Below are 54,734 nucleotides of genomic sequence, written 5' to 3'. Positions count from 1 at the left end.
TAGGCCTTCAGGAACATGCTGACGCCTGACCTGACGATGTGGTCGATCTCGTCCTGGCTCGGGGCTTTGGTGCGGTAGGCGAAGATGCACTGGCGGAACAGGCCGGCCAGGCACAGTTCGGTGAACTGATAGGCGGCGAGATCGACATCGTCGATCCGCAGCAGGTCGCGCTCGATGGCGGCATCGAGAAAGGCCGCGACCTTGTCGTGACCGCGCTTGGGACCGCGTTCGTAAAACCGCGCGCCCATGTCGGGTATCCGGTCGGATGCGCCGATCACCGTGCGCTGCGCCTGGATAACCTTGGCCGACGTGATCTTGAGAGCCAGCACCTTGCCGAACTTCACCAGCGTCTCGCGCAGGTCGTCGGCATTGTCCAGCACGTCGTACATGTTCTTGAAGATGGTGCCGCGCTCTTCCTCGATCAGCGCTTCGAACAGCTCTTCCTTGTTGGCGAAATAGACATAGATCGTGCCTTTGGAGACACCGGCCTCACGGGTGATGTCGTTCATCGAGGCAGCTTCGAAGCCCTTGTCGATGAAGACACGACGGGCGCCGTCGATGATCTGGCTGCGCTTGACCGGATCCTGCCCCGCGGCCGGGCGGCCACGGCGCAAGCTTTCCAACAGGTCGTCGCACGACTCGTTTTCAACGTTGGGCGATGTCTCGGTCATGAAAGTCACACCTCGAAAATAATTCGAACCAACCGGTTCGATTGCCCTTGATATGGTCCTCTTTACGCGCTATGTCAACGCCCGGATCGAACCGAACGGTTCAGTATCATATTATAATTTTAGAGAGATGTCATGTCCTCGAACGCGCCGACCACAGCCGAAGTCCGTCCTTTCCCCAATGCCAAGGTTGCGCCGGCGACGGAAGCACCGGGAGTGCCTGTCCAGCCCGCCGTATCATCGCCGCCGGCAGAGGCTCCGGTCAAGAAGAAGCGCTCGGTGCGCTCCTTTCTGCTGCCGATCATCGGCGTTGCCTTGCTGAGCGCCGGCGCCTGGTACGGTTACGATTACTGGACCACGGGCCGCTTCATGATCTCGACGGACGACGCCTATGTCCAGGCCGACATGGCGTTCATCTCGCCCAAGATTTCCGGCTATGTCGATCAGGTCAAGGTCAGCGAAAACCAGTCGGTCAAGGCGGGCGATCCGTTGCTCGTCGTCGATGACGGCGACTACAAGATCGCCGTCGCCCAGGCCGAGGCGCAGATCGCCACTTTGAGCAAGACGCTCGACCGTATCGACGCCCAGACCGACGCAGCGCGCGCCGCGCTGCAGCAGGCACAGGCGCAGAAGGTCGCCGACCAGGCCGTGGCCGACAATGCGGCGAAAGCCGCCGATCGTGCGTCGCAACTGCTCAAGACGCATGTCGGCACGCAGGCGCAGCTGGACGATGCCCAGATGGCGGTCAAGCAGGCCGACGCCGCCCTTGTTGGCGCCGACGCACAGATCGCAGCCGCGCAGGCCAATATCGGCGTGCTGCAGGCGCAGCGCGCGGAATCGGCAAGCACGCTGGCGTCCCTGCAGCTCAGCCACGATAAGGCCCTGCGCGATCTTTCCTTCACCGTGCTCAAGGCGCCTTATGACGGCGTCGTTGGCAACCGTTCCGTCGAGCAGGGCGACCTCGTCAGCCCCGGCCAGAAGCTCGCCGTCATCGTGCCGATGGACAAGCTCTATATCGTCGCCAACTTCAAGGAGACGCAGCTTGCCCGGCTGGTTCCCGGCGAGAAGGTCAAGATTTCGGTCGATGCGACCGACGGCCAGGACTTCGAGGGAACCGTCTCGTCGTTGGCCCCGGCTTCCGGCGCCGTGTTCTCGCTGCTGCCTCCCGAAAACGCCACTGGCAATTTCACCAAGGTGGTGCAGCGCGTTCCGGTCCGCATCGATGTGCCGGCCGACGTGCTGAAGAGCGGCAAGCTGCGCGCCGGCCTGAGCGTCATCGTCGCCGTCGACAGCCGTACCGCCCCATCCGGGTCGGGCTCAGTGGCCGCGAACTGAACGGCCGCCGGGGAGCAATGCCATGGCAACCGCAACCCTGACAGCAGGAGCGCCGCCGGCGAGGCCGGCTGTGCCTGACACCATCTCGACGCGGCGCGTCATCGCCTTCCTGGCGATGGTGTTCGGCATGTTCATGGCCATCCTGGACATCCAGATCGTCTCCGCCTCGCTGGCCGAGATCCAGGCCGGCCTGAGCGCCAGCTCCGACGAGATCCCGTGGGTGCAGACCGCCTATCTGATCGCCGAAGTGGTGATGATCCCGCTGTCGGGCTTCCTCAGCCGGATGCTGTCGACGCGCGTGCTGTTCACGATCTCGGCGGCAGGCTTCACCGCGGCCAGCGCGCTGGCGGCGACCGCCACCAACATCGACCAGATGATCGTCTACCGCGCCGTGCAGGGCTTTATCGGCGGCGGCATGATCCCGAGCGTCTTTGCTGCCGCCTTCACCATCTTCCCGCCCTCGCGCCGCGCCGTGGTATCGCCGATGATCGGCCTGGTGGCGACGCTGGCGCCGACCATCGGCCCGACCGTCGGCGGCTACATCAGCCATGCCATGTCCTGGCATTGGCTGTTCCTGGTCAATGTCGTGCCCGGCATCCTGGTGACGACGGCGGCCTGGACGTTGATCGACTTCGACAAGCCCAACCTCAAGCTGTTCAGCAAGTTCGACTGGTGGGGCCTCGCCGGCATGGCGGCCTTGCTGGGTTGTATGGAATATGTGCTGGAGGAAGGCCCCAACAATGACTGGCTGCAGGACCAGGGCGTGTTCATCTGCGCCATCGTCATGACCATTGGCGGGGTGCTGTTCTTCTGGCGCGTGTTCACCGCCGAGGAACCGATCGTCGACCTGAAGGCGTTCACCAACATCAACTTCGCCTTCGGCTCGCTGTTTTCCTTCGTCATCGGCATCGGCCTCTACGGCCTGACCTATCTCTACCCCGTGTTCCTCGGGCGCATCCGCGGCTACGATTCGATGATGATCGGCGAGGCGCTGTTCGTCAGCGGTCTGGCCATGTTCTTCACCGCGCCGATCTCGGGCATCCTGTCCAACAAGATGGACCCGCGGCTGATGATGATGATCGGCTTCTTCGGTTTCGCCACCGGCACCTGGTGGATGACGCATCTGACCGCCGATTGGGATTTCTACGAACTGCTCATCCCGCAGATCCTGCGCGGCTGTTCGATGATGCTGTGCATGGTGCCGATCAACAATATCGCGCTCGGCACCTTGCCGCCGGAGCGGTTGAAGAACGCGTCAGGCCTGTTCAACCTCACCCGCAACCTTGGCGGCGCCGTTGGTCTTGCCCTGATCAACACCGTGCTGATCGACCGCAATGCCTTCCACTACGCGAGGCTCTCCGAGCATGTGCAGTGGGGCAGCGAGGCCGCACAGACCAAGCTGCAGAACATGACGCTCAATTTCGAGCAGACCCCCGGCCTGGACGCGACCAGTGCGGCCATCTCCAAGCTGTCGGGCATGGTCCAGCAGCAGGCGGCGTTGCTGTCCTTCATGGACGTGTTCTTCATGCTGACGGTGCTGTTTGCGACGCTTGGCCTGTTCACCATGCTGATCCGCAAGCCGGCTGCGGCCGGCGGTGGCGGCGGCGGGCATTGAACAGGAGATCCATACGCGGCAGCGGTTTCGGGAAGCTCCTCCAGTCCACGCCCGAAAAGCTCTGATCGCGCAAAAAACTCCGGGCCGCAAAGCCCGGAGTTTTTTGTATCCAGTTTGGAATTTGTCAGGCCGTGGCGGGCTTGAAGGTCAGCGCCACACCGTTGATGCAATGGCGCAGGCCGGTCGGCGCCGGGCCGTCGTCGAAGACGTGGCCAAGATGACCGCCGCAACGGCGGCAATGCACTTCGGTACGGGTCATGCCGAGCGACCTGTCCACGGTCTTGCCGATGCCATTGGCGACCTCCTGCCAGAAGCTCGGCCAGCCGGTGCCGGAATCGAATTTCGTCTCCGACGGGTAGACCGGCAGGTCGCAGCCGGCACAAGCGAAGATGCCCTTGCGGTGTTCGTTGAGCAGCGGGCTGGTGCCAGGGTATTCCGTGCCTTCCTTGCGCAGCACGTCGAACGCGGCCGGTGACAGGATGGCTTTCCACTCGGCGTCGGTCTTGGTGACTTCGAACTTTTCGGCCGCCTGCGCTACCTGCGGATCGCCCATGCGCAGCATCGTTGCCGCGGCCCCGACGACGCCGATGGCGGCGGCACCGCTCAAAAGAAAGTCGCGACGGTTCATGACCAATTCCTCCTGATGTCCTTTTGCCAAACTATACCGCCGCGCGGAAATCAAAAGCCGGTGACGGTGGCCCTCGAACGAACACTCCGCGCCGTCCCACATCTGAACGTGGACGACGCGGAGCGCGCGGGTCAATTGCGGATCACGGGAGCGGGATCATGCAATCGACGGAGGGTCCTTGCTGCCAGTTCGCCGGCAGCAAGCCTCTTGTTACATCTTGGCCCCCCCTTTTTACATTTTAGGGAGCAGAACCTTGTCGATGACGTGGATGACGCCGTTGGACTGTTCGACATCGGCGATCGTCACATTGGCGACATTGCCGTTCTCGTCGGTGACGGTGACCTTGCCGCCGTCGGCCTTGAGCGACAATTCGCAGCCGCCGACCGTCTTGACCTTGTGGGTGCCGCCGTCAGCCTTGGCCATCGCGGCCACATCCGCCCCCATCGCCTTGGCGCCTATGACATGGCAGGTCAGGATCTTGGTGAGCTTGTCCTTGTTCTCGGGCTTGAGCAGCGTCTCGACCGTGCCGGCCGGAAGCGCCGCGAAGGCGTCGTTGGTCGGGGCGAATACGGTGAACGGGCCAGCGCCCTGCAGGGTTTCGACCAGGCCGGCAGCCTTCACGGCGGCGACCAGTGTGGTGTGGTCCTTCGAGTTCACGGCGTTCTCGACGATGTTCTTGTTGGCATACATGGCGGCGCCGCCAACCATCGGGTTTTCGGCATAGGCAGTGGTGGCAAGGGCAGAAACGGCGATCGTACCGGCGAGCAAAAGGGTGGCGTATCTACGCATGATGTCAAACTCCTCGGGTTTTTCTCTTCCCATCTTTGGGAACGCGAGGAGATACGGAACAAAAATGCGCGAGTTTCAGAAATATTGGGATTTTTTAAATTATCTACGCCCCCAGAGGGATTTCCCGAAGCCGACTCATGCCGGCTAACATGCTTTCTAGGAGCATGTTCAGGGAAGGATAGACTTCAGGTAGTCTATTTTGAGTTTGCAGGCGCCAAGAGCCGGTCAGATGCCCTTCAGATCGCCCGCGGCGACCACCGGTCCGGTCGGCTGGCCGGTCGGCGAACCGCCTGCCGGCTCGAGGCTGACGGCGAGCACCGCGCCCTGGGCAAGCTTTTGCTGGGCCGCCGGCGAGACGACGATATGCGCCGTGGCACCTGCGGGAATGACGCCCATCGAGACCGGCGGGTTCTTGCCCTCGATCATCCACAGTTCGAAGTCCTTGCCGACTGCACGCTCACCGGAGACATGCGACAGGCCGACTTCGTGATGCGCGGCGTCGTAGACGGCGAGATATTTGACGTCGCTGCCCTCGGCGGCCAGCGAAGCGACGAGGCGCTCCTGCGGCTGCTCGACCGGCGGGTTGAGGATGGGCAGGGCGATGTAGATGGCGAGTGCTGCAACCGCCGCCGCGGCAAGGCCACGCCAGAAGGACAGGCTGGCCCATAGCCCGTCGCGCGATTCGGCGGGCGTGGTCACGGAAGCGGCGGACGCGAACAGGCGGCGATCGATCGCAGGTTTGATCGAAGCCGGCGGTTCGATTTCCGGATAGGCGGCAGCCAGCGGTGAAAAATTGACCTCCCAGCCATCGACAAGGCGGGCGAAATCCGTCTCGGCGTCGATGCGACGGGAGGCGATCTGGCGTTCGTCGGCAGCCAGCACGCCGAGAACGTATTCGGCGGCGAGCAGGTCGTCGCCTCCACGTTCCGGTCCTGTGTCTTCTGCCAGCGTCATCTTTCCAGACATTCTCTGAGTTTCAACAGGCTGCGGCGCAGCCAGGTACGCATCGTGTTCAGCGGCACGCCGTGGCGCTCCGCCAGTTCGGCATAGCTTTCGCCCTTGAGGTAGGCGCCCCGGACGGCCGCCGCCCGGTCCTTTTCCAGCTCATCGAGACAATGATGGATGCGTTCGGATTCGTCGCCCGCCACCACCATCGCTTCAGGTCCAGGCGCCGGATCGGCCACGTCGAGCGCGGCATCGATGTCGGCGGCAGGCTTGCGCCGCGCCCTGATGCGATCGATCGCATGATTGCGCGCTATCGCCACCAGCCAGGAGATCGGGCTTAGATCGGAGACGGCAAAACGATCCGCCTTCGTCCATATCTTGACGAAGACTTCCTGTAGCGCTTCTTCCGCATCTCCCCGGTCGTTCAATACACGAAGGCAGACGCCGAAAAGTTTCGAGCTGGTCTGCCGGTAGAGCAGATCGAACGCAGCCCGATCCTTCATCGAAGTCCGGACGATCAGCTTGGTGATGTCCTGCGGCGTCATCTCAGGCAAATTAGGCGATTGCAATGTATTTGCAACGGCGGAAATAACCTTGCACGCCGAAGCCTTGCGTATCGCCAGCCCGGATCTACCCGTCGATTGCCAATGAAGTCGCCACTGGCTAGCTTGGTGGCAGTGACGGGGGCGCGCATGTCGGTTGAACATACACTGTGGGCGCAGGACGCAACCGGCCTCGCCGACCTGGTTCGCAAGGGCGACATTTCAGCCGTCGAACTGACCGAAGCCGCGATCGCCCGTGCCGAGGCCACGCGACCCGACATCAACGCCACGGCCGAGCCGCTCTATGATGCCGCACGCGCCCGGGCGAAAACCGTTGACCGCTCGCTGCCGCTGGCCGGCGTTCCCTTCGCCATCAAGGATCTCGGCATCGCCATCAAGGGCGTGCCGACGCATGGCGGCAGCCGCATTCCGGCATGGCTGGCCGATGTCAATTCGGTGCTGACCGACCGCTATCTCGCCGCCGGCCTCATTCCGATCGTCACCTCCACGTCGCCGGAACACGGGCTTCGGCTGATGACCGAATCCAAGGCCTTCGGCATCACCCGCAATCCCTGGAACACCGGTCATACCAGCGGTGGCTCGTCGGGTGGTGCGGCGGCACTGGTCGCGGCAGGCGTGGTGCCGGTGGCGCATGCCTCGGATGGCGGCGGCTCGATCCGCGTGCCTGCCGCCTGCACCGGACTTGTCGGCCTGAAGACGTCGCGTGGCCGCACACCGCTGACGCCCCTGGTGAGCGAAAGCTGGTACGGCATGGTGGTCGACCATGCGCTCACCCGTTCGGTGCGCGATTGCGCGTTGCTGCTCGACCTCACCCACGGTCCCGACCTCCTGTCGCCCTACGCCGCGCCGTCGCCGAAAGGCACGTTCACGGCGGCTGCCGCGCGCGATCCCGGCAAGCTCAGGCTGGCCGTGTATCGCAAATCGCCGCTTGGCCTGCCGATCTCGGATGAGACGCTCAAGGCGCTCGACACGGCGGTGGCGCTTGTCCGTGAGGGCGGCCATACGGTCGAGGAGATCGACCTGCCTTCTATCGGGCGCGATTTCTTCGCCGATTTCTGCAGGACGGTTGCCTCTGCCGTCGCCGGCACGATGCGTGCGCAAGCGCTGCGTGTCGGCCGTTCCGTTTCGGGCGACATCGAGCGGGCGACGCGCGTGCTCGCCCGCTTCGGCGAAATGGTGTCGGCCGGCGAGACCTATGCCGACCTGCAGCGGCTGCATGCCGCCTCGCGGCAGCTGATCGCACAGACCGCGCAGTATGACGCCGTGCTGATGCCGATCATTGCCCACCCGCCGCTCGCCTGCGGCGCCATGGATCCGAAAGGCGCCGACGAGCTCATCGAGAACCTGCTCGACAAGCTTCATCTGACGGCCTTGCTGAAGCTGAAGCCGTTCTTCGGCCAGCTGATGGACAAGAGCCTTTGGTTCACCCATTGGCCGGCGATCCAGAATGTCAGCGGCCAGCCGTCGATCGCCCTGCCGGTCCATGTCACCGACGCCGGCCTGCCGATCGGCATCCAGGCAGCGGGCCGTCCGGGCGACGAGGAGACGTTGCTGTCGCTCGCCGCGCAGATGGAGAAGATCTCGGGTTGGCTGGGCCGCAGGGCGCCGCTGACGGCGCCGTCATGATGACGAGGTCGTGAGGCGCTCGAATATGACAGCAAAGCCATTTGCGGGCGGCGCCAATTCCCGCTAAGACGCCGCCGTCCTTACCGATCTTCAGGGAAACAAGCCGATGACGGAAATAACCGCCACCGCCGAGATGCAGGCCGCCCTGCTGTCGCGGGCGCTGCCCTACATGCAGCGCTACGAACACAAGACCGTCGTGGTGAAATATGGCGGCCACGCCATGGGCGATATCGAGCTCGGCAAGGCGTTTGCGCGCGACATAGCGCTCCTGAAGCAATCCGGCGTCAACCCGATCGTCGTCCATGGCGGCGGCCCGCAGATCGGCGCCATGCTGGCCAAGATGGGCATCGAATCGAAGTTCGAGGGCGGCCTGCGCGTCACCGACCAGAAGACGGTCGAGATCGTCGAAATGGTTCTGGCCGGTTCGATCAACAAGGAGATCGTCGCGCTGATCAACGCCGAGGGCGAATGGGCGATCGGCCTGTGCGGCAAGGACGGCAACATGGTTTTTGCCGAAAAGGCGCGCAAGACCATGATCGATCCGGACTCCAACATCGAGCGCGTGCTCGATCTCGGCTTCGTCGGCGAGCCGGTCGAGGTCGACCGCACCTTGCTCGATCTTCTGGCGCGTTCCGAAATGATCCCGGTGCTGGCGCCGGTGGCGCCGGGCCGCGACGGCCATACCTACAACATCAATGCCGACACCTTCGCCGGCGCCATTGCCGGCGCCTGCCAGGCAACACGGCTGCTGTTCCTCACCGATGTGCCCGGTGTGCTCGACAAGAACAAGAAGCTGATCGACGAACTGACCGTGGCTGAGGCCAAGGCGCTGATCAAGGACGGCACGGTGTCGGGCGGCATGATCCCCAAGGTCGAGACCTGCATCGAAGCGATCGAGCGCGGCGTCGAAGGCGTCGTCATCCTCAACGGCAAGACGCCGCATGCGGTGCTGCTGGAACTGTTCACCGAACACGGCGCCGGCACGCTGATCGTGCCCTGAGGGGCGAACGGCCGCTTGGCCGCTCGCCGCCGATCGATCAGGCCGCCTGAGGAAGGCGCGCGATGACCTTTATCTCGAAATCGAAGCCCGCCAGCCAATTCACGCCCACCGCGGTCCAGTTCGTGTAGGGCGGTTCACCGAACACCTTCAGCCGAACGGCGTCGATCGCCTGCCACTGCGCGGCCGGATCGGTGTGGAACGTGGTCACGTCGACGATGTCGTCGAACGTGCAGCCGGCGGCCTTCAGCACAGCCGCGAGATTGTCGAAGGCAAGCTGCACCTGCTTTTCGAAGACCGGCTCGGGCGACCCGTCCTCGCGGCTGCCGACCTGGCCGGAGACGAACAGAAGGTCGCCCGAGCGGATCGCCGCCGAATAGCGGTTGATCTCGTAGAGGGCCTGCCTGCCGGCGGGGAAGATCGCGTCGCGTTTGGTCATGGTTTCTCCATTCAAAACAAGGCAGGTCCGACCTTCGGGCGATTGCAAACGGCTTCGCCGCGCAGGCGAAGCCGTTTGCAAGGCTTGAAGGTTTTGATCGCTGCACTCCAACATTCGGGGCTGCAATTGACATACGCCCCGTATGTCGGATGTGGGTGCATACGCCTCGTATGTCAATACGCATACGTCGCGTATGATTTAGGAGATTGCCATCAGAGGCGTGGCGAAATCGGGATCTCGGGCGGTGTCAGCTTGCGCACCGAACGTCGAACCGCCATCGACTCCTCCTCGGCGTCCTGTGGTGCGCCCCAGAATTCGGCGAGCGTCGGGCCGTCCTTCATCCTGATGTCGCGGGCCAGGAATCCCCAGACCTCGCGGAACCAGACGCGGCGGCCCATCTGTGTGTACCAGCGCATCGAATGGCGCTGTTCCGGATCCTTGTGGAACAGGATGCGCGCCAGCGCCTTCGGTCGTGATTGCACCACCAGTTCGATCAGCTTGACGCTGAAGAACAGCATCCACGGCTTCAGCCGCGTCATCTGCAGCACCTGGTGCTTGTAGTCCCACAGGCGCGCGTCCTGCTGGATCACCTTGCGATCCCGGGCGATGCGGAAGAACGGGGTCCAGCGGTGCGGCGTCACGTAGAGCGCCTGGATCTGGTCCGGATCGTAGGCGATGAGCTGACGAAAGCCGCGCCACAGGTCGCGAAACCCTTCGTCCTCGAAGCCGGCCACCCAGGTCGCCATCGACAGGATACCGTGCAGGCGCAGCAGCCTTATCGCCTCGCGGTCGGATGAGGTGCTGCCGCCCTTGCGGATCAATTGAAGCGTCTGCTCGTCGGTGTTTTCCATGCCGAGCAGCCAGCGGATGACACCCGCCTTGCGATAGAGATGCAGGATGTCGGCATCGCGCACGATGTCGTCGGCACGGGTCGAACCGACAATCAGCACCGGTACATTCTCGGCAATCAGGGCGTCGAGGAAGGCGCGCCAGGCTTTCTTCGAAACCGTCGGATTCTCGTCGGCGAGATTGATCAGCTCGACGCCGTGTTCGCGATGCAGCCAGGCGATTTCTTGCGCGAATTTCACGGGATCGCGATGCCGCCAGCGGGTCCAGAAGCCGCGCTGGCCGCAATAATTGCACAGATGCGGACAGCCGCGCGAAAACTGCATGACCACGGCACGCTTGCCGCCCCAATAGCTGTAGCTGGTATGGTCGAGCAGCTCCCAGCCGACGCGGTAGGCGTCGAGGTCGGCAATGGTCATGGCGGGCTGTGTGGCGAAGGGACGGCTGAGATCGTCGCGAAAGGCGATGCCGGCCACGCTCGCCGGCGGCTGGTGCATTTCCAGCGCTTCGACCAGCGCCACTACGGTCGCTTCGCCTTCGCCGCGCACGATGAAGTCGAAGGCATCCGTTGCGGCCAGGATGTCGCGCCAGTGATAGGTCGGAAAGACGCCGCCATAGATGATGATGGTCGCCAGCTCGCGCTCCTTGATCATTGTGGCGATCAGCAAGGCGGTCGGATGCGCCGAGGTCGAGCCGGAATGGCCGATCAGGACGAAGTCGGGGCGATCGGCGAGCGCGTTGCGCACCACACTCTCGAGCGGCATCGGCCCGAATTCGGCGTCGACGAGCCGCACCTCATGGCCGGCATCGATCAGCGGGCCGCCCAGCGCCAGCAGGCCGAGCGGCGGCAGATGATCGTCGGGCACGCGGCTGCCGATGGCGGTGTGCGGCGGATTGATCAGGACGATTTTCATGGCGGACCTCCTGGGAGTTGGTCCGCGCATGCTGGTTGTCGATGTGGACGTCGGCTTGGCCTGTTTCAGCAGTTTGCGTGCAGCTTTTCCCCAAGGAGTGCGAAGGCAGGCGATATCACCGCCGGAGGTGGCCGAGCGGTACGTGGCCGGGTCCCTTGATGTTCTGCAGCACGAGCTGGGTGTGGACGTCGCGCACGCCGTCGAGCCGCATCAGCCGGTGCATGACGAAGGCGTTGAGCTCGTCGACCGACGGCACCATGACATGCAGCAGGAAATCGTGGTCGCCGGTCATCGTCCAGCACGAGGACACCTCGTCCATGCGCTGCACGGCGGCGATGAAGCTTTCGGGCGAGCCGTCGCTGTGGCTGACAAGGCGCACCTGGATGAACACCTCGACCATCAGCCCGACCGCGCGGCGACTGATCACCGCGGCAAAACCCTTGATGATGCCGGCCTCCTGCAGCGCTTCGAAGCGCCGCGCGCACGGCGTTGTCGATAGGCCGATCTCTTGTGCCAGCTCGGACACCGGCTTGCGTCCGTCGCGTTGCAGGACATCGAGCATCTTGATCTCGAACTCATCGAATTGAGGCATTTTCACTCCTTGAAGGTGCTTTCTGAGTGAATATTATCCCGATTCCTGTATTCGAGCCATCATCAAAACCGATTTGCCTCGGCAGATCCGGTTACGCTCCGGGTACGTCAGCCATTCATGATTTGCGAGGAGAAAAACCATGACGACGATGAGCGTTGCCGAATATGCCCGCGATTGCGCGGCGCAAGGATTGCGTGGCGACTACTCGGTCTGCCGTTCCGATTTCACCGTGGCGCAGGGTTATGATTACAGCGCCGAAGAGCAGGCGGTGTGGCGCACGCTGTGCGACCGCCAGACCAAGCTGACGCGCAAGCTCGCCCACCATTCCTATCTCGACGGTGTCGAGAAGCTTGGCCTGCTCGACCGCATCCCCGATTTCGAGGCGGTCAGCGCCAAGCTGCGCAAGCTGACCGGCTGGGAGATCGTCGCCGTGCCGGGCCTCATTCCCGCCGCCCCCTTCTTCGACCATCTCGCCAATCGTCGCTTCCCGGTCACCAACTGGCTGCGGACGAGGCAGGAACTCGACTACATCGTCGAGCCGGACATGTTCCACGATTTCTTCGGCCACGTGCCGGTGCTGTCGCAGCCGGTGTTCGCCGATTTCATGCAGATGTATGGCCGCAAGGCCGGCGACATCATTGCGCTGGGCGGCGACGAGATGATCACCCGGCTCTACTGGTACACGGCCGAATATGGCCTGATGCAGGAGGCCGGCCAGCCGCTGAAAGCCTTTGGCGCCGGCCTGATGTCGTCGTTCACCGAATTGCAGTTCGCGGTCGACAGCAAGGACGCCCACCACGTGCCCTTCGACCTGGAAACGGTGATGCGGACCGGCTACGAGATCGACAAGTTCCAGCGCGCCTATTTCGTGCTGCCGTCGTTCGACGCCTTGCGCGATGCCTTCCAGATCGCCGACTTCGAGGCGATCGTCGCCCGCCGCAAGGGCCAGCCGGCACTCGATCCGGCGACGGTCTAGCCCCCCGAGAATTTCCGAGGCGTTTGCGCGGCACTTACCCCCACCCTTAATCCCTCCCCACAAGGGGGAGGGAGACTTGGTAGGCGCTGACCTGCGTAAACAGCCGACGTTTCGACGCCAAGGAACGGGTAGCGCGCGGTAGCGTTCCCTCCCCCTTGTGGGGAGGGTTAGGGTGGGGGGTCGTCTTCGCAAAACCCGTATGCGTTCGCCCTGCCCCTATTGGGGTCCGGCCTAGGCGCTGAGACAGTCGATTTCCGTCCTGACTTTCAGGCGGCGTCCGTCCCCTCGGCCTTCAGCCGCGCCAGCTGGTCGCGCTGCAGGTCGAGTGCGGCGTTGACGAAGCGCGATATGGTGGCGAGCTCCGCATCGCTGAAGCTGGCGATGACCTTTTCACCCTCCCGCGCGATGGCGCCGTAGTAGCGCGCCGACAAGTTCCGCGTGGCCTCGGTCGCCTCTATCACCACCTTGCGCCTGTCCTCGAGACTGCGCGTGCGCGTCAGCAGCCCGCGTGCCTCCAGCCGGTCGATCAGCGCGGTCACCGCGGCCGGCGTCAGCCCGGTCGCGGTGGCGATCGCGCCGGCCGATTGCGGGCCGCCATGCAGCAGCCCGATGCAATGGCGCTCGGCCATGTTCAGCCCGAGCCTCACCCCCACCGCTTCGTCATAGGCCTGCGTCGCGTCCTGCCACTGCATGATGGCAAGGCCGATGTCCCGCGTCAGCTCGGTGCGATTCTCGCTTGACGAATTTATTTCGATCATCTAACTATCAACCTATCTAACATTTAGACTACCACAGCAATATGCGGCCGCACTGCCTGCAAGGCAAGAGCCGGCCGCCGACAAGGAGTGAAAAATGAGCTTGATTCAACAGCGCGCGCCCCTCTCGCATGAGGAGGAGTTCAAATACGCCAAGCTGGCAATGGAATGGTATGGCTGGGGCTCTCCCATCGGCCTCGGCATTCTGCTCGTGTCGCTGGCCGCAGCCGCCGTGCTGGTGCGCATCGCCGTCTACGGCTTTTGAGCCATGCCGCGCATCCCCCGGCGCCATCACTGGCGCCGGCTTTGCCGAGATGCCGCGAAATTCAGGACGTTGCCGTGGGGTCGTCAGACGGTGACCACCTTGCTCAGATGGTCGCCCAGCCGGCAGGCCAGCGCGGTGATCGTCGTCGTCGGGTTGCATTGGCCCGATGTGCAGAACACCGAGGAGCCGCCGACATAGAGATTGTCCATGCCGTGCACCTTGCAATTGGCGTCGACAACGCTCTTGCTGATGTCGGTGCCCATGCGCGTGCCGCCCATATGGTGATGGCCCGCCGTCTCGTCATTGGTCGGATAGTCCTGACCATTGCTGATCCAGTCGGCGATGCGCACCCGGCCGAGATTCTTCTCGATCAGCGTCGTGCCGAACAGTCTGAGCCCTTCGAGCAGGGTGCGATGTTCCAGCTCGGATTTCTTCCAGTGCAATTCGATGCGCGGCACGCCGGCATGGTCGACATCGGTCTTCGACAGCTCGATCTGGTTGGAGGCCAGCGGCGCCTGCTCCCATGCGACGTAGAGCTGGGCGGCACAGCGCAGTCTCTGACTGAGCTTGGAGGACATCCACTCGGCCATGTCGGGCGCCGTGCAGGCGAGGTCGGCGATAAGGCTCTTGACGCCGGGATACGGCGTCTCGATCAATCTGATGCCGAAATTCATGATCTGCAGCCGCTCCATCGCGGCAAGCGTCGGCGAGAAGAAGGCCTCGTTGACGGCGTCAACCTCGAACGCGTTGTAGTCGGCCAGGATGGCATTGCCGCCCTCGAAGGTCGGATGCTCCATCCAGTAGCGGCCAAGCGCTGCCGCATTCGGCACGACGCCGCCGTTCGAACGCTGGTTCGACCACAAAAGCAGCCGCGAATTTTCCAGCCCGCCGGTGCAGACGATGAAATAGTCGGCACTGAAGGAACCGGCATCCTGCCCGTTCGACCACAGTCTGGCGCCCGTCACGCGTTTGCCGTCGCCGGCGAGTTCAGTGACGCATGTGTTGAGCACCACCGCGATGTTCTTGGCCTTGTCGAGTTCGTCGCCGAATTTCTCGGCGAAGCGCACAGCCGGGCTCTTGATCAGCTGCACCCAGCGAATGTCGTCCGAGATAGGCACGTCCGGCCGGAAATCGGGAAGGTCGAGAATATCGTGCACTTCCGGTAGATAGGGCTCGATGTCGGCGCGGCGGATCGGCCAGCCCGTATCGGGCACCCAGGCCTTCGGCTCGAAATCCTGTTTGTCGAGCACGCGGCACCAGCCGGCCCAGTGGTTGGAACTGCCGCCCATGAACCGCAGCCGGGTGATGTCGAGATCGAAATAGAAATCACCGACCGTGGCGCCACGGTAGAAATCCTGCGACTCGTCGCTGAACTCACGCGAGCCGGCTTCCAGCACCACGACCGGAATGCCGGCGGCGCCAAGCTTGCGGGCAATGGTGGTGCCGGCCGGGCCAGAGCCGAGGATGCAGACCTTTGGGGTGAAGTTCGCGGCGCGATACGCCTCGTAGCTGTCGAAGATCATGCCAGATCGCTCCGCTTCAGGATCCAGCCATTGACCTCGACGATCTCGTTCGGGTCGACCTGGGATGCACTGGTATGAGATGGATCGGCATCAGGCAGCTTGCGGAACAGCGACAAGGCAGGCAATGCGATCAGCGCCTGCACGAGCGTGCGGCGCGACAATTTTTTGATGAAGAAACTCATGGTTGGTCTCTCGATGGGGGCCTCGGCTATGCATGGCGTTTCTCTGAACGACACACGCATCGCTGCAGAAGCCAGTATCGTGCCAAGCTTCACCACAAAGCAGCGAAAACCCGATTAGGCGATGCAACCGAATGCAAACAGGGTTAGAATTTCCTTAACGGGTCGGGTGTAGCGGATCGGCCGCCTGATCACGCCGCCGCGGAGATGTCCGTATCGAGGATCGTCAGGTTTCTGCCCTGGTGCTTGGCCTGGTAGAGGCGCCGGTCGGCGGCGCGCATCAGGTCCGATACGCTGACATCGTCGCCACAGACGGTGCCGCCGATGCTGACCGTGAGCGGAATGGTCCGCTCGTCGACGGGCCGGAAGCGGATCAGCTCGACTTCACGGCGAATGCGCTCGGCGACGCGCTTGGCCTCCTGTTCGGTGGCGCCGATCAGGAAGGCGCCGAACTCCTCGCCGCCGATGCGGCCGAGCACATCGCCGCTGCGCACGCCGCGCTGGATCGCGCTGGCGATCAAAAGCAGCGCGTCATCGCCGGTCAGGTGGCCAAAGTTGTCGTTGATCTTCTTGAAGTGGTCGGCGTCGATGATCAGCAGCGCGCCACGATCGGACTTGCGGCGCGAACCGTCGAGCGCGGCAAAGAAGCTTTCCCGGTTGAGCATGCCGGTCATGTCGTCGCGGCTCGCCTTTTCCGCCAGGCGGCGATGCGCGGCGGCGAGCTGGGCATGGGCCCGGGCAAGCTCGCGATGCGCATTTTTCAGCCTGTCGCTTTGCCAGAACGTGCCTGCGCTGGCGACCCATGCCAGCACCAGCGGACAGAGCGTGGAGGTCAGCCAGATCGTGCGGTTGACTGGAAATCCCATCGCCGGAACGATGATCAGCGTCAGCAGGAGAGAGGCAGCGACAGAGGCGAAAGCAATGGCGGCGGATTTCAGAATTATGCTGTTCATCGCTTGCTCCCACAGGACTTGTCTCTGTGCCAGCAAGCCCTGAAGGCCACCTTTCCCGGATGCATAAAATTTGAATCGTGAGGCGATTTACGCAACCTCAACGAGCAGAAGTTGTGGATAAAGTCTCTTTCAGGATGCTTGTTTCATGCCATAAGGAGCGCATGACCACGCTCCCCGATCCCGCGCGCTTCGCCCATGTCACCGACTGGGTGTTCGACCTCGACAACACGCTCTATCCGCACCATTCGAATCTGTTCTCGCAGATCGACGTCAAGATGACCGCCTATGTCGGCGAACTGCTGGCGCTGCCGCGCGACGAGGCGCGCAAGCTGCAGAAGGAACTCTACCGCGAATATGGCACGACGCTGAACGGGCTGATGACGCTTCATGGCATCGATCCCGACGATTTCCTCGAGAAGGTGCATGACATCGATTACTCATGGCTGGTGCCCGATCCCGTTCTCGGCACCGCCATCCGCCAGCTTCCGGGCCGCAAGTTCATCTTCACCAACGGCGACCGCAGGCATGCCGAGCGCACCGCGCGCCAACTCGGCATTCTCGATCATTTCGACGACATCTTCGATATCGTCGCCGCCGGGCTCAATCCCAAACCGGCGCGCCAGACCTACGAGAAGTTCGCCGAGCTCCACGCCGTCACCGGCCACAATGCGGTGATGTTCGAAGACCTTGCCCGCAACCTTTCGGTGCCGAAGTCGCTCGGCATGACAACGGTGCTTATCGTGCCGCGCAATTTCGAGCCGACCTTTGCCGAGATCTGGGAGCGCGACCCGACGCAGGAACATGACGTCGATTTCGTCACCGATGATCTTGCGGGGTTTCTGACGGCGATTGTGGAGAGGGGGGAGGGGAATTGAAGAACTGACGAATTGAAGAACTGACGAATTGGGGATCGATCATTCCTCAATTCCTCAATTCCCCAGTTTCCCAGCCTACTCCCCTAACTTATAGAACCGGCTGATAATCCCCCACGCCTCGTCGGCGGTGTCGACGAAGTCGATGATGTCCTGGTCGCCAGGGCTGATCGTGCCCTGTTCGGCGAGGAAATCGAGATCGATCGCCCGTTTCCAGAAGGATTTGCCGAACAGGATCACAGGCACGCGCTCCATGCGTCCGGTCTGGATCAGGGTCAGCGTCTCGAAGAATTCGTCCATCGTGCCGAAGCCGCCGGGAAACACCGCGACCGCCTTGGCGCGCATGACGAAATGCATCTTGCGGATGGCGAAATAGTGGAAGTTGAAGCACAGCTCCGGCGTCACATAGATGTTCGGCGCCTGCTCATGCGGCAGGACGATGTTGAGGCCGATCGACGGCGCGCCGACATCGTCGGCGCCGCGATTCCCAGCTTCCATCACGCCGGGGCCGCCGCCGGTCACCACGACATATTCGCGATAGTATGAAGCAGCCGACTGCTGCGAGCTGAGCCGGGCGAACTTGCGCGCCTCCTCGTAGTATTTGCTGTTTTCCTCGAGGTTCTTCCTCTGCGTCTCGTTCTTGGCCGCCCAGGCCTCGCCGCCGGGTTCCGGCAGGCGTGCGCCGCCGAACAGGATCACCGTCGAACGGATGCCGCGTTCAGCCAGGATCATCTCGGGCTTCAGGAGTTCGAGCTGCAACCTGACCGCGCGCAATTCGCGGCGCGTCATGAAGTCGGGATCGTTCCAGGCCAGCCGGTATGTTTCGGCACGCGTCTGCGGCGTGTCCGGCACGCTCTTCGACCGCTCCAGATCCTCGTCCGAATGCGGCAGCGGCGTCCACCCCGCCTTTTCCATAGGAGTCATAACTACCCGTCCAATTCCCTTAACTGCGCCGTCCCGTGACGCACACGCGATTGACCCCCATTAAGCCTTAACATAGGGTCCGCGCGACTTTCAAAACAGGTTAAGGCGCAGCCCCTTAACAGCTTGGTAATGGAGCGAATTCATGTCGAAGCCCGATCTGGCGAGCCTCGAAAAGACCATTGAGAAGGCCTTCGAGGAACGCGACACGATTTCGACGGCCACACGCGGCGAAACGCGCGATGCCATCCAGTCGGCGCTCGACCTGCTCGATCGCGGCGCCGCCCGTGTCGCCGAGCGGCAGGCCGACGGCAAGTGGCATGTCAACCAGTGGCTGAAGAAGGCCGTGCTGTTGTCATTCCGGCTCAACCCGATGGAGATCATCAAGGGTGGTCCGGGCGAGGCGGTGTGGTGGGACAAGGTGCCGTCGAAGTTCGACGGTTGGAGCGCCGTCGACTTCGAGAAAGCAGGCTTCCGCGCCGTGCCGTCGTCGATCGTGCGCCGTTCGGCCTATGTTGCGCCTGGCGCCGTGCTGATGCCGTCCTTCGTCAATGTCGGCGCCTATGTCGATACCGGCACCATGGTCGACACCTGGGCCTCGGTCGGCTCCTGCGCCCAGATTGGCAAGAACGTGCATCTGTCCGGCGGCGTCGGCATCGGCGGCGTGCTGGAGCCGATGCAGGCCGGTCCCACCATCATCGAGGACAATTGCTTCATCGGCGCACGCTCGGAAGTGGTCGAGGGCTGCATCGTGCGCGAAGGCTCGGTGCTCGGCATGGGCGTCTTCATCGGCCAGTCGACCAAGATCGTCGACCGCGCCACCGGCGAAGTCTTCTACGGCGAAGTGCCGCCCAATTCGGTCGTGGTGGCCGGCACCATGCCGGGCAAGAACGTGCCGGGCGAGAACTGGGGCCCCAGCCTCTACTGCGCTGTCATCGTCAAGCGCGTCGATGCGAAGACCCGGTCCAAGACCTCGATCAACGAATTGCTGCGCGATTGATCTTTCCGCAAAGCGAGCGCACCTTCCGCCGGCGCGACAATCGGTCGCGCTGGTTCAATATGGAGGGGTGACATGGACTGGAAATATCTGCTCACAAGCTTTGATGGTCGCATCAACCGTGGCAAGTTCTGGGCCGCGATTGGGGTTTTCATCGTCATTGGTATCGTTGCCTTTATTCTCGATGCGATCCTCGGTACACGCATCAGCACTGCCAGCGGCGCCCAGATCGGCATCATCGGCATTCTCGTCGCTCTGGCCTCGATCTATTTCGCACTCGCAGTCTACGCCAAGCGCTGGCATGATCGCGGCAAGTCGGGCTGGTGGAGCCTGATCATGCTGGTGCCTTTCATCGGCCCGATCTGGTTTCTGGTGGAATGCGGCATTCTCGAAGGCGCCAGGGGCGCCAATCAATATGGACCGGACCCGCTTGCCTGACAGATCAGATCTCACCTGGCTTTTCTTCAAAACATCGGGCCGCGTCAGTCGCGCGGCCTATTTTCTTGGCGGGTTGCTCGTCGCCATCATCCAGGCCTTTCCGCTCTACCGTTTCACGCTGGTGCCGGAAGGTTCGGCCGAGAGCAACATGTGGTCGTTCATCTTCTTCGTCGCCTTCATCGCCTCGCTGTGGTCCAACATCGCGCTGGCGGTCAAACGGCTGCACGACTTGGACAAGCCGGGCATTGCCGCGCTGATCCTGTTCGTGCCGGTGGTCTCGATCGTCGCCTTCCTTGTGTTGTGCCTGTTTCCAGGGCAGCCTGGACCCAACCGCTATGGCCGGCGCACCAACGAGCCGGCGCAACCCTGAGGGCCGATCGGACATGCGCTACCGCACGCTTGATCCGAAACTGATCGTCGAGACCGCCGAGCGGCTGGAAGAGCGGATCGCCGATCGTTTCCCCGAAGCGGGATTGCGTGGCGTCGCCGCCGAACTGGTCTCGCTGTCGCGCGATTTGGCCAAGGCGGCTCAGGCGCTCGAAGCGCCGATCTGGTGGCTGCGCGGGCTCATCATCGCCGCCGTCGTCGCCGGTGCGCTGATCTTCCTGTTTGTCGGCACCATCCTGCCGCTCATCCACATCTCCCAGGCCGACGATGCGGTGCAGTCGGTGCAAGGCATCGAAGCCACGATCAACATGATGATCCTTGCCGTGCTCGGCTTCCTGGCGTTGATCCGCACCGAGGAGCGTATCAAGCGCAAGCGGGTGTTTCGCCAGCTGCACGGCCTGCGCTCGCTGATCCATGTCATCGACATGCACCAGTTGACCAAGGATCCGGCAGCCCTTTCGGCCAATTTCAAGCCGACGGCGCACTCCCCGGCCCGCATCACCAATGCCGCCGACCTGGCGCGCTACCTCGACTATTGCTCCGAAATGCTGTCGATCACCGGCAAGATTGCAGCGCTGTTCGCACAGTCGGTCAATGACGACGTGGTCATCGACGGCGTCAACGACATCGAAAACCTGGCGTCCAACCTGTCGCGGAAAATCTGGCAGAAGATCACGTTGATCGACGGCCAGCCGGTAGCGCAACGACCTGCTCCGGCGCCAGGCCCGGCGAGCCAAGCCGCTCCACCTCCGCCGCGCGCACCAAGGCGGTGATCCGCTGGACCATCGGCGCCGACGTGCCTGCCGTTTCCGCCAGCCGCAGGATGGCGCCTTGCAAATCATCGATCTCCGTCGGTCGGCCGCGCCGCAAATCGTCCCACATCGATGAGCGCGCCTGCGGGTCGATCGCCAGCATCCGCCGCGCCAGGAGCTTGAACAGCCAGTCCGGCAGCCTGAGCACTTTCGGCAGCAGCGCCGGCCGCAGGCCGGCGATCCGCGCCGGCTCGATGCCGGCCGCTTTCATCGCCGTGAGCGCCTCGTCGATCTGACTGGCCAGGATCAGCCGCCAGCCACGATCCGCCAATTCGCTTGCCAGCGGCAGGCCGGAAAGCGCCACCAGCGCGTTGTTCAGATTCATCAGCAGCTTGCCCCACAGCACGGCCTTCATCGCGCCATGGGCTTCGACCGCAAACCCTTCGACGCCGAGCAGGTTCACCATGCCGGCGTCGCTGTCCTCGACCATCACCGTGCCGTCGCTGGCGCGGTGCACGCGCAGCGGCAGTTCGCTGTCCGGCGACTGCACGACATTGAACGGCACCATGCCGGCCAGCACCGTTCGCTGGCCAAGTCCGGCGCGCAGCCTGTCGGCATTGTCGACGCCGTTCTGCAGGCTGACCACCACAGCATCCGGGCGGGCATGGGCCTTGATGAGAGCTGCCATGTCCTGCGTCGCGCCGCTCTTGACCGTGACCAGGATCACGTCCGCCTGCGGCAAGGCGGTCGCCGGATCGGTGGTGGCGACAAGTGCCTCGGGCCTGATCGCGCGATCGCGGCCTTCAAGGTCGCTGACCCGCAGCCCGCCGTGCCGCAACACCGCTTCGATACGCGGCCGCGCCAGCAGGGTAACCTCGCGCCCGGCGAGCGCCAGGCAGCCGCCGGCATAGCAGCCGATGCTGCCGGCGCCGGCAATGACGATCCTTCTGTCCCCGTTTGCCATCCCGTCGCTCGCATTCGGCCTGCAACTATACGACATGAAAACCATAATGTCGGCGGTATCGCCAGCCATGAGGCTGGCCCCTATGTCTGGCCGTGACAGGCCCTGCGCTTTCGACTATCGCTTTTGCCATGACGCTGCCGACCGATCCCGCCGAAAACCTCGCCGCCCTTATCCGTTGTGCTTCGGTGACGCCCACTGAGGGCGGTGCGCTGACCGCGCTGGAGACGATGCTGAAACCGCTCGGCTTCCTGGTCGATCGGCCGGTGTTTTCCGAAGACGGCACGCCCGACATCGAAAACCTCTATGCAAGGCGTTCCGGCAACGGCCCGCATCTGATGTTCGCCGGTCACACCGACGTGGTGCCGGTCGGCGACGAAGCCGCCTGGACGCATCCGCCCTTCGCCGCCGAGATCGCCAATGGCGAGATGTATGGCCGTGGCGCGGTCGACATGAAGGGCGGCATCGCCTGTTTCATCGCCGCCGTGGCGCGCCATGTCGAGCAGAATGGTGGTCCGAAAGGCTCGGTCTCGCTGCTGATCACCGGCGACGAGGAAGGTCCGGCCATCAACGGCACCGTCAAGCTGCTCGAATGGGCGGCTTCCCGGGGCGAGAAATGGGATGCCTCGATTGTCGGCGAGCCGACCAACCCGGACGCGCTCGGCGACATGATCAAGATCGGTCGCCGCGGCTCGATGTCCGGCGCCGTCACCGTCAATGGCCGCCAGGGCCATGTCGCCTACCCCTTGCTAGCCGACAATCCGGTGCGCGGGCTGATGAGCCTGGTCGACGCCTTGCTGCATCCGGTCTTCGACAAGGGAACCAGGGATTTCCAGCCGACCAATCTGGAGATCACCTCCATCGATGTCGGCAATCCGGCCACCAATGTCATTCCGGCCAAGGCGACCGCCACCTTCAACATCCGATTCAACGACACCTGGACCGATGAGACCCTGCAGGCCGAGATCCACAACCGGCTCGACCAGGCGGCCAGGCGCAAGAAGTACCGGCAGGGCAAGAAGACGCCGGTCGACTATGAGCTCGTCTGGCGCGACCGGCCAAGCCATGTCTTCCTGACCCGCGACGACAAATTGATCGAAACGCTCCGCGGCTCGATCAAGTCGGCGGTCGGCAAGGAGCCGGCGCTGTCGACCTCCGGCGGCACCTCAGACGCGCGTTTCATCAAGGACTATTGCCCGGTGGTCGAGTTCGGGCTGGTCGGCAAGACCATGCACATGGTTGACGAGCGCGTCGCCATTGCCGATCTCGAAACGCTGACGCAAATCTACCAGCGCTTCATCGAAGACTGGTTCGGACAGGGCTGAACAGCATGCTTTCGGCGGACGAAACCCAAGCTTCGCTGACGGGCGCCTGGCGGTTGATGCTCGGCAAGGCCGATGGATTGCGCCTGCTCGACCTGTCGGCCGACGGCTTCTGGAATTCCTTCTTCGCCATTGTCGTTGCCGCACCGGCGCTGATCGTCGGCTGGGTCGGCATCGCCAACGAGATCGGCGATCCCGACGCCTTCGCGGGTCGCTTCAGCATGCTGGTGCGCCTGGCGACGGTTGACATCGGCTCATGGGTGTTGCCGCTGATTGCGCTTGCCCTGATCGCGCCGCGCGCCGGCATCGGCGGCCGCTTCGTCCACTACGTCGTTGCCAGCAACTGGGCTTCGGCCATCACCGCCTGGCTGATGCTGCCCTCGGCGCTGATCCGGCTCTTCCTGTCGTCAGCGAGCCAGGTTTCAAGCATTGTGTCGCTGCTGCTGTTTGCCCTGTCGATGGTGCTGACCTGGCGCATGACCAACGCCACCATCGGCAAGGGCGCAACCGTCGGCACCGCCGTTTTCGTCGGCATGTTCATCGCGTCGCTGTTGGTGCTGTTCGGCCTGCAGACGCTGCTCGGCATCACCGTGCCGGACGATGTCGGAGTTCAGAGCCTTTCCGGGCTCGTTTCGACTGGATAGTCGACCCCGATGAGAAAAAGCCCGTCGGGCGGCGCCACCTGGCCGCAGGCGGCGCGGTCGTTCGCCTCGAGTGCTGCCTTCAGGTCGGCCGCGGTCCAGCCGCCGTCGCCGACGCGCTTGAGCGAACCGACCATCGAACGCACCTGATTGTGCAGGAAGGATCGCGCCGAGGCCCTTACCTCGATCACGTCGCCTTGCCGCGTCACATCGAGCCGCTCCAGCGTCCTGATCGGGCTGTTGGCCTGGCACTGGGTCGAGCGGAAGGTGGTGAAGTCGTGCCTGCCGAGCAGGGCCTTCGCCGCTTCATGCATGGCGCCGGCGTCGAGCCGCTTCGGCACCCACCACACCTTGCCCTTGTCGAGCGCGGCCGGCGCACGGCGGTTGAGGATGCGGTAGAGATAGTGGCGGCCTGTGGCCGAGAAGCGGGCGTCGAAATCGTCGGGGACGACGGCCGCCTTCAGGACGGCGATGCGCGCGCCGGCTACCTGCAGATGCGCATTGATGGCGTCGCGCACCTTGTCGTTGGGCCATGCCTTGGCAAGATCGACATGCGCCACCTGGGCGGTCGCATGCACGCCGGCATCGGTGCGGCCGGCGGCGCGCAGCCGCACCGTCTCGCCGCTGAATTTTTCGATCGCCAGTTCGATCGCCTGCTGCACCGAAGGCTGATCGGCCTGGTGCTGCCAGCCGGCAAACAGGCTGCCGTCATATTCGATGTCGAGGCGAAAACGCGGCATGCCGGGCGGCTATACGCACTCGCCTAGGCGGCGAGTGCGGTGAAGGCGGAAGCGTAGACCAACTTGCCGGCTTCGGGAGCGTCGCCCCAGGCCAATGCCTGCAGCGCTTCGCCCTGGTATTCGCTTTCGAACTTTTCGGCGCGGGCATGGCTGTAGCCGAAACGGCCGTAATAGGCCGGATCGCCCAGCACCACGGCCAGCGTTTCGCCGCCATCCCTGAGGCGGATATGCGCCTCGCGGATCAGAGCGCCGCCGATACCGCTGCCATGGAACGAAGGCTCCACCGCCAGCGGCGCGAGCGCCACAGCCGCGAAGGTCTTGCCGCCATTCTGGACGAACAGCCGCGAAAACAGGATGTGGCCGACCACCTGGCCGTCTTCTTCCGCCACCAGTTCGGCAACGGCGTCGCCACCGGTCACCAGCGCGTCGACCAGCCCGGCCTCCGCCTGCTGGCCGAAAGCGTGTTCCTCGACGAGGCGAATGGCCTCGCGATCCCGCGGCGTCGCCGCGCGTATCGACATCATGCTCATGAGAACTTCATTCCTTTTTCGATCTTGGCCCCACGCAGGAATTCCGACGCGGCAGCGGGCTTTCCGCCCGCCCGTTGAACTTCGACCAGCCTGATCGCGCCTGCCCCGCAGGCGACCGTCAGCCGGTCATCGAGAATTCCTCCCGACTCGCCCAAATCTTCCGAAAGCGACAGGCCTTCGGACAGCGTCGAGCGAAGCAGTTTCAGCCGCTCCTGACGGCCGCCAATTCCTATCTCCGACCAGGCGCCGGGAAAGGGCGACAGGCCACGAATGCTATTGTGGACCTCGCTCGCCGAGCGAGTCCAGTCCACGCGAGTCTCGGATTTATCGATTTTTTTGGCGTAGGTCACCCCTTCCACCGCCTGGTCGGCAAATGTCAGGGTGTTCCTTTCCAGTCGCGCCAGCGCCTCCACCATCAGGGTTGCACCGACACTCATCAACCGATCATGCAGATCGCCGGCTGTCATATCGGGTTCGATGGCGCATTTTTCAACCATTCCCACCGGGCCGGTGTCCAGACCCTCTTCCATGCGCATCACCATCATGCCGGTTTCCAGGTCGCCGGCCATGATGGCGCGCTGGATGGGTGCGGCACCACGCCAGCGCGGCAGCAGCGAGGCATGGCCGTTGATGCAGCCAAGCCGGGTCGCCTCGAGAACCGCTTTCGGCAAGAGCAAACCATAGGCGACGACCACGGCGACATCGGCTTGCAAGGCGCGGAACGCCGTCTGCTCGGCCTCGCCCTTGAGCGAAACCGGTGTCCGGGTCTCGATGCCCAGCCGCTCAGCCTCACGCTGCACCGGCGACGGCGTCAGCTCCAGCCCGCGCCGACCTGCGGCGCGCGGCGGCTGCGTGTAGACGGCTGATATCTCATGTCCGGCTTCGGCGATCGCACGCAACGTCGGCACCGAAAACTCCGGCGTGCCCATAAAGATGACGCGAAGGGGCATTTTTCTTCCGATATCCTGTCTTTTGCTCGCGCCGTGAGCCGGCTCAGGCATTCGCTTCAAACGGGTTTATGACCTTCAGGTCAAGGCCGTCGAAGTCGCGGGCGACCACGGTCGCTTTTTCCTGTCCGCTTCAATTTCGTCCATGATCTCGGCGTATTCATCGCCAATTGCGTTTTCAGTGACAAAAGCCGAGCGAATTGCGTCCCATGCCGAGAGGCTCGGCTCCTGCCGGGCCCTCCTTTCCGCAGCCATGCCTTTGCGCAGAAGGTCGATGGCCTTGTCCGACAGGCTTTGGCCGGCCCTGTATGCCGCCAGTTCGATTTCGCGTTTCAAAGGCTCGGGAATGTCCTTAATCAGCATGTCGGCCATCAGCGTCTCCATTTGGTGCTGTCCGCCGGCATCAGGCCTAGAGTGGACCCTAACCCTATCCCGCCAGCTTGCCCGGCGCCTTGTCCTTGGCGAGCTTCTTGAATTTCTTCACCACCATGTCGCGCTTCAGCTTCGAGATGTGGTCGATGAACAAGACGCCGTTGAGGTGGTCGATCTCATGCTGCAGGCAGGTCGCCATCAGGCCCTCGGCCTCCATCTCCTGCAATTTGCCGTCGCGGTCGAGATACTTCACCCGCACCGAGGCCGGGCGTTCGACCTCGGCGTAGTAATCCGGGATCGACAGGCAGCCTTCCTCGTAGACGGAGCGCGCGTCGGCACTCTCCAGGATTTCCGGGTTGATGAAGACCTGCGGCGCCGGCGTCTCGTCTTCCTTGGCCAGATCGATCACCAGCATACGCAGCGGCTCGCCGATCTGGATTGCCGCCAGCCCGATGCCGGGTGCGTCATACATCGTCGCCAGCATATCGTCGGCTAATTTGCGCAAGGGCGCGTCGACACGCTCCACGGGCTTCGAAACCTGGCGCAGGATGGGGTCGGGAAGGATGATGAGCGGCTTGATCGGCATGGCGTTCCACCTAAGACCTCCAGCGAAAAGCGTCAACCGTTGGGTCCGGGGATCGTTCACGTTTTGATCTGTGCCAGACCGCCGAATCGGCTATGCTGTCCACATGAATGATCTGAGCACTATCCTTTCGGAGCCTGTCGCCCGGCTTGGCGCCACCACGATCACGCTCGGCCATGCGCTGGCCTTCGGCGCCTTGCTGTTTCTTGGCCTGTTCGTGGCGCTCGTCATCGCGCTGTGGCGGTCGGCCAAGGCGCGTGCCGTGGCGGCCGCGGAAGCCGCCGACCATGCCCGCGACGCCGAGGCGCGGATGGCCGGTATCTTGCAGTCGCAGGCCGAGATGCAGGGCCGCATGGGCGCCATTGCCGAAGTGTTCGGGGCGCGCCAGGCGGAGCTGACGCAGTCGATCGGCCAGCGCCTCGACGCCATGACCGGCCGCCTCGGCCAGACCATGACCGAGCAGACGAAATCCACGCATGAGAGCCTGGCCAAACTGCAGGAGCGGCTGGCGATCATCGATGTCGCGCAAGGCAACATCCAGTCGCTCGCCGGCCAGGTCGTGCAGCTGCAGGCGATCCTCTCCAACAAGCAGACGCGCGGCGCCTTCGGCCAGTCGCGCATGGAGGCGATCGTCGCCGACGGCCTGCCGCACGGCGCCTATGAATTCCAGGCGACGCTGTCGAACGGCAGCCGGCCCGACTGCCTGGTGAAGATGCCGAACGGCGCACCCTCGCTTGCCATCGATGCCAAGTTTCCGCTGGAAGCCTGGAACGCCATCCGCGCCGCCGACGGCGCCGACCTGCAGAAGGTCGCTTCGCAGGCCTTTCGCCGCGACATCGAGATTCATGTCCGTGATATATCAGAGAAATATCTGATCCAGGGCGAGACGCAGGACACCGCCTTCATGTTCGTGCCGTCGGAATCGGTGTTCGCCGAGATCCATGAGAATTTCGAGGCGATCGTCCACAAGGCGCACCGTGCCCGCATCGTCATCGTCTCGCCGTCGCTGCTGATGCTGTCGATCCAGGTCATCCAGGCGATCCTCAAGGATGCCCGCATGCGCGAACAGGCGCACCTGATCCAGGGCGAGGTCATCCGGCTGATGGAGGATGTCGCGCGTGTCGACGAGCGGGTGCGCAAGCTGCAGGTTCATTTCGGCCAGTCCGCCAAGGACATCGACGACATCCTGGTTTCGACGTCGAAGGTCACCAAGCGCGGCCAGAAGATCGAGGCGCTGGAGTTCGGCGCGCAGCCCGACGGCGATGCCGCCACGGACGCCGCGTCACGGGCTCCGGCCGCGAAGATCGACGCGGGCGCGCGTGTCGCGGACTCAAAGACCGGGCAATTAAGATTGAGGGTTGTCGAGGGTGACGACTAGTTCCTCGATCCAGTCCGAGGGGTGGATCGGTTACTTTTTTTGGCAGATGGCAGACCTTGGAGATTGGCCGAAACGCCTATCCCGTCGTCATCCACGGGCGGAGCAAGGAGCGTAGCGACGCAGCGCAGACCCGAGGATCCATGCCGTTACATCAAGGCGACGCAACCGTGCAGAATTCTGATCCACTGCATTCTTCAACGACGGTCACGGCATGGATCCTCGGGTCAAGCCCGAGGATGACGAAGTTGAGGGGCGTCGGTCGATTGGAGATGGCCCGCGCTACTGCTCCTCTATGGTGGTCATGCCCTGAAATTCAGGCAGCCAGTGCAGCGCCGAGCGGTGCCATTTCTGCTGTGTCGGGATCAAATCCTGGCGTTGCCGCGCGGTCCCCACTCGAATTCCATAGACCTTGGGACCATCTCCGACCGACGTGGCGTAAAGGTGCGAACCGCAGTCGGCGCAAAAGGCCTGGGCGCGCTTGGCCCCGCTCGCCACGATCTTGATGTAGATTTTCGGCGTACCCTTGGTGATCCGGTAGTTGCTTTCCTGTGCCGGAACCGTCACGCGAAAAGCCGTTCCGGTCAGTTGCTGGCAATCCGTGCAGTGGCAGATGTTCGTCTTTTCAGCATCGACCTCCGCCTCGTAGGTGATGGCGCCGCAATGGCAGCCGCCGTCGATTTTCATCCTGGCTCCTCCCGAAATCCGTCGTAAGCGGTCAGCCGATAACGTCAGGCCTAAAGTTCCAAGGCATGAGCATTTCGATTTCGGATGCCGGCCAGCCTTGAGCGATGCGGGTCAAGGTCTGCGAGAGCCAGTCGAGCGGATCGACGCTGTTCATTTTGCAGGTTTGCAGCAAGGTGGCTACCGTCGCCCAGGTTCGTCCACCGCCGTGGCTGCCGGCGAATAGACTATTCTTTCGCGTGATCGTCTGGGGCCTGATTGCACGCTCGACGATATTGGAGTCGATTTCGATGCGACCGTCCATCAGAAAGCGTTCCAGCGCCTCCCGCCGGGTGAGCGCGTAGCGGATCGCCTCGGCGGTCTTGGATTTTCCGGAGACCTTGCCCAGTTCCGCTTCCCATAGATCGAAGAGGCTCGCGACAATGGCCACGGACTTTTCCTGACGCAGCGCGGCGCGGCTTCCGGCATCCTTGCCGCGAACCTCGTCCTCGACCTTCCACAATTCGGTCATGGCGATGATCGAATCCGTCGCGGCCTGCGAGACCCCGCTGATGTGCAGGTCGTAGAATTTGCGCCGCAGGTGAGCCCAGCACCCGGCGAGCCGGATTGTTTCATTGCTGCCGGCTTTGGCCCGTGCCTTGACCAGGTTGGTATAGGCCGAGTAGCCATCCACTTGCAGGATACCGCTGAATCCGGCGAGGTGGCGCGCCACGCAATCCGCACCTCTGCTGTCTTCAAAACGATAGGCAACCATTGGCGGACTGGTTCCGCCATAGGGTCGGTCATCCCGTGCGTAGGCCCACAACCAGGCTTTCGTGGTTTTCCCGGAACCAGGGGCAAGGGTGGGCAAGGTCGTCTCGTCGGCGAAGACCCTTTCGCCCTCCTTGATGCGCTCCAGTATGTAATCAGCAAGCATCTGCAGCTCGAAGCCCAGATGCCCCATCCATTGCGCCATCAACGACCGGCTGATCTCGACGCCGTCGCGCAGATAGATCGCCTCCTGCCGATAAAGCGGGAGGCCGTCGGCGTATTTGGAGACGGCGATATAGGCGAGCAGCCGCTCCGTCGGCAGGCCGCTTTCGATGATGTGCGCCGGCGCCAGAGCCTGGACCACGCCGTCACGGCCCCGGAAGGCGTATTTGGGACGGCGCGTGACGATGACCTGGAACTTCGGCGGCACGACGTCCAGCCGCTCGGATCGATCCTCGCCGATCAGAACCTTTTCAAGCCCCTCGCAGTCGGCCGGGATTTCCGGCTCGACGACCTCCTCGATGCGTTCGAGGTGGGCAGCAAAGCCCTTGCGCGGACGCGGGGCGCGCTTCGGCTTGTTCCCGACCGCGCGGTCGAGTTCGCTCCGGATTTCCGAAAGGCCGGTCTCGACCTCTTCGAAGGCAAAGGAGGCCTGCTCGTCGTCGATGGCCAGGCGTAGCCGCTCGGAACGCGTGCCATGTTGCGTGCGCTGTAAAACTTTCAGGATTGACGTGAGATTGGCGATCCGCTCGCTGGCGCTTTTCTCGACAGCTTTCAGCCGGGCGACCTCCGCCTCAGATGCTGCGATCCGAGCGTCGGCGACTGCGATCCGGGCCTCGCTTGCAGCCTGCTCGCGAGCCATGGAAAGGATCATCGCCTTCAGCGCATCAACGTCGTCGGGAAGGGCAAGACCCGGTAGAACCATGGCAAGCAACAGAGCACAAAAACAGCCGCTTTCCCAACCGGTCCAGCCGCATGATTCATCTTGCCGCAGGCCGGTTTCAGCCCGTCGATAACGGCCGCCTGACCCTGGCCGGACGAATCTTTTTCCAGTCCAGTCCGGCCAGAAGCGCCATCAACTGGGCGTGGTCGAGACGCATGCGCGCGGCCGATATCCCCGGCCAGCAGAAGCTGTGATCTTCCAGAGTCTTCGAATAAAGACAAACCCCGCTGCCGTCCCACCACACGATGCGAACCCGGTCCGCACGCTTCGAACGGAATACGTGAAGTGCCCCCGAGAATGGGTCCAGGCCGCCATCCCTGACCAGCGCCATCAAAGATGCCGCGCCCTTGCGGAAGTCGACCGGCTGGCACGACACGTAAACCACCACACCGGAAGCGATCATGCCTTACGAACCGCGCGGATGATCCTCGCCAGGCGATCGGGATCGACATCGCCGCCGGCGCGCACCACTGCGTCGCCAATGACGATTTCCACCGTGTCGCTGCCCACCGCTTCAAAGCGCGTGAACTTCGCCGGCTTGCTCGCTCCCTCCGTCAGTGGCGCAACCATGCCCGACGAAAGCGCCTTGCGGCGCCACGCATAGAGCTGCGAGGGGTCCAGCCCCTCGGAACGCGCAACCGCCGAGACATTGCCCCCTGGCGAGAACGCTTCGGCGACAAGCCGTGCCTTCTCTTCGTCCGACCGATGGCGCGGCTTGCGTCGGGACGGCACAGGCTCCGCCGTCAAAATCTCGAATGTTCGATGATGGCTCATACTGTCGCTCATAGGATTCTCCGCATGATTCATGCTGAAAATGAGCGATCAACCGCCTGCACGCTACGTGGGGATGCCTACGCGCTTACAATCCGTCCTGCAATCTTAGCGTGGCGGCGTCGCCAGGCAATGGCTGGCGGCTAGTCCAGGGCCTCTCCGGATGCCGCCTCGACCACCTTGCGCCGGCGCTCCCAGGTTCCGGTCGTCTGCGGCTTGACGAACAGCCGCGTGATCTCCGGCATTTCCTTTTTCAGCCGCGCTTCGATGCGCTCGACGCAGGCCTCGATCTCGGGCGCCGCCAGATGATCCTCGAACTCGATGCTCAAGCCGGCAACGATCTCCTGTGGGCCCATATGCAGCGTCAGCACGCCGTTCGCCCGCTGCACCGCCGGGTCCTGCTGGGCAATGGCCAATACTTGTTTCTGCACCTCGGGCGACGCCGGTTCGCCAAGAAGCAGGCTCTTGCTTTCACGCGCCAGGAAGATCGCGGTGGCGCCCAGGATCAGCGCGATGCCGATCGAGGCGGCGCCGTCGAGCTGCGGCATCTTCAGCAGCTCCGCCGCCAATATGCCGGCGAAGGCGACGATCAGGCCGAGAAGTGCGGCACTGTCCTCGAACAACACGGTGTAGACGCTCGGATCCTTGCTCGATTGCACGGCCTGCAGCCAGCCCTCCTTGCCCTTCTGCTTGCGAAACTCCTTCAGCGCCACCCACCAGGAGCTGCCTTCGAACAGGAAGGCAAGGCCCAGAACGATGTAGGTCACCTCAGCGTTGGCGACCGGCTCCGGCGCCATGACGTGAACAACGCCCTCATAGAACGACACGCCGGCGCCCAGCGCGAAGACGAGAAGTGCGACGATGAAGCTCCAGAAATACAGCTCGCGGCCGTGACCGAGCGGATGCGTCCGGTCGGCCGGCCGGGCGGCGCGGTGCATGCCGTAGAGCAGCAGACCGCCATTGCCTGTATCGACCAGCGAGTGCACGCCTTCCGATAGCATCGCCGAGCTGCCGGTGAAGAAGGCGGCGCCGAACTTGGTCAGCGCAATGGCGAGATTGCCAGCGAGTGCGGCGTAGATGACTTTCTTTGAGCCGCCATGCCCGGCCATCGTATAGTCCCCGTTCGAGGCACCTAGTCTAACGGCCAGTCCGCCGAAGCTCCACAGGCAACGCGCGAGTAGCCCGATCGTTCAAGACGGCGGTTCCTAAAGAGGTCGCTGGCAAAAGACCGGCGGGCAGGAGACGTCGACTATTCGACGATCTCTTCCGTCCACACCTTGAAGCCGGCAAGCGTGCCCGGCCCGAAAATATGGGTCAGCGGCACGTCAGCGGCGTCGCGGCCGGAGGCGATCAGGACGCGGCCGATGCGCGGCGCATTGTTGCGCGGGTCGAAGGCATGCCAGCGGCCGCCGAGATAGACTTCCATCCAGGCGCAGAAATCCATGCTCGCCCACGGCTTTGGCATGCCGATGTCGCTGATGTAGCCGGTGCAGTAGCGCGTCGGGATGTTGAGCGCCCGGCAGAAGGTGACGGCGAGATGCGCGTAGTCGCGGCACACGCCGCTCTGTTCGCGATAGGCTTCCGCCGCGGTGCGCGTCGGCCGCGCATTGCCGTAGTTGAAGACGATGTGGTTGTGGACGAAATCGCAGACCGCCTGCACGCGCGGAATGCCGAGCGGCGTGTTGCCGAACAGCCGCCACGCCTCGTTCGCCAGCAGGTCGCTCTCGCAAAAACGGCTGGGCAGCAGGAACAGCAGCGTGTCCGCTGGCAGGTCGCGCACCTCGTGCTGCCAGGCCATCAGGTCGCCCATCTCGAAGGTGCCGGGATCGCGGATCACCGCATCCGTGCCGAAGGTGAAACGCCCGGGCGGCGCGACGAACCGGTTGCACCAATTGCCGAAACTGTCGCGATAGCTTTCGATCGGCACCGGCGGGTTGGAGATCAGGAAATCCGGTCGCTCGAGATCGGAGGCACGCGAATAGTGGACATTCAGCATCGCGATGAGCGGCGTTTCTTGCGGAAAGTCGAAGCTCATCTCGCAGCCGATGTGGATTCGCATTGTCGTCCTGACGGCCTGCCTGACGATCACCCGGCGAAGGCGCGGGTTGATGCTGCAGTGCGAAGACAACCATGGCACGGACCGGCATGGTTTACGAGCAAATTAGAAACCGGTTGAAAGCGATCCGCTGACGGCGGCAACAGTCGCTAACCCCTTGCAGTCGGGCGGTTCTCTTGTTTCACTTCGCTTCCCACATCAGGAGGAACGAATCATGGCTAAAGGTGCGATGAAGGCAGGCAAGGAAGCCCGCAAGCCGAAGAAGGATGCCAAGAAGCCCGCCGCGGCTCCGGCCCTGAAGGCGCCGCCGGTCAAGGCGATGAAGCTCAAGGACAAGTAAGTCCGGCCCATCCGCTTCAAAACAAGATTACGACCGGCAACACTGTTGCCGGTCGCTGTTGATCGAGCGCCCGAAATTCCTATATTGGCATGGCGGGGACGGCCTCGCGCCTCCCCAAAATCCGGACGGGACGACCCGCCATTGTTTGATTGATCGTCGGACTCCGAAATCACTTTTCGGTCCGATGCTCCGATGGAGCGTTGTCGATGTCGTGGATTCTTCTCTTTTTTGCCGGCCTGTTCGAGATTGGCTGGGCAATCGGCCTCAAATACACCGACGGTTTCTCGAAGCTGGTTCCGACCGTGCTGACTGTTGCCTCGATGGTCGTCAGCCTCACTCTGCTTGGCCTGGCGCTGAAGGCGTTGCCGGTCGGTACCGCCTATGCGGTGTGGACCGGCATCGGCACCGTCGGCACGGCCCTGCTCGGCATCTGGCTGCTCGGCGAGCCTGCCACCGCGATCAGGTTAGCCTGCATCGCGCTCATCGTCTGCGGCATCATGGGGCTGAAGTTCGCCGCCTGAGCAGAGCCGTTCTTGTTTTTATGCATATCGTCCGCCCAAAACTGGGACCACTTTTGGGCGACATGCATTGGACAAACACGTTCAGGGCCGCTGTGAGGCGACCCTGATTCTCGAAGCAGATTGCTTCGTAGCCTGGAGGCTAGCGGGCGGAGAAGCCCGGAGGCGTTCTGCCGGTGCGCTGCTTGCGCGCCGCATAACGCGCGTCGCGCTTGGCCTTGCGTTCGGCTTCGTCGGCCAGAAAACGGGCAATGCGCTCGTTCTCCTCGGATTCCCGAATTTTGGCCTCAGCCTGTGCAGCTTCCTCGGCGGCGATACGTGCCGCTTCGGCCGCTGCCTCGCGCTCGGCCTTCTCGACCGCTTCGCGTGCCAGCTTTTCCTGCTTCAGCCGGGCCTTTTCGGCTTCGCGGATTTCGCGAGCCTCGAGGATCGCCTTGCGTTCGGCCTGCCGCGCCAGCACTGCGGGATCATCCGCCGCCGGCTTTGCCTTGAAGCGCTCGAGGAGCGCCTTCTTTGCCTCGTTTGCGGCGTTGCGCCGCTCGAAAACGTCTTTTTCCCTGTAGATAGCCAAGTCCACTTCCCTGAAGTCAATTCGCGACGCTTACATACGCGCGAAAACCGAGAGTTCAAGCGCCAAAACGGCATGGCAGCCATGAAATTGTTGGCTGTTGCAGCCGGGAGACGCCTTTAGAGCAATTCCAGGAAAAGTGTGAAGCGGTTTTCCGTCCGGAATTGCGACGAAGAGATAGAGCCGAAACCGACATGCACTGTTCACCGTCCGCCCCTCTGGCGGCGTGGCTGGCGCGTCGCTACCTCTAGCCGCAAAACCCAACACCAGGATGACATCAAATGGAACTCGGTCTCTACACCTTTGCCGACGTCAGCCCGCAGCCAGGCCCTGGCGCCATCGGCCCGCATGAGCGGCTGCGCAACCTGATCGAGGAGGTCGAACTGGCCGACCAGGTCGGCCTCGATGTCTTCGGCCTCGGCGAGCACCACCGGCCCGACTACGCCGCCTCGGCACCGGTCGTGGCCCTGGCCGCGGCCGCCGAGCGCTCGAAGCGCATCAAGCTGACCAGCGCGGTCACCGTTCTGTCCTCCGACGACCCGGTGCGTGTCTTCCAGCAGTTTGCCACGCTCGACCTTCTGTCGGGCGGCCGCGCCGAGATCATGGCCGGGCGCGGCTCGTTCATCGAATCCTTCCCGCTGTTCGGCTACAACCTCGAGGACTATGACGAGCTCTTCGCCGAAAAGCTCGACCTGCTGCTTGCCATCCGCGATAGCGTGAAGGTCACCTGGTCCGGCAATCTGCGCGCGCCGATCAACGATCGTGGCGTTTATCCCCGGCCCTTCCAGGACAGGCTGCCGGTCTGGATCGCCATAGGTGGGACGCCGCAATCCGCCGCCCGCGCGGGCGCGCTCGGCCTGCCGCTGGCGCTCGCCATCATTGGCGGCGAGCCGGCTCGCTTCGCGCCGCTGTTCGATCTCTACCGCGAGGCCGCCAAGCGCGCCGGCAGCGATCCGGCGGGCCTTGCCACCAGCATCAACGTGCACGGCTTCATTGCCGAGACGACCGAGCAGGCGGCCGACGATTTCTACGGCCCGCAGGCGGAGGTGATGAACCGCATCGGCCGCGAGCGTGGCTGGGGCCCGACATCGCGGGCGCATTTCGACCAGTCGCGTGGTCCCGATGGCGCCTTGTTCGTCGGCAGTCCCGAGCAGGTGGCCGAGAAGATCGTCGCCCAGCACAAGATCTTCGGCAATGACCGCTTCCTGCTGCAGATGGCGATCGGCACCATGCCGCATGCCAAGATCATGAAGGCGATCGAGCTCTACGGCACCAGGGTGGCGCCGATCGTGCGCAAGGAAACGGCCAAGGCCGCGCCGGCACTGGCAGCGCCCGTCGCCTGAGCCAACGGCAAGGCCTGCGGGCGCAGGCCTTGCCGGCTAAAGGAACCTTGAAGCCACGCCAGCGTTTTCCATCGACGGATTGCGCCAATTGCGGTGCGTCGCTGAGGGAATACGATGAAAGCCGAACCCGCCGCTTTGGGCGCAGGCGTTGCCGAGGCTGAAGACGCGCGCGCCGCGGCTCGCGCCGACACGCATCTGATGCGTTCGCTGCTCATCGGCATCTTCCTGTTCATGACCATCTACGCGCTCTACTTTGCCCGCGCCTTCTTCATGCCGGTCATCCTGGCTTTCCTGCTGGCTCTGACGCTGACGCCCATCGTCCGGTTCCTGCGCAAGCACGGCATCCCCGAAGTGATTTCGGCGACCCTTCTGGTGCTCCTGTCGATCTGCATCTTCGCCAGCGCCGGCTACCTGCTCAGCGGCCCGATCATCGACCTCATCAACAACACCTCGTCGATCGGCCAGCAGCTCACCGAACGGCTGGCGCAATTGCGGCGACCGTTCGAGAGGATCATGCAGATCTCGCATCAGGTCGAACAGCTGACCCAGACGTCGCAGGAGCCGGGCATCCAGAAGGTGGCGGTGGCGCAGTCCGGCATCATGTCGGCGGCGGCCAGCAACATCCTGTCGGCGGGAACAAGCCTCACCATCATCTTTGTGCTGTCGCTGTTCCTGCTCGCGTCCGGCACGATGTTCTATGAAAAGATCATCCAGTCCTTCGCCCGTCTCAGCGAAAAGAAGCTGGCGCTGCGCGTCGTCTATGACGTGGAACGCGAAATCTCGCACTATCTGCTCACCGTCACCATCATCAATGCCGGTCTCGGCGCCGTCATCGGCCTTGGTCTGTGGGCACTCGGCATGCCCAACCCGCTGGTATGGGGCGTCGCTGCCGCCCTGCTCAACTTCCTGCCCTATGTCGGGGCGCTGATGACCATCGTGCTTGTCGCGGTGATGGCGCTGATCAGCTTCGACACAATCTCATACGCACTGCTGGCGCCGGCTTTCGTGCTGTTGTGCGACATCGTGGAAGGCCAGTTCGTCACACCGATGGTGGTCGGCCGGCGCCTCGAGATCAACGCCGTGGCGATCTTCATCGCCATCGCCTTCTGGTCATGGCTGTGGGGCTTCGTTGGCGCCCTGATGGCGGTGCCGCTGCTGGTCGTCATCAAGGTGTTCTGCGATCACTTCGATGGGCTCAGCCACGTCGGCAATTTTCTCGCCGCGCAGCAGACGACCGTCGTCGAGGAGGACAACAGCGCCGACACCGAACCCGCGAAGGGCTGATCAATATTTTTGAATTTGCGGCGTCGCCGGGCGCTTCCTACATGCGGTCCTGACACAGGATACCGTTCATGACCGACCTTTCCGTTCTCGACCTGTCGCCGATCATCGAAGGCAGCGATGCCTCGCAGTCGCTGGCCAACTCGCTCGATCTTGCGCGCCATGCCGAGCGGCTGGGCTACAAGCGCTTCTGGCTGGCCGAGCATCACAACATGCCGGGCATCGCCAGCGCGGCCACCGCGGTCGTCATCGCCCATGTCGCCGGCGGCACGAAGACCATTCGTGTCGGTGCCGGCGGCATCATGCTGCCCAATCACGCGCCGCTGGTCATTGCCGAGCAGTTCGGCACGCTGGCCGCCTTGCATCCGGGCCGCATCGATCTCGGCATCGGCCGGGCGCCCGGCACCGACATGGGCACCGCGCGGGCGCTGCGCCGTAATCTTGAAGCTGGCGTCGACAATTTCCCGCAGGATGTCGTCGAGCTGATGGGCTATTTCCAGCCGGCCGAGGAAGGCCAGCGCATCCGCGCCGTGCCCGGCGAAGGCCAGAACGTGCCGGTCTGGATCCTCGGCTCCAGCCTCTACGGCGCGCAGCTCGCCGCCATGCTCGGCCTGCCCTACGCCTTCGCCTCGCATTTCGCGCCGGCGGAGCTGGATCACGCGCTGGACGTCTACCGCTCGCGCTTCCAGCCGTCGGAGCAGCTCGACAAGCCGCATGTCATGCTCGGCCTCAACGTCTTTGCCGCGCCAACCGACGCCGAGGCACGTTTGCTGTTCACCTCGTTGCAGCAGGCTTTCGTCAATCTTCGCACCGGCCGGGCCGGCCGGCTGCCGCCACCTGTCGAGAACTATGACCGCGATCTCGATCCGATGGCCAAGACCATGCTCGGCCAGGCCTTGTCCTGCGCCGTCGTCGGCTCCCCGGAAACGGTCCGGCAAGGCATCGATGCCTTCGTGCGCCGCACCGGTGCAGACGAGCTGATGGTCACCGCGCAGATGTTTGATCATGCGGCGCGGGTGCGGTCGTTCGAGATACTGGCCGAGGCCCATAAATCGCTGTCGCGAGCGGCCTGACAATCTGGCACGAGACACTCTTGACTTGGAAGGTGCGGTCCGCCTCTGCTAAAGGCGGGGCACCCTTCCGCAAGATAGAGCGCCCCCGTGAACAATGACCATGACGCCCGCACGCAGTTTGCCATCGATCTGGCGCGGCGTGCCGGCGAGCTCGGGCTCAAATATTTTCGCGATCTGGAAAACCTGACCATCGAGAGCAAGGGTCATCAGGATCTGGTCTCGGACGGTGACCGCGAGGTCGAACTGTTCATCCGCGCCGCGATTGCCGCGGACTACCCGCAAGACGGCATCGTCGGTGAGGAACATGCCTCGGTTGCCGGCCAGACAGGCTATGTCTGGGTCATCGACCCCATCGACGGCACCGCCAATTTCGTGCGCGGCATTCCGGCCTGGTGCGTGGTGATTGCCTGCGCCAGGGACGGGGAGGCCGTGGTTGGCGTCATCCATGAGCCGTCGACCGGCGAGACGTTTCACGGCAGGCTCGGCGGCGGCGCCTTCGTCAACGGCCGGCCGATCAGGACCAGTGCGGCCACCGGCCTGGAAGAAGGGTCGGTCGGAACCGGGTTTTCGAACCGGGCCGAGGCCGAGAACATCGCCGTGCTGATCCGAATGCTCCTGGCCGAAGGCGGCGTCTTCTTCCGCAATGCGTCCGGCGCCCTGATGCTGGCCTATGTGGCCTCGGGCCGGCTCTTGGGGTATGTGGAGGAACACATGAACGCCTGGGATTGCATCGCCGGCATGCTTCTGGTCGAAGAAGCCGGCGGCACGGTCGTGAAACCCGATCCGAAGACGGTGCTGCAGGACGGAACGCTGGTCATCACCGGCGGCAAGGGCGTCTTCCCGAAACTGCACGCGCTTTGTTCGGAAGCGTTCAAGCCTTAGCTCTTCGGCGCGGCGATATAGCAGTGGCACGGCTGAAAGCCGTTCTGTAGCGATCCTTCGCGCCCCCCTCTGTCCTACCGGACATCTCCCCCACGGGTGGGGAGATCGGCCGTTATCGCCGCTTTCGCCAATCGTCACCGTTGCAGGAATGGGCGCGCCGTCGCGGCTGCAATCTCCCCCAAGTGGGGGAGATGTCCGGCAGGACAGAGGGGGGCGCTGTCCCGCCAGCCTCTCCAAGGTTCCATCCGAAAAACTAGGCGCTCACACTCTGCGCCATCGTCCCGAGCGGGCGGCATGAATTGCGGATCATCAGCCGGCCCTTGAGCACCAGCTTGCGTGGCGGCGCGTCCCTGTTGCCGGCGAGACGATCGAGAAGCAGGTTGGCCGCCTGTTCGCCGATCGCCTGCACCGGCTGGGCGACAGTGGTCAGCTGCGGCTGGAACACGTCGGACCATGGAAAATCGTCGAAGCAGGCAACCGAAATGTCCTCCGGGCAGGACAGGCCGATGTCGCGGATCGCCTTCATGGTGCCGATCACCATCGGGTTGTTGGCGGAAAAAATCGCGCTTGGCCGATCGCGCGAGGACAGCATCTGCATGGTGGCGTTGTAGCCGTCGATCTCGTGGAAATTGCCGAAGCGGATCAACTCCTCCGCGATCGGCAGGCTGGCGGCGTGAAGCGCCTCGCGGTATCCCGCCATGCGGTCATGCATCGGCGAAATGTCCGATGTGCCGGTGATGTAGCCGATGCGCCGATGGCCAAGGTTGATCAGATAGGTGATGGCGTCGAACACCGCGCGCTGGTTGTCGAGCACCACGGTATCGGTGTCGACGCCCTCGCAGATGCGGTCGAGCAGCACGACCGGCACATTGGCATCGTCTACGATCCCCTTGAGGATCGCGCCGTCGCCGACGCGCGCCACGATCAGCCCGTCGACCATGCGGTCGAGCAGCAGCCGGATCTGGTCGTCCTGGGTGTTCAGATCCTCGTCCGTACAGCACAGCATGACTGCATAACCGGCTCGGTCGAAGGCCTGCTGGATGACCGAGACGACATCGGTGAAGAATGGGTTGGTGATGTGCGGCACGGTCAGCCCGATGGTGCGGGTCGTGCCCATCTTCAGGCTGCGGGCGATCGCATTGCGCTTGTAGCCGATATCGCGGATCGCCTGTTCGATGCGCTGGCTGAGTTCCGGGCTGACCGTCGCCGTGCCGTTGATCAACGCAGACACGGTGGCGACCGAGACACGCGCCGCCTCAGCCACATGAAGCATTGTGGGTGCGGTGGATTTACGCTGCTTTTTTCGCCCTGACGCTGTCATTTTCGAAACGTTTCGTCACCCCTCGCTGCCAATACCTACGGAATGCCGTCTTTTTTAGCAAGAATCGAATTGCATCAAACTTCCGTCACTGGATATCGGCTTGACACGATCGAAACGTTTAGATTAGCGTTTGCGGGAAGTTGACGACGACGGAAGGGAGGCCGCCATTGTCATGGAACACGCGAGTTCCCTTTCCCCGGAGCACAATGCGGCGGATCGGTCAGACACCGTTCTGAGCGCCGAGCGCATCTCCAAGAGCTTCGGCGGCATAGCCGCCCTGGTCGATGTCGGCTTCGAGCTGCGACGCGGCGAGGTTCATGCCTTGATGGGCGAGAACGGCGCCGGCAAGTCGACGTTGATGAAGATCCTCTCCGGCGTCTACACCGGCTATGAAGGCAAAGTCAGCGTCGATGGCCGCCCCGTCAGCTTCGCCGGCGTGCGCGACGCCGAGGATGCCGGCATCGCCATCATCCACCAGGAGCTCAACCTGGTGCCCGAACTCAGCGTCGCCGACAACATCTTCCTCGGCCGGGAGAAACTGATTGCCGGGCTGATCGTCGACCGCAAGGCGAGCAGCCGCGCGGCGGGTGCTTTGTTGCAGCGGCTCGGCATCGAACTCGATCCGCAAGCCCGCGTCGGCGCCCTGCGCGTCGGCGAGCAGCAGCTGGTCGAGATCGCCAAGGCGCTGTCGATGTCGGCACGCATCCTGATCATGGATGAGCCGACCTCGGCGCTGTCGCCGGCCGAATGCCAGCGGCTGTTCCGCATCATCCGCCAGCTTGCCGAGAGCGGTGTCGCCATCGTCTACATCTCGCACCGCATCGACGAGGTCATGCATCTGGCCAGCCGCGTCACCGTGTTTCGCGACGGGCGCCATGTGCTGACCGAGCCGATGGCCAGGCTCGACGAGGATGCGATCATTTCGGCGATGGTCGGACGAAACCTGCTCGCTTCCCGCCAGGAAGAGCGCCACTCCGGCGGCAAGATCGTGCTTTCGGTCGAGAACCTGTCGCTGTCGAAGCCTGATGCGCATGGCTGGCGCACGGTGATCGACGGCGTCGGCTTCGATCTTGCCGCCGGAGAAATCCTCGGCATTGGCGGGCTGCTCGGTTCGGGCCGTACCGAAATCCTGGAAGCGATCTTCGGCTCGAGCGATGGCCGTACCGGTGGCGAAATCCAGGTCGACGGCCGGCCCGTGGATATCCGTTCGCCTCGCGATGCAAGGCGGTTGGGCATCGCATTGGTCACCGAGGACCGCAAGACACAAGGCCTGCATCTGCAGGCGTCGATCACGGACAATGTCGCGCTGCCGCTGGTCGGATCGCTGGCGCGCTTCGGCATCCGCTCGCTGGCCGGCGAACAGGGATTGGCGCGGCAGGCGGTCAAGGCGCTCGGCATCCGCTGCCGGGACATCGACCAGCCCGCCGGCACGCTGTCGGGCGGCAACCAGCAGAAGGTCGTCATCGGCAAATGGCTGGCGACCAGGCCAAGGGTGCTGTTGCTGGACGAGCCGACGCGCGGCATCGATGTCGGCGCCAAGCGCGAGATCTACGACCTGATCTTCAAGCTGGCGCGCGATGGCCTTGCCATCGCCGTCATCAGCTCCGAGCTGCCGGAGCTTTTGCATCTCTCCGACCGCATCCTGGTGATGGCCGATGGCCGCCAGACAGGCATTCTTTCCCGCGATGCGGCCAGCGAGGAGGCCATCATGCGTCTCGCCGCACCGCGCCGGACCATATCGAGACCAGCCGCATGACTGCCCTGAAACTCCTGTCCCGGACCAAGCTCTATTGGGGCCTGATCGCCATCTTCCTGATCGGCGTGCTGGGCTCGCCGATGAGTTCGAAGGGCAACAACATCTTCCTCTCCTACGGCAATCTGCTCGACGTGCTGCGCCAGGTGTCGACCACCGGGCTGATCGCCACCGGCATGACGGCGGTGATCATCACCGGCGGCATCGATCTCTCCGTCGGCTCGCTGATGGCCATCTGCTCGGTGGTCTGCGCCATGCTGCTGACGGTTCCGGGCGTGACGCCGGGCGTCGTGCTGGGCGTGCCGACCGTCGCACTGGTGGCGCTTTGCATCGGATTCGTCGTCACCCGGTTCATCTTCCAGAACCTCGCAAAATCCCGTGCCGGCGCCGATCTCGTCCGCGAGATCAGGCTGGACGGCGTTCGCGGCCTGGTTACACCTGCTGTCGTCGGTGTGGTCCTGTGCAGTCTGTCCCTGTGGTTTCTGCTGCCGCAGATCGAGCCGAAATTCGGCGTGCTCGGCGTGCTGCTGGTGGCGCCATGCGTCGGTTTGCTGTTTGGCGCGCTCAACGGCTTCATCATCGTTGCCGGACGGCTGCAGCCCTTCATCGTCACCCTGGCGATGATGGTGACGGCGCTCGGCATCGCCCGCCTCACCGCCGGCCAGAACAATGCGGTGCTGCCGGTCTATACCGGCTCCAACGCCACCGCCGATTTCGAGATCCTGCGCTCGCTGGTGTTCGGCGTCATCCCGATGCCGGGCCTGTTCTTCCTCGGCGCCATCCTGATCTATGGCGCGGTGCTGCGCTTCACGCCGTTCGGCCGCTATGTCTACGCCATCGGCGGCAATGAGGAGGCGGCACGGCTTTCGGGTATCGCCGCCGGCCGCGTCAAGATCGCCACCTATGCCATCTCCGGGCTGCTCGCCGGCATCGCCGCCGTGCTCTATGTCGCGCAGTACCGGCAAGGCAAGCCGGATGCCGGCGCCGGGCTGGAGCTCGACGCCATCGCCGCCGTGGTCATCGGCGGCACCAGCCTGATGGGTGGGCGCGGCAGCCTCATAGGCACGTTCTGCGGCGTGCTGATCTTCGGGCTGCTCTCCAACATCCTGCAGCTCCACAACATCAATTCGAACCTTCAGCTGGTGCTGAAGGGGATGATCATCATCGGCACCGTGCTCGTGCAGGAGCGCAATGCCGGTGATCTCCTGGCCTATCTGCGCCTGCCCGGCGGGCAAACGGCGCACAAGGAAACGGCCGCGGCAAAGCGGCCGTCGCAAGAGACCCCGTCTCTCAATCTCGGAGGAAACAAGAATGAAACGACGTGACATGCTGAAGCTTGCCGCCATGACCGCGGCTCTGCTGACCACCACCGCGCTTCTGACCACCGGCAATGCTTATGCCCAGGACAAGAAGTGGAAGATCGGCTTCTCACAGGTGACGACCATCGAGCCCTGGCGTGCGCAGTTCAACAAGGACATCCTGGCCGAAGCCGCCAAGCATCCCGAGGTCGAACTGATCATCACCGACGGCGAGGACAAGACCGAAAAGCAGGTCGCCGACGTCGAGAACCTGATCCGTCAGGAGGTCGACGCACTGCTGGTGTCGCCGAAGGAATCCGCCGGCCTGACCGGCGTCGTGCAGCAGGCGATCGACGCCAAGATCCCCGTCTTCGTGCTCGACCGCAATGTCGACACCAAGGACTACACCCAGTTCGTCGGCGGGGATAACGCGCTGATCGGCCGGGCGGCCGGCGAATATGCCGTCGAGCTGCTTGGCGGAAAGGGTAAGGCTGCAGGCAATGTCGTCGAGATCTGGGGCGGCATGGGCACCCAGCCGGCGCATGACCGCCATGACGGCTTCCATGAATTCACCGACAAGGAGCCGGGCATCAAATATCTGCTCGACCAGCAATCGGGCGACTGGAAGCAGGACCAGGCATACAATCTGATGGCCAATGCGCTGAAGAGCAACGAGAAGATCGATCTCGTTTACGGCCACAACGACCCGATGGCCTATGGCGCCTATCTCGCCGCCAAGGATGTCGGCCGCGAGAAGGACATCAAGTTCATCGGCATCGACGGCCTGCCCAACGAAGGCGTGCAGATGGTCAACAAGGGCGAGCTGACGGCGACCTTCACCTATGTCACCCCCGGCGCCGAAGGCCTGCGCCAGGCGATCAAGTTCCTCAACGGCGAGAAGGTCGAAAAGACCATCACTCTGCCGACCGAGAAGATCACCAAGGAAAATGCCGCCCAGGTGTTGAAGGACAACGGCCTCTGAGCCAAAACGTCCTGCCGGGTGCTTTTTTTGGCGCCCGGCAGGAATGGAATTTACGCCAGCTTGGCCAGCAATTTCATGAAGGTGGCGATCTCCTTGGCCGAGAGCGGCGCCAGCGTTTCCCTTGTGATCTCGCGCGCCAGCGGGATCAGGCGTTCGATGGCATCGCGGCCTGCCGCGGTCAGATTGACCAGCAGCCGCCTCTTGTCGACCTCGTGCTTGGAAAGCTCGACCAGGCCGCGCGCCTTCAGCCGGTCGATGACGCCCTTCACCGTCGCCGCGTCCATGGCGATCAGCGTGCCGAGCTGGTTCTGCGAGGTCTCGCCGACGTCGCGCAGCTTGGCCAGTGCTGCGAATTGCGGCGGCGTCAGATCGCCGATATGCGCGGCAAAGATCGAGACGTGGCGCTGATGCGCCTTGCGCAGGATGAAGCCAACCTGCTCCTGCAACAGGTAATCCTGATCGTCCGGCGTCTCGACCTCGACCAGCTTCAGCAACTTGTCTTCGGCGCTCACCGCAGCCCGTCCCAGGCCTTGATATCCCCAGCAGCCAGGCCGCCCATACGGTCGTGCACGCGCGGGCCACAGGTCATGGCGAGGCAGAACAGGATCTCGTCGGGGCGCGGCCCGTCATTGATGCCGACCTCCATGGCGTCGAAATGGCTGCGCACATAGGCGGCGTTGATGTGGCCGAGCGGTACATCGAGTTTTGAACCGAAGGCGCCGACCTTCTTCGCCGACGGCACGATCGCCTTGGCGTCGCCGAGCCGCTCGCGCATGGCGTAGCCGCCGGGCACATGCCAGAGCGCACCGTGCTCCAGCTCACCCGCTGTGCCGACAATGGCGCCCTTGCCGTAGCCGTCGATCTGTTTCACGTCGCCGCCGAGCGCCGCGATCAGCCGGTCGGCGAGCAACAGGCCGAGCGGCTTCAGATCATCCATGGCGCTCTGCAAGTCTTCGACATAGCGCCCGGCGAAGGGGTTCTTGACCAGCGCCATGGCGGCGGCGCGGCGGCGCGGCACCTTGGCCACCGGCCCGCCCTCGTGAAAGATCTCTTCGGTCAGCACCGCGATCTTGCGGATCGGAAACTCAGGCATGGGCAACGTCCTCCCTCGAACTTTTGTTGGGCGCGGCAAGCGCAACCGAGCCACTGATGCGGATCTCACCGCCAAGAAACAGCGCCGATCCGGCAATCAGGCCGCGCCGGCGAAAGTCTTCGGCGACGGCAAGGCCGTTGTCCAGCGCCCGCGCCACTTCGCCAAGTGCAAGCGTGCCGACGCCATGTGTCACCAGGCGCGCGCCGAGATCACTGTCGGGCGACAGGTCGTGTGCGGGAATGCGCTTGATGGCCGGATTGCCGGGCAGGTCCACCGCGTTGGCAATGAGCGTCGCTGCCGCATCGGCCTCGGCGCCAGTCTTCGCGAGCACGGTGACGGCGTCGGCAATGCCCAGTGAGAAGGAGCGGCCGCGCCAACCGCTGGTGGCGACGCCGCGAACGCCATCTTCCGCGCGGATCGTGATCCGGTCCGCCAAGTCGTTGCCGGTGCCGGCGATCGCCAACCCCATCGACTGGCCCTTGCCGATATGGAGCGCGCAGTCGCCGCCATTGTTGACATAGGCGCGATCGAGCTTGCGATCGGCAAGCAACGCGGCGAGCATTTCGTCGGCTACTGATCCGGCGACGGCGGCCATCGGTGTTATGAAGCATTCCGCCAGGGGCATGACGGCTGCTTCCATGCGGCGCGCCGTCGGGCCGGCAAAGGTGCGCGGCGCCAGGAAAAACGCCGGGAGCCGCAATTCGGGGAGCTCCTCGACCAACTCCATCAGGATCGTCTGGAAGCGCGCGACAGCTTGCGCGTAAGCGGCGCTACACTCATCCGCGTCGCCAAAGGCCTCGACGATCAGGTCGATCGGCCCGTGGTTGAGATGCAGCCGCTTGCCGTCGTGCAGCCAATGCGTTTGCGGGCCTTGCATCACCCGGCCCCGTTCGAGCCGGCGCGACGAAGCTGTGCGAGCGGCGGCCATGGATTGTTGGCCTCGGCGCCGGTGCCGCGGCGCGCATTGAAATATTCGCCACCCTTGGCGACGATATCCTCGACGCTGCGGATTTCGGCCTCGTAGCCGCCCAGCCTGACATAGTCGTCGCGGCGCAAGGTGAATTCGATCGGCGCCACCAGCGCCGGTGTCGGCACATAGCCGAAGGCGCCTTCCGGCACCCTGGTGACATCGACCATCAGCGTGATGCCGCCGCCCGGCCAGACATAGACCGGCGCGCCGCCGACCGTGACATAGGTGGTCAGGCCCTGAACCGAACGGGTCAGGTTGACCGGGTTTTCAGTGACGCCGGCGCGCAGCGAACCGCCGGCGCCGCCGATGAACAGCACGGTGCACAAAGCCGGCTCGCAATTGTCCTCGATCAGCCCGACGGACTTTTGCAACCGCTCGGGAAACGGTTTTTGGACCGGCTTCAGCTCGTCGTCGAGTTCGTAATAGGCAAACTGCTCGCCTGTGGTCGAAACCATCAGCAGCGACAGGCCCGGACGCGCGCCCTTCTTGGCGTTCCACTCGCCGAGGATCGACAGCGGATCGGAAATGCTGGTGCCGCCCCAGCCGAGGCCGGGCTCGGAGACCTTGAAATAGCGGCCCGGCGTCGAACGGCGGCCGATGATCTTTATCCCGGTATCCTGCCAGCCCAGCACCTTGCCGGCCTGATGCTCGGAGACGACGCCGGTGATGTGGTCGTCGACCACCACCACCTCGTCGACCAGGCCGCGCCATTGCGTGGCGAACATGCCGATGGTTGCCGAGCCGCAGCCGACACGCATGCGGTGTTCCTGCTTGCCGTCGATGACTGGTGCTTTGCCGGCTTCGACGATTATGGTGGCGCCACCGTCGATGGCCAGTTCCACCGGCTTGCGGTTGCACAGATTGAGCAGCGCGTCGCAGGTCGCGCGACCCTCGGCCTTGGAGCCGCCGGTCAGATGATGCACGCCGCCCAGCGACAGCATTTGCGAGCCGTATTCGCCTGTTGTGACGTGGCCGATTGCCTCGCCTTGCGATCGCACAATAGCCGTCTCGGGACCGAGATGCCGGTCGGTATCGATCTTCACCTTGACGCCGCAGTACGAAAAAATGCCTTCGGTGACGACGGTGACGAGATCGACGCCTTCGACCTCCTGGCTGACGATGAAGGGGGCGGGCTTGTAGTCGGGATAGGTGGTGCCGGCGCCTATTGCCGTGACGAAGCGGCGGCCGGTGTTGACCAGTTCGCCGTCCCATGCCTCACCGTCGGCGACGAACGGTACGATTGCGGCGCCGGTCTCCGCAGCATGGTCGAGGATGGTCAGCGGGTCCATCCGCACGATCCTGCCGCCGACATTGCCGTAGCGGTCGCAGGCGCCGGTGCGGCCATCAGCGATGTAGCACATCACCGGGCAGGCATCGCAGCGGATCTTTTCCGCCACCAGCTTCTCGCCGGGATCATGGGTTTCGAAGCGCTCGGCAAGCTCGCTCATCGGCGTGCCTCCTTTTCGCGGATGCCATCTTTTTCACGGATGCCAGCGCGGATGCGCGTCGGCGTCGCCGGAATCTTGGTGACCAGCACGCCGGTGGCGTGGCGGATGGCATTGAGGATTGCCGGTGCCGTCGGAATCAGCACATGCTCGCCCAAACCCTTGGCGCCAAAGGGTCCTTCCGGATCCGGAACTTCTATCAGGATGGTCTCGATCGGCGGCACGTCGCCAATGGTCGGAATGAGATAATCGTGCAAATTCTCGGTGCGGCCGGGGATGTACTCCTCCATCAGCGCCATGCCGATGCCCTGTGCGATGCCGCCTTCGATCTGGCCTTCGGCCAGCAGGGGGGTTGATCGCCTTGCCGACATCATGCGCCGCGGTGATTTTGAGCAGCTTCACCGTACCCAGCTTGAGATCGACCTCCAGTTCGGCAATCTGCGCGCCATAGCCGTAGACGGCATAGGGCTTGCCCTGGCCCTTGGCATCGAGCGGCAGTGTCGGCGGATCGTAGGTCTCCTCGGCGCGGAAGACGAAGCCTTCGGCATCCACGTCGAGCGAGGCGAGGTCGATACGGCGGACAGCTTCGCCTTCGCGGATGACGATCGCCGAACCATCCAGTTGGAGAGCGGCTTTTTCCGAAACATTGGCGAAACGCAGGATCTTTTCACGCAAGGCACAGCCGGCCTTTTCGGCGGCCTTGCCGGTCACGAAAGTCTGGCGCGAGGCCGAGGTCTTGCCGGCGTCCGGACTGATCGCCGTATCGGCGCTCCTGAGCCGGAATTTTTCCAGCGGCAGGCCGAGCGCGTCGGCGCAGATCTGGGTGATGACAGTGTTGGAACCCTGGCCGATATCGACGGCGCCCTGGTGCAGGATGACCGTGCCGTCAGCTGCGATGCCGACCCGGATGGTCGACGGGTTGGGCAGCGAGGTGTTGCCGCAGCCGTACCAGCATGACGCGACGCCAACGCCGCGCTTTCTATCCCTGTTGCCACTGTTGAATGCATCCGCATCAGCCGTCGCGCGCACCCAATGCGGCTGTAGCGATTCGAGGCACTCGGCAATGCCGACGCCGGAGTCCAGAAGCTGTCCGGTAACCGTTTCGGAGCCGTTCCGGAGGCAGTTCCTCAAGCGAAAGTCGAGCCGGTCTATGCCGAGCTTGCCGGCCAGCTCGTCATAGAGCGTCTCCTGCATGATCGTCGCCTGCGGAACACCGAAGCCACGGAAGGCGCCGGAGATCGGCCCATTTGTATGGATCGCGCGGCCCTCGGCGCGATAATTGGGCGTCGCATAGGGCCCGGACGCATGCACCGGCACGCGGTTGGCCACCGTCGGCCCCCAGCTTGCATAGGCGCCGGTGTTGAAATCGCCGTCAAAGATCATGCCGGTGACAAGGCCGTCGGCATCGGCGCCGATCGTCGCTTTCATCTCGGCCGGGTGGCGCTTGGTGGTCGAAATCATCGATTCGGTGCGGGTGTAGGCGAGTGCCGCCGGCCGCCCCGTCTTCAGCGCCACCAAGCCGATCAGCGGCTGCAGCGAAACGTCGAGTTTCGAACCGAAACCGCCACCGGTCGCGGTCGGCACGATGCGCACCTTGTCGACGGCAAGGCCGAGCACCTTCGCCGTCTCGTCGCGGTCCATGTAGGGCGCCTGGGTGCAGGCGACGACGACCAGCGTATCGCCATCCAGATAAGCATAGCCGGCTTCCGGTTCGATATAGGCGTGCTCGACATAGGAGGTGTCGATGGCGCCGGAGACGGTGAACGCAGCGCCGGCAAGCGCCGTTTCCGGGTCGCCGCGCTCGACAAGGCCTGACGTGAGCAGGTTCGCCGGCCGACTTTCGTGGATCAGCGCGGCTCCGTCAGCCTGCGCTTCGGCAGGTTGCAGAAAATGCGGCAGTTCGCTCCAGCGGATGGGAAAATCCGACAAATCGAGATCGAGGATCGCCTCACGCTCGCCGGCAACCAGCGCCACCGCCTCGCCGCGAAGCCGCGAAAACCCTTCGGCCAGAGCCGGCTGGTCGGCAAACGGACCGATAGCGCCGAAACAGTTCTTTCCGGGAATGTCGGCTGCAGTGAAGACACCGGCGATGCCGGGATGCGACGTCGCCCAGCCGTCGAGGTCACCGAAGGAGAAGTTGGCGTGATAATGCGGCGAGCGGACCACCAGCACGGCCAGCGCATCGGCGGGGAAGGAATCGCCGCCGAATTTTTCACCGCCGGTGACCTTCGGCACGCCGTCGAGCCGGATGGGCGAGGAGCCCACGGCATTGCCCGAGATTGGCATTCTACGATCAAGGCCGAGATCAAACGATTGGTGTTGGTGCTGCCCCTCACCCTTACCCTCTCCCCGTGAAGAACGGGGAGAGGGGGCCGCCAGCGCTGGAGCTTCTCCCTTCTCCCCGTCACTATACGGGGAGAAGGTGCCGGCAGGCGGATGAGGGGCAGCGCTGCCCGTTGATGGTTCGAACCGTCCGGCATCCATCACCGCTGCGATGATCTTCCGGTAGCCGGTGCAGCGGCAGAGAATGCCGCCCAGCGCGTCCTGCACCTCGGTCTCGGTCGGGTTGGGTTGCTTGTCCAGCAATGCGGTCGCCGCGACCAGCAGCGCCGGCGTGCAGATGCCGCATTGCGCCGCGCCATGGGCAAGGAACGAGGCCTGCAGCGCCGACAGCCGCCCATTGGCGAGGCCTTCGACTGTCGTCACCGACGCCCCGGCGGCGGACGCAGCCGACATCAGGCAGGCGCAAACGGGATCGCCATCGACCAGCACCGTGCAGGCGCCGCAATCGCCGGCGTCGCAGCCGACCTTGGTGCCGGTCAGCAGCAATTCATCGCGCAGCACCAGGGACAGCCGGCGCAGCGGCGGTACGTTGACCGAGACGGCAGTGCCATTGACCTCGAAGGCGATATCGGTGCGCGCAGCGCCGAAGCCAGGCTGGATGGCGCCGAGATCGGGCAGGGCTTCATTCGCTTCAGGCTGAACTTGGCTCATGCCGCCGCCACCTCGTCACCAGTCGTCCGCCCCACAGCCGCAAGCACGGCGCGGGCGACAATCTCGCGCACCGCATCGAGCCGGTATTCGGCGCTGCCGCGCACGTCGGCGATCGGCGACAGTTCAGCCATCGGCGCGGCCAGGGCCGCATCGGCAAGTCCGTCGTCCACCGGCAGCCCGTGCAGCGCGGCTTCGACGCCGCCCAGCCGCTTGGCCACCACCGAACAGGAGCCGGCGGCAACCGCCGCTTGCCGGACAAGGCCATCTTCGACGACCAGACGCGCCGCCACCATGGCAATGGAAATGACGAGATAGCGCCGGGCGCCGAGCTTGACGAAAGCGGATGTGCCGCTGGGCTTCGGCACGCGGATGGCCGTCACCATCTCACCGGGCAGCAGAGCCGTGCGGCGGTTGCCGAGAATGAAGTCCTGCAACGGCAGATGCCGTGTCGCTGCCACGGAGCGCAACTCGACCTCGGCATCGAGGACGAGCAGGGCCGGCACGCCGTCGGCGGCAGGCGACGCGTTGCAGAGATTGCCGGCGACCGAGGCGACGTTCTGGATCTGCACCGAGCCAACCTCGCGCGCCGCCTGTTTCAGCGCATCGAAGGCCGGCGGCAAGGGATGGCGGATGACATCGGTCCAGGTTGTGCGCGCGCCGATGACAAAGTGGTCGTTCGTCTCGGCAATGCCGCGCAGCGAAACCAGGCCGTTGATGTCGAGAACATTGTCGCGGAAGGGTTTGCTGCCCTGTGCCGGATAGAAATCGGTGCCGCCGGCAAGGATACGCCAGGCGCCCTCGCCAAGCAAAGCGAGCGCTTCGTCGACCGAGGTGGGTTTCGCGTAACGGATCACGCTTTGCCTTCCCAAATGGGCCTTCCAGAAAACAGGTCCCCAGAAACCGGTGTTTCGAAAGACCCTGCCGGCATCGACGCCGGGAAAATTCATTCGTATGCAAATGATATCAAGACGGCAGGATTTGTCAAAGCCGGAGTTTGCGGCGGCTCGGCCGGCACGCATTTGTTATGTCGCGAGAGGTTGACGCCGCCGGCCATCTGGTCAAGTTTCTGCGTCCGGTCGCGTCAGCGGCATTTTCCACTGGAGCCTGCATACGGAAGAGGAAAGCCCATGGCCGACGAAGCGCTTGTTGTCATCGACCTGCAGAACGACTTTTGTCCCGGCGGCGCGCTGGCGGTTGCCGGCGGCGACGAGATCGTGCCGCTGGTCAACGACCTGATCCGGCGAACCGACCATGTCGTGCTGACGCAGGACTGGCATCCCGCCGGTCATTCCAGCTTTGCCTCCAGCCATCCGGGCGCGCAGCCCTTCACCATGATCGAAATGCCCTATGGCCAGCAGACGCTGTGGCCGGACCATTGCATCCAGGGCAGCCTCGGCTCGGATTTCCATTCCGGCCTCGCCTGGACCAAGGCCGAGCTCGTTATCCGCAAGGGATTTCGGCCTGATATCGACAGCTACTCGGCCTTCTTCGAGAATGACCGCGCGACGCAGACCGGCCTTGCAGGCTACCTCCGGGAACGCGGCATCGACACGCTGACCCTGGTCGGCCTGGCGACCGATTTCTGCGTCGGCTTCTCGGCGCTGGATGCTATCAGCCAGGGTTTCAAAACCACCGTGCGGCTCGATGCCTGCCGCGGCATAGATCTCAACGGCTCGCTCGAGGCCATGCTGCAGCGCATGCGCGACGCCGGCGTGACGCTCGAAGACCATTTGTCGGACTGACCGGACCGTGGGGCGTCAGACAAAGATACTATGCCCGAAGGCAGGGTTATCGCCTTTGGGCAAGAACCCCCTCACCCGGATTGCCAACCGAATTGCGAAGGGCAATTCGGGGCAATCCGACCTCTCCCCAAGGGGAGAGGAGGGAGCTGGCGTCGACGCTCGTCTCTTCTCCCCAACGGGGAGAAGGTGGCCGCGTAGCGGCCGGATGAGGGGGCCTTTCTCATGCGCGATCCCCTTCTGCTCGGCGAACGTCTTGATCGCAATCACGATCGTTCTCGCGATGTTGTTTCCGGCACAGGCTTTCGCCGCCGAAGACCACGCTCTGCCCGGCGCGGCGATGTCGCTGTGGTGGGGGCTGCCCTTCGCCGGGCTGCTGCTGTCGATCGCCACCGGTCCGCTGCTCTTCCACCATGTCTGGGAGCATCACTACGGCAAGATCACGGCTCTGTGGGCGGCGCTGGTGATCGTGCCGCTGGCGCTTGCCTTCGGTGTCCCCATGGCGACCGAAGCGGTGCTGCATGCGCTGCTCACCGAATACATGTCGTTCATCATCCTGCTGTTTGCGCTCTACACGATTTCAGGCGGAATCCTACTTTCCGGCAACATCCACGGCACGCCGCTGGTCAATGCCGGGCTGCTGCTGGTCGGCGCTGTGCTCGCCTCGGTCATCGGCACGACCGGCGCCTCGATGATCCTGATCCGGCCGATCCTGCGCGCCAATGACGCCAGGCCGTTCAACGCCCATGTCGTGATCTTCTTCATCTTCCTGGTTTCCAACATCGGCGGCTCGCTGACGCCCTTGGGCGACCCGCCGCTGTTCGTCGGCTTCCTGCGCGGTGTCGACTTCTTCTGGACGACCGCCAACCTCTACCGCGAGACGCTCTTCGTCGGTGGCGTCGTGCTGGCCGTCTTCCTGGGCATCGATATCATCCTGCACCGGCGCGAGGCTGGCGCGCCGAAGATCAAGGATCCGACGCCGGACAAGACGGTGCGCCTGCGCGGCCTGGCCAACCTTCCGCTGCTGGCGGGTGTGATCGGCGCCATCTTGCTGTCGGCGGCCTGGAAGCCGGGCGTCAGCTTTTCCGTGTTCGGCGTCAGTCTCGAACTGCAGAATCTGGTGCGCGACGTCATCATCCTGGCGCTGGCCCTGCTGTCGCTTCCGCTCTCCTACAAGAGCCACCGGGAAGCCAACGGCTTCAACTGGGGGCCGATAACGGAGGTGGCCAAATTGTTTGCCGGCATCTTCATCTGCATCGTGCCGGTCATCGCCATCCTCAGGGCAAGCCATGAGGGGGCACTGGCGCCGCTGGTGTCGCTTGTCAGTTCGCCCTCGGGCCAGCCCAACGATCTCGCCTATTTCTGGCTGACCGGGGCGCTGTCGTCCTTCCTCGACAATGCGCCGACCTATCTGGTGTTCTTCGAGCTTGCCGGCGGCGACCCCCGGCACCTGATGACGGAATTCGCTTCGACCCTGGCGGCGA

At 63.8% G+C, this 54,734-nt stretch carries 56 protein-coding genes and 1 pseudogene (2 of these 57 only partly in view); 24 read left to right on the top strand and 33 right to left on the bottom strand.

The window, feature by feature from the left end; translation table 11 throughout:
• On the bottom strand, window positions 1-671 hold the 5' portion of the coding sequence (locus HB777_28795; protein QND67540.1) for a TetR/AcrR family transcriptional regulator. The gene continues 64 nt to the left of window position 1, outside the view; only the first 671 of its 735 coding nucleotides appear in the window; its start codon is at window positions 669-671; its stop codon lies beyond the left edge, outside the window.
• A gap of 132 nt (window positions 672-803) precedes the next feature.
• Here HB777_28795 and HB777_28790 point away from each other — a divergent pair, with 132 nt between their 5' ends.
• Together HB777_28790 and HB777_28785 are read left to right on the top strand one after the other, a co-directional pair.
• Window positions 804-2,003, top strand: coding sequence for an HlyD family secretion protein (locus tag HB777_28790; protein ID QND67539.1), 1,200 nt, complete (start codon window positions 804-806; stop codon window positions 2,001-2,003).
• 22 nt (window positions 2,004-2,025) lie between these two features.
• Window positions 2,026-3,618, top strand: coding sequence for a DHA2 family efflux MFS transporter permease subunit (locus HB777_28785; protein ID QND67538.1), 1,593 nt, complete (start codon window positions 2,026-2,028; stop codon window positions 3,616-3,618).
• A 124-nt stretch (window positions 3,619-3,742) separates the two neighbouring features.
• Here the strand turns inward: HB777_28785 and msrB are convergent, their stop codons facing one another.
• From msrB to HB777_28765, 4 genes are all read right to left on the bottom strand, one after another.
• Window positions 3,743-4,246, bottom strand: coding sequence for a peptide-methionine (R)-S-oxide reductase MsrB (gene msrB, locus HB777_28780; GenBank protein QND67537.1), 504 nt, complete (start codon window positions 4,244-4,246; stop codon window positions 3,743-3,745).
• A gap of 231 nt (window positions 4,247-4,477) precedes the next feature.
• Window positions 4,478-5,035: a fasciclin domain-containing protein gene (locus tag HB777_28775; protein ID QND67536.1), complete on the bottom strand. Its 558-nt coding sequence runs from the start codon at window positions 5,033-5,035 to the stop codon at window positions 4,478-4,480.
• 225 nt (window positions 5,036-5,260) lie between these two features.
• Window positions 5,261-6,001, bottom strand: coding sequence for an anti-sigma factor (locus tag HB777_28770; protein QND67535.1), 741 nt, complete (start codon window positions 5,999-6,001; stop codon window positions 5,261-5,263).
• Window positions 5,986-6,525, bottom strand: a complete 540-nt coding sequence (locus HB777_28765) for a sigma-70 family RNA polymerase sigma factor (protein ID QND68939.1) — start codon at window positions 6,523-6,525, stop codon at window positions 5,986-5,988. Before HB777_28765 ends, HB777_28770 begins: the two co-directional genes overlap by 16 nt.
• 147 nt (window positions 6,526-6,672) lie before the next feature.
• On the opposite strand from HB777_28765, the gene HB777_28760 reads away from it, so the two are divergent.
• Together HB777_28760 and argB are read left to right on the top strand one after the other, a co-directional pair.
• Entirely contained in the window at window positions 6,673-8,169 is a 1,497-nt protein-coding gene (locus HB777_28760; GenBank protein ID QND67534.1) for an amidase, read from the top strand.
• Window positions 8,170-8,275: 106 nt separating this feature from the next.
• The gene (gene argB / locus HB777_28755; GenBank protein ID QND67533.1) at window positions 8,276-9,169 is read left to right on the top strand and encodes an acetylglutamate kinase; all 894 of its coding nucleotides are present in this window, start codon (window positions 8,276-8,278) and stop codon (window positions 9,167-9,169) included.
• Window positions 9,170-9,206: 37 nt separating this feature from the next.
• On the opposite strand, the gene HB777_28750 is transcribed toward argB, so the two are convergent.
• The 3 genes from HB777_28750 to HB777_28740 all read right to left on the bottom strand — a co-directional run bounded on the left by HB777_28750 (window position 9,207) and on the right by HB777_28740 (window position 11,957).
• The gene (locus HB777_28750) at window positions 9,207-9,605 is read right to left on the bottom strand and encodes a RidA family protein (protein QND67532.1); all 399 of its coding nucleotides are present in this window, start codon (window positions 9,603-9,605) and stop codon (window positions 9,207-9,209) included.
• Window positions 9,606-9,817: 212 nt separating this feature from the next.
• Window positions 9,818-11,365, bottom strand: a complete 1,548-nt coding sequence (gene bchE, locus HB777_28745) for a magnesium-protoporphyrin IX monomethyl ester anaerobic oxidative cyclase (protein QND67531.1) — start codon at window positions 11,363-11,365, stop codon at window positions 9,818-9,820.
• Between the two features lie 115 nt (window positions 11,366-11,480).
• On the bottom strand, window positions 11,481-11,957 hold the full coding sequence (locus HB777_28740) for an Lrp/AsnC family transcriptional regulator (GenBank protein ID QND67530.1): 477 nt from the start codon (window positions 11,955-11,957) through the stop codon (window positions 11,481-11,483).
• 139 nt (window positions 11,958-12,096) lie between these two features.
• On the opposite strand from HB777_28740, the gene phhA reads away from it, so the two are divergent.
• Window positions 12,097-12,933, top strand: a complete 837-nt coding sequence (gene phhA, locus HB777_28735; protein QND67529.1) for a phenylalanine 4-monooxygenase — start codon at window positions 12,097-12,099, stop codon at window positions 12,931-12,933.
• 266 nt (window positions 12,934-13,199) lie between these two features.
• On the opposite strand, the gene HB777_28730 is transcribed toward phhA, so the two are convergent.
• Window positions 13,200-13,691 (bottom strand): MarR family transcriptional regulator, encoded by a 492-nt coding sequence (locus HB777_28730; protein ID QND67528.1) that lies wholly within the window; start codon window positions 13,689-13,691, stop codon window positions 13,200-13,202.
• A gap of 94 nt (window positions 13,692-13,785) precedes the next feature.
• Between HB777_28730 and HB777_28725 the strand changes: the two genes are divergently transcribed.
• Window positions 13,786-13,953 (top strand): hypothetical protein, encoded by a 168-nt coding sequence (locus HB777_28725; GenBank protein QND67527.1) that lies wholly within the window; start codon window positions 13,786-13,788, stop codon window positions 13,951-13,953.
• 83 nt (window positions 13,954-14,036) lie between these two features.
• Here HB777_28725 and HB777_28720 read toward each other — a convergent pair whose 3' ends face one another.
• From HB777_28720 to HB777_28710, 3 genes are all read right to left on the bottom strand, one after another.
• Window positions 14,037-15,476, bottom strand: coding sequence for a GMC family oxidoreductase (locus HB777_28720; protein QND67526.1), 1,440 nt, complete (start codon window positions 15,474-15,476; stop codon window positions 14,037-14,039).
• Complete coding sequence (locus HB777_28715; protein QND67525.1) at window positions 15,473-15,658, bottom strand: hypothetical protein; 186 nt, start codon at window positions 15,656-15,658, stop codon at window positions 15,473-15,475. Before HB777_28715 ends, HB777_28720 begins: the two co-directional genes overlap by 4 nt.
• Window positions 15,659-15,846: 188 nt before the next feature.
• Entirely contained in the window at window positions 15,847-16,608 is a 762-nt protein-coding gene (locus HB777_28710) for a GGDEF domain-containing protein (GenBank protein ID QND67524.1), read from the bottom strand.
• A 161-nt stretch (window positions 16,609-16,769) separates the two neighbouring features.
• On the opposite strand from HB777_28710, the gene HB777_28705 reads away from it, so the two are divergent.
• Window positions 16,770-17,483 carry a pyrimidine 5'-nucleotidase gene (locus HB777_28705; GenBank protein ID QND67523.1) on the top strand — a complete coding sequence of 238 codons (714 nt, stop codon included), beginning with the start codon at window positions 16,770-16,772 and terminating at the stop codon, window positions 17,481-17,483.
• Window positions 17,484-17,558: 75 nt separating this feature from the next.
• Here the strand turns inward: HB777_28705 and HB777_28700 are convergent, their stop codons facing one another.
• Window positions 17,559-18,395, bottom strand: coding sequence for an LOG family protein (locus tag HB777_28700; GenBank protein QND68938.1), 837 nt, complete (start codon window positions 18,393-18,395; stop codon window positions 17,559-17,561).
• Between the two features lie 151 nt (window positions 18,396-18,546).
• Here HB777_28700 and dapD point away from each other — a divergent pair, with 151 nt between their 5' ends.
• The 4 genes from dapD to HB777_28680 all read left to right on the top strand — a co-directional run bounded on the left by dapD (window position 18,547) and on the right by HB777_28680 (window position 20,996).
• On the top strand, window positions 18,547-19,401 hold the full coding sequence (gene dapD / locus HB777_28695) for a 2,3,4,5-tetrahydropyridine-2,6-dicarboxylate N-succinyltransferase (GenBank protein ID QND67522.1): 855 nt from the start codon (window positions 18,547-18,549) through the stop codon (window positions 19,399-19,401).
• Between the two features lie 72 nt (window positions 19,402-19,473).
• Complete coding sequence (locus tag HB777_28690; GenBank protein ID QND67521.1) at window positions 19,474-19,836, top strand: DUF805 domain-containing protein; 363 nt, start codon at window positions 19,474-19,476, stop codon at window positions 19,834-19,836.
• Window positions 19,829-20,206 carry a DUF805 domain-containing protein gene (locus HB777_28685; GenBank protein ID QND67520.1) on the top strand — a complete coding sequence of 126 codons (378 nt, stop codon included), beginning with the start codon at window positions 19,829-19,831 and terminating at the stop codon, window positions 20,204-20,206. Before HB777_28690 ends, HB777_28685 begins: the two co-directional genes overlap by 8 nt.
• A gap of 13 nt (window positions 20,207-20,219) precedes the next feature.
• Window positions 20,220-20,996 (top strand): hypothetical protein, encoded by a 777-nt coding sequence (locus tag HB777_28680; protein ID QND67519.1) that lies wholly within the window; start codon window positions 20,220-20,222, stop codon window positions 20,994-20,996.
• Here the strand turns inward: HB777_28680 and HB777_28675 are convergent.
• Window positions 20,896-21,939 carry a 2-dehydropantoate 2-reductase gene (locus HB777_28675; GenBank protein ID QND67518.1) on the bottom strand — a complete coding sequence of 348 codons (1,044 nt, stop codon included), beginning with the start codon at window positions 21,937-21,939 and terminating at the stop codon, window positions 20,896-20,898. The two genes, HB777_28680 and HB777_28675, sit on opposite strands and share 101 nt — an antisense overlap.
• A 128-nt stretch (window positions 21,940-22,067) precedes the next feature.
• Here HB777_28675 and dapE point away from each other — a divergent pair, with 128 nt between their 5' ends.
• Together dapE and HB777_28665 are read left to right on the top strand one after the other, a co-directional pair.
• On the top strand, window positions 22,068-23,261 hold the full coding sequence (dapE, locus tag HB777_28670; protein QND67517.1) for a succinyl-diaminopimelate desuccinylase: 1,194 nt from the start codon (window positions 22,068-22,070) through the stop codon (window positions 23,259-23,261).
• 5 nt (window positions 23,262-23,266) lie between these two features.
• Window positions 23,267-23,902 carry a transporter gene (locus HB777_28665; GenBank protein QND67516.1) on the top strand — a complete coding sequence of 212 codons (636 nt, stop codon included), beginning with the start codon at window positions 23,267-23,269 and terminating at the stop codon, window positions 23,900-23,902.
• Here HB777_28665 and truA read toward each other — a convergent pair.
• The 5 genes from truA to HB777_28640 form a co-directional block, all read right to left on the bottom strand.
• Window positions 23,869-24,639 carry a tRNA pseudouridine(38-40) synthase TruA gene (gene truA / locus HB777_28660; GenBank protein ID QND67515.1) on the bottom strand — a complete coding sequence of 257 codons (771 nt, stop codon included), beginning with the start codon at window positions 24,637-24,639 and terminating at the stop codon, window positions 23,869-23,871. The genes HB777_28665 and truA overlap by 34 nt on opposite strands.
• Before the next feature lie 23 nt (window positions 24,640-24,662).
• The gene (locus tag HB777_28655) at window positions 24,663-25,169 is read right to left on the bottom strand and encodes an N-acetyltransferase (GenBank protein ID QND67514.1); all 507 of its coding nucleotides are present in this window, start codon (window positions 25,167-25,169) and stop codon (window positions 24,663-24,665) included.
• Entirely contained in the window at window positions 25,166-26,119 is a 954-nt protein-coding gene (locus tag HB777_28650; GenBank protein ID QND67513.1) for a methionyl-tRNA formyltransferase, read from the bottom strand. The genes HB777_28655 and HB777_28650 overlap by 4 nt, the downstream gene beginning before the upstream one ends.
• A 75-nt stretch (window positions 26,120-26,194) precedes the next feature.
• The gene (locus HB777_28645) at window positions 26,195-26,488 is read right to left on the bottom strand and encodes a plasmid stabilization protein (GenBank protein ID QND67512.1); all 294 of its coding nucleotides are present in this window, start codon (window positions 26,486-26,488) and stop codon (window positions 26,195-26,197) included.
• Between the two features lie 55 nt (window positions 26,489-26,543).
• Complete coding sequence (locus tag HB777_28640; GenBank protein QND67511.1) at window positions 26,544-27,074, bottom strand: peptide deformylase; 531 nt, start codon at window positions 27,072-27,074, stop codon at window positions 26,544-26,546.
• A gap of 103 nt (window positions 27,075-27,177) precedes the next feature.
• Here HB777_28640 and HB777_28635 point away from each other — a divergent pair, with 103 nt between their 5' ends.
• A complete protein-coding gene (locus HB777_28635; protein QND67510.1) occupies window positions 27,178-28,449 on the top strand; it encodes a DNA recombination protein RmuC in 1,272 nt (423 codons plus the stop codon).
• A 279-nt stretch (window positions 28,450-28,728) separates the two neighbouring features.
• Here HB777_28635 and HB777_28630 read toward each other — a convergent pair whose 3' ends face one another.
• From HB777_28630 to HB777_28605, 6 genes are all read right to left on the bottom strand, one after another.
• A complete protein-coding gene (locus tag HB777_28630; protein ID QND67509.1) occupies window positions 28,729-29,133 on the bottom strand; it encodes a GFA family protein in 405 nt (134 codons plus the stop codon).
• 31 nt (window positions 29,134-29,164) lie between these two features.
• Entirely contained in the window at window positions 29,165-30,805 is a 1,641-nt protein-coding gene (locus HB777_28625) for an IS66 family transposase (protein QND67508.1), read from the bottom strand.
• A gap of 76 nt (window positions 30,806-30,881) precedes the next feature.
• Window positions 30,882-31,226 (bottom strand): IS66 family insertion sequence element accessory protein TnpB, encoded by a 345-nt coding sequence (tnpB, locus tag HB777_28620; protein QND67507.1) that lies wholly within the window; start codon window positions 31,224-31,226, stop codon window positions 30,882-30,884.
• Entirely contained in the window at window positions 31,223-31,609 is a 387-nt protein-coding gene (locus HB777_28615; protein QND67506.1) for a transposase, read from the bottom strand. Before HB777_28615 ends, tnpB begins: the two co-directional genes overlap by 4 nt.
• 128 nt (window positions 31,610-31,737) lie before the next feature.
• Window positions 31,738-32,703 carry a cation transporter gene (locus tag HB777_28610; GenBank protein ID QND67505.1) on the bottom strand — a complete coding sequence of 322 codons (966 nt, stop codon included), beginning with the start codon at window positions 32,701-32,703 and terminating at the stop codon, window positions 31,738-31,740.
• Between the two features lie 140 nt (window positions 32,704-32,843).
• Window positions 32,844-33,653, bottom strand: coding sequence for a transglutaminase family protein (locus HB777_28605; protein ID QND67504.1), 810 nt, complete (start codon window positions 33,651-33,653; stop codon window positions 32,844-32,846).
• Between the two features lie 543 nt (window positions 33,654-34,196).
• On the opposite strand from HB777_28605, the gene sugE reads away from it, so the two are divergent.
• Complete coding sequence (sugE, locus tag HB777_28600) at window positions 34,197-34,511, top strand: quaternary ammonium compound efflux SMR transporter SugE (GenBank protein QND67503.1); 315 nt, start codon at window positions 34,197-34,199, stop codon at window positions 34,509-34,511.
• Window positions 34,512-34,650: 139 nt separating this feature from the next.
• Here sugE and HB777_28595 read toward each other — a convergent pair whose 3' ends face one another.
• A complete protein-coding gene (locus HB777_28595) occupies window positions 34,651-35,079 on the bottom strand; it encodes a hypothetical protein (protein ID QND67502.1) in 429 nt (142 codons plus the stop codon).
• A 278-nt stretch (window positions 35,080-35,357) separates the two neighbouring features.
• Here HB777_28595 and HB777_28590 point away from each other — a divergent pair, with 278 nt between their 5' ends.
• The 4 genes from HB777_28590 (at window position 35,358) to HB777_28575 (ending at window position 39,655) form a co-directional block, all read left to right on the top strand.
• Window positions 35,358-36,419 (top strand): LLM class flavin-dependent oxidoreductase, encoded by a 1,062-nt coding sequence (locus HB777_28590; protein ID QND67501.1) that lies wholly within the window; start codon window positions 35,358-35,360, stop codon window positions 36,417-36,419.
• 114 nt (window positions 36,420-36,533) lie between these two features.
• On the top strand, window positions 36,534-37,703 hold the full coding sequence (locus HB777_28585) for an AI-2E family transporter (protein ID QND67500.1): 1,170 nt from the start codon (window positions 36,534-36,536) through the stop codon (window positions 37,701-37,703).
• A gap of 68 nt (window positions 37,704-37,771) precedes the next feature.
• Window positions 37,772-38,773 (top strand): LLM class flavin-dependent oxidoreductase, encoded by a 1,002-nt coding sequence (locus HB777_28580; GenBank protein ID QND67499.1) that lies wholly within the window; start codon window positions 37,772-37,774, stop codon window positions 38,771-38,773.
• Between the two features lie 87 nt (window positions 38,774-38,860).
• Complete coding sequence (locus HB777_28575) at window positions 38,861-39,655, top strand: inositol monophosphatase (protein QND67498.1); 795 nt, start codon at window positions 38,861-38,863, stop codon at window positions 39,653-39,655.
• 253 nt (window positions 39,656-39,908) lie between these two features.
• Here the strand turns inward: HB777_28575 and HB777_28570 are convergent, their stop codons facing one another.
• Entirely contained in the window at window positions 39,909-40,928 is a 1,020-nt protein-coding gene (locus tag HB777_28570; protein ID QND67497.1) for a LacI family transcriptional regulator, read from the bottom strand.
• Window positions 40,929-41,148: 220 nt separating this feature from the next.
• Between HB777_28570 and HB777_28565 the strand changes: the two genes are divergently transcribed.
• Genes HB777_28565 through HB777_28555 form a run of 3 tightly spaced genes read left to right on the top strand, consistent with a single transcriptional unit; the run spans window position 41,149 to window position 45,009 of the window.
• Window positions 41,149-42,732: a sugar ABC transporter ATP-binding protein gene (locus tag HB777_28565; GenBank protein QND67496.1), complete on the top strand. Its 1,584-nt coding sequence runs from the start codon at window positions 41,149-41,151 to the stop codon at window positions 42,730-42,732.
• The gene (locus tag HB777_28560; GenBank protein QND67495.1) at window positions 42,729-44,054 is read left to right on the top strand and encodes an ABC transporter permease; all 1,326 of its coding nucleotides are present in this window, start codon (window positions 42,729-42,731) and stop codon (window positions 44,052-44,054) included. The genes HB777_28565 and HB777_28560 overlap by 4 nt, the downstream gene beginning before the upstream one ends.
• Window positions 44,041-45,009, top strand: a complete 969-nt coding sequence (locus tag HB777_28555; protein ID QND67494.1) for a substrate-binding domain-containing protein — start codon at window positions 44,041-44,043, stop codon at window positions 45,007-45,009. Before HB777_28560 ends, HB777_28555 begins: the two co-directional genes overlap by 14 nt.
• Window positions 45,010-45,059: 50 nt before the next feature.
• Here HB777_28555 and HB777_28550 read toward each other — a convergent pair whose 3' ends face one another.
• The 6 genes and pseudogenes from HB777_28550 to HB777_28525 all read right to left on the bottom strand — a co-directional run bounded on the left by HB777_28550 (window position 45,060) and on the right by HB777_28525 (window position 52,365).
• Window positions 45,060-45,521: a MarR family transcriptional regulator gene (locus tag HB777_28550; protein ID QND67493.1), complete on the bottom strand. Its 462-nt coding sequence runs from the start codon at window positions 45,519-45,521 to the stop codon at window positions 45,060-45,062.
• Complete coding sequence (locus HB777_28545; protein QND67492.1) at window positions 45,518-46,102, bottom strand: amino acid synthesis family protein; 585 nt, start codon at window positions 46,100-46,102, stop codon at window positions 45,518-45,520. The genes HB777_28550 and HB777_28545 overlap by 4 nt, the downstream gene beginning before the upstream one ends.
• Entirely contained in the window at window positions 46,095-46,979 is an 885-nt protein-coding gene (locus HB777_28540; protein ID QND67491.1) for a UPF0280 family protein, read from the bottom strand. Before HB777_28540 ends, HB777_28545 begins: the two co-directional genes overlap by 8 nt.
• Window positions 46,979-48,520 carry a 6-hydroxynicotinate reductase gene (locus HB777_28535; protein ID QND67490.1) on the bottom strand — a complete coding sequence of 514 codons (1,542 nt, stop codon included), beginning with the start codon at window positions 48,518-48,520 and terminating at the stop codon, window positions 46,979-46,981. The genes HB777_28540 and HB777_28535 overlap by 1 nt, the downstream gene beginning before the upstream one ends.
• A pseudogene (locus tag HB777_28530) lies at window positions 48,517-51,460 on the bottom strand (molybdopterin-dependent oxidoreductase). Before HB777_28530 ends, HB777_28535 begins: the two are co-directional and overlap by 4 nt.
• Before the next feature lie 47 nt (window positions 51,461-51,507).
• Window positions 51,508-52,365, bottom strand: coding sequence for a xanthine dehydrogenase family protein subunit M (locus HB777_28525; protein QND67489.1), 858 nt, complete (start codon window positions 52,363-52,365; stop codon window positions 51,508-51,510).
• Window positions 52,366-52,638: 273 nt separating this feature from the next.
• On the opposite strand from HB777_28525, the gene pncA reads away from it, so the two are divergent.
• Window positions 52,639-53,253, top strand: coding sequence for a bifunctional nicotinamidase/pyrazinamidase (pncA, locus tag HB777_28520; protein QND67488.1), 615 nt, complete (start codon window positions 52,639-52,641; stop codon window positions 53,251-53,253).
• A gap of 280 nt (window positions 53,254-53,533) precedes the next feature.
• Window positions 53,534-54,734, top strand: the 5' portion of a protein-coding gene (locus HB777_28515) for a sodium:proton antiporter (protein QND68937.1). The gene runs 182 nt beyond the window's last position; 1,201 of the gene's 1,383 nt are visible here — the first part of the coding sequence; it begins with the start codon at window positions 53,534-53,536; its stop codon lies off the right edge, out of view.

It is taken from the genome of Mesorhizobium loti (assembly GCA_014189435.1).
Taxonomy (GTDB): domain Bacteria; phylum Pseudomonadota; class Alphaproteobacteria; order Rhizobiales; family Rhizobiaceae; genus Mesorhizobium; species Mesorhizobium loti_G.
Note: the sequence above shows the minus strand (reverse complement) of the source record. Positions and strands in the feature narration are given on the sequence as shown.

Excerpts from the sequence above, each read along its gene's own strand:
- pncA (QND67488.1), top strand. The coding sequence starts at position 52,639 with ATGGCCGACGAAGCGCTTGTTGTCATCGACCTGCAGAACGACTTTTGT.
- HB777_28535 (QND67490.1), bottom strand. The coding sequence starts at position 48,520 with ATGAGCGAGCTTGCCGAGCGCTTCGAAACCCATGATCCCGGCGAGAAG.
- HB777_28640 (QND67511.1), bottom strand. The coding sequence starts at position 27,074 with ATGCCGATCAAGCCGCTCATCATCCTTCCCGACCCCATCCTGCGCCAG.
- HB777_28580 (QND67499.1), top strand. The coding sequence starts at position 37,772 with ATGACCGACCTTTCCGTTCTCGACCTGTCGCCGATCATCGAAGGCAGC.
- tnpB (QND67507.1), bottom strand. The coding sequence starts at position 31,226 with ATGATCGCTTCCGGTGTGGTGGTTTACGTGTCGTGCCAGCCGGTCGAC.
- HB777_28675 (QND67518.1), bottom strand. The coding sequence starts at position 21,939 with ATGGCAAACGGGGACAGAAGGATCGTCATTGCCGGCGCCGGCAGCATC.
- dapD (QND67522.1), top strand. The coding sequence starts at position 18,547 with ATGTCGAAGCCCGATCTGGCGAGCCTCGAAAAGACCATTGAGAAGGCC.
- HB777_28655 (QND67514.1), bottom strand. The coding sequence starts at position 25,169 with ATGAGCATGATGTCGATACGCGCGGCGACGCCGCGGGATCGCGAGGCC.
- HB777_28570 (QND67497.1), bottom strand. The coding sequence starts at position 40,928 with ATGCTTCATGTGGCTGAGGCGGCGCGTGTCTCGGTCGCCACCGTGTCT.
- truA (QND67515.1), bottom strand. The coding sequence starts at position 24,639 with ATGCCGCGTTTTCGCCTCGACATCGAATATGACGGCAGCCTGTTTGCC.
- HB777_28690 (QND67521.1), top strand. The coding sequence starts at position 19,474 with ATGGACTGGAAATATCTGCTCACAAGCTTTGATGGTCGCATCAACCGT.
- HB777_28610 (QND67505.1), bottom strand. The coding sequence starts at position 32,703 with ATGGCCGGGCATGGCGGCTCAAAGAAAGTCATCTACGCCGCACTCGCT.
- HB777_28560 (QND67495.1), top strand. The coding sequence starts at position 42,729 with ATGACTGCCCTGAAACTCCTGTCCCGGACCAAGCTCTATTGGGGCCTG.
- HB777_28615 (QND67506.1), bottom strand. The coding sequence starts at position 31,609 with ATGAGCGACAGTATGAGCCATCATCGAACATTCGAGATTTTGACGGCG.
- HB777_28765 (QND68939.1), bottom strand. The coding sequence starts at position 6,525 with ATGACGCCGCAGGACATCACCAAGCTGATCGTCCGGACTTCGATGAAG.
- HB777_28775 (QND67536.1), bottom strand. The coding sequence starts at position 5,035 with ATGCGTAGATACGCCACCCTTTTGCTCGCCGGTACGATCGCCGTTTCT.
- HB777_28725 (QND67527.1), top strand. The coding sequence starts at position 13,786 with ATGAGCTTGATTCAACAGCGCGCGCCCCTCTCGCATGAGGAGGAGTTC.
- HB777_28590 (QND67501.1), top strand. The coding sequence starts at position 35,358 with ATGGAACTCGGTCTCTACACCTTTGCCGACGTCAGCCCGCAGCCAGGC.
- HB777_28770 (QND67535.1), bottom strand. The coding sequence starts at position 6,001 with ATGTCTGGAAAGATGACGCTGGCAGAAGACACAGGACCGGAACGTGGA.
- HB777_28605 (QND67504.1), bottom strand. The coding sequence starts at position 33,653 with ATGCGAATCCACATCGGCTGCGAGATGAGCTTCGACTTTCCGCAAGAA.
- HB777_28740 (QND67530.1), bottom strand. The coding sequence starts at position 11,957 with ATGCCTCAATTCGATGAGTTCGAGATCAAGATGCTCGATGTCCTGCAA.
- HB777_28645 (QND67512.1), bottom strand. The coding sequence starts at position 26,488 with ATGGCCGACATGCTGATTAAGGACATTCCCGAGCCTTTGAAACGCGAA.
- HB777_28785 (QND67538.1), top strand. The coding sequence starts at position 2,026 with ATGGCAACCGCAACCCTGACAGCAGGAGCGCCGCCGGCGAGGCCGGCT.
- argB (QND67533.1), top strand. The coding sequence starts at position 8,276 with ATGACGGAAATAACCGCCACCGCCGAGATGCAGGCCGCCCTGCTGTCG.
- HB777_28705 (QND67523.1), top strand. The coding sequence starts at position 16,770 with ATGACCACGCTCCCCGATCCCGCGCGCTTCGCCCATGTCACCGACTGG.
- HB777_28720 (QND67526.1), bottom strand. The coding sequence starts at position 15,476 with ATGATCTTCGACAGCTACGAGGCGTATCGCGCCGCGAACTTCACCCCA.
- phhA (QND67529.1), top strand. The coding sequence starts at position 12,097 with ATGACGACGATGAGCGTTGCCGAATATGCCCGCGATTGCGCGGCGCAA.
- HB777_28730 (QND67528.1), bottom strand. The coding sequence starts at position 13,691 with ATGATCGAAATAAATTCGTCAAGCGAGAATCGCACCGAGCTGACGCGG.
- HB777_28540 (QND67491.1), bottom strand. The coding sequence starts at position 46,979 with ATGCAAGGCCCGCAAACGCATTGGCTGCACGACGGCAAGCGGCTGCAT.
- HB777_28635 (QND67510.1), top strand. The coding sequence starts at position 27,178 with ATGAATGATCTGAGCACTATCCTTTCGGAGCCTGTCGCCCGGCTTGGC.
- HB777_28585 (QND67500.1), top strand. The coding sequence starts at position 36,534 with ATGAAAGCCGAACCCGCCGCTTTGGGCGCAGGCGTTGCCGAGGCTGAA.
- HB777_28565 (QND67496.1), top strand. The coding sequence starts at position 41,149 with ATGGAACACGCGAGTTCCCTTTCCCCGGAGCACAATGCGGCGGATCGG.
- sugE (QND67503.1), top strand. The coding sequence starts at position 34,197 with ATGTCGTGGATTCTTCTCTTTTTTGCCGGCCTGTTCGAGATTGGCTGG.
- HB777_28700 (QND68938.1), bottom strand. The coding sequence starts at position 18,395 with ATGGAAAAGGCGGGGTGGACGCCGCTGCCGCATTCGGACGAGGATCTG.
- HB777_28625 (QND67508.1), bottom strand. The coding sequence starts at position 30,805 with ATGGTTCTACCGGGTCTTGCCCTTCCCGACGACGTTGATGCGCTGAAG.
- msrB (QND67537.1), bottom strand. The coding sequence starts at position 4,246 with ATGAACCGTCGCGACTTTCTTTTGAGCGGTGCCGCCGCCATCGGCGTC.
- HB777_28555 (QND67494.1), top strand. The coding sequence starts at position 44,041 with ATGAAACGACGTGACATGCTGAAGCTTGCCGCCATGACCGCGGCTCTG.
- HB777_28760 (QND67534.1), top strand. The coding sequence starts at position 6,673 with ATGTCGGTTGAACATACACTGTGGGCGCAGGACGCAACCGGCCTCGCC.
- HB777_28630 (QND67509.1), bottom strand. The coding sequence starts at position 29,133 with ATGAAAATCGACGGCGGCTGCCATTGCGGCGCCATCACCTACGAGGCG.
- HB777_28680 (QND67519.1), top strand. The coding sequence starts at position 20,220 with ATGCGCTACCGCACGCTTGATCCGAAACTGATCGTCGAGACCGCCGAG.
- HB777_28710 (QND67524.1), bottom strand. The coding sequence starts at position 16,608 with ATGAACAGCATAATTCTGAAATCCGCCGCCATTGCTTTCGCCTCTGTC.
- HB777_28665 (QND67516.1), top strand. The coding sequence starts at position 23,267 with ATGCTTTCGGCGGACGAAACCCAAGCTTCGCTGACGGGCGCCTGGCGG.
- HB777_28750 (QND67532.1), bottom strand. The coding sequence starts at position 9,605 with ATGACCAAACGCGACGCGATCTTCCCCGCCGGCAGGCAGGCCCTCTAC.
- HB777_28790 (QND67539.1), top strand. The coding sequence starts at position 804 with ATGTCCTCGAACGCGCCGACCACAGCCGAAGTCCGTCCTTTCCCCAAT.
- HB777_28715 (QND67525.1), bottom strand. The coding sequence starts at position 15,658 with ATGAGTTTCTTCATCAAAAAATTGTCGCGCCGCACGCTCGTGCAGGCG.
- bchE (QND67531.1), bottom strand. The coding sequence starts at position 11,365 with ATGAAAATCGTCCTGATCAATCCGCCGCACACCGCCATCGGCAGCCGC.
- HB777_28650 (QND67513.1), bottom strand. The coding sequence starts at position 26,119 with ATGCCCCTTCGCGTCATCTTTATGGGCACGCCGGAGTTTTCGGTGCCG.
- dapE (QND67517.1), top strand. The coding sequence starts at position 22,068 with ATGACGCTGCCGACCGATCCCGCCGAAAACCTCGCCGCCCTTATCCGT.
- HB777_28545 (QND67492.1), bottom strand. The coding sequence starts at position 46,102 with ATGCCTGAGTTTCCGATCCGCAAGATCGCGGTGCTGACCGAAGAGATC.